Annotated in this window: 49 protein-coding genes and 3 pseudogenes (1 of these 52 running past the window's edge); 18 read left to right on the plus strand and 34 right to left on the minus strand. The window is 63.0% G+C overall.

Features of this window, described 5'->3' with window-relative positions; all coding sequences use genetic code 11:
• Positions 1-185: 185 nt before the first annotated feature.
• The 3 genes from AB4118_RS28735 to AB4118_RS28745 all read right to left on the minus strand — a co-directional run bounded on the left by AB4118_RS28735 (position 186) and on the right by AB4118_RS28745 (position 2154).
• Positions 186-494 carry a YbhB/YbcL family Raf kinase inhibitor-like protein gene (locus tag AB4118_RS28735; RefSeq protein ID WP_441492965.1) on the minus strand — a complete coding sequence of 103 codons (309 nt, stop codon included), beginning with the start codon at positions 492-494 and terminating at the stop codon, positions 186-188.
• A gap of 161 nt (positions 495-655) precedes the next feature.
• Positions 656-1495: a sulfatase-like hydrolase/transferase gene (locus tag AB4118_RS28740; protein WP_441492966.1), complete on the minus strand. Its 840-nt coding sequence runs from the start codon at positions 1493-1495 to the stop codon at positions 656-658.
• Positions 1468-2154: a tyrosine-type recombinase/integrase gene (locus AB4118_RS28745; protein WP_441492967.1), complete on the minus strand. Its 687-nt coding sequence runs from the start codon at positions 2152-2154 to the stop codon at positions 1468-1470. The genes AB4118_RS28740 and AB4118_RS28745 overlap by 28 nt, the downstream gene beginning before the upstream one ends.
• A gap of 173 nt (positions 2155-2327) precedes the next feature.
• Here AB4118_RS28745 and AB4118_RS28750 point away from each other — a divergent pair, with 173 nt between their 5' ends.
• The gene (locus AB4118_RS28750; RefSeq protein WP_441492968.1) at positions 2328-3488 is read left to right on the plus strand and encodes an IS110 family RNA-guided transposase; all 1161 of its coding nucleotides are present in this window, start codon (positions 2328-2330) and stop codon (positions 3486-3488) included.
• Between the two features lie 437 nt (positions 3489-3925).
• Here the strand turns inward: AB4118_RS28750 and AB4118_RS28755 are convergent.
• A pseudogene (locus tag AB4118_RS28755) lies at positions 3926-4264 on the minus strand (transposase); the annotation flags it as partial.
• A gap of 353 nt (positions 4265-4617) precedes the next feature.
• Here AB4118_RS28755 and AB4118_RS28760 point away from each other — a divergent pair.
• From AB4118_RS28760 to AB4118_RS28785, 6 genes are all read left to right on the plus strand, one after another.
• The gene (locus AB4118_RS28760) at positions 4618-5157 is read left to right on the plus strand and encodes a hypothetical protein (RefSeq protein ID WP_441492969.1); all 540 of its coding nucleotides are present in this window, start codon (positions 4618-4620) and stop codon (positions 5155-5157) included.
• 125 nt (positions 5158-5282) lie between these two features.
• Positions 5283-5663: a hypothetical protein gene (locus AB4118_RS28765; protein ID WP_441492970.1), complete on the plus strand. Its 381-nt coding sequence runs from the start codon at positions 5283-5285 to the stop codon at positions 5661-5663.
• 840 nt (positions 5664-6503) lie between these two features.
• Entirely contained in the window at positions 6504-7121 is a 618-nt protein-coding gene (locus tag AB4118_RS28770; protein WP_441492971.1) for a helix-turn-helix transcriptional regulator, read from the plus strand.
• Between the two features lie 224 nt (positions 7122-7345).
• Positions 7346-7777: a hypothetical protein gene (locus AB4118_RS28775; protein ID WP_441492972.1), complete on the plus strand. Its 432-nt coding sequence runs from the start codon at positions 7346-7348 to the stop codon at positions 7775-7777.
• A gap of 175 nt (positions 7778-7952) precedes the next feature.
• Positions 7953-8285, plus strand: a complete 333-nt coding sequence (locus AB4118_RS28780) for a hypothetical protein (RefSeq protein WP_441492973.1) — start codon at positions 7953-7955, stop codon at positions 8283-8285.
• Positions 8286-8796: 511 nt separating this feature from the next.
• Entirely contained in the window at positions 8797-9006 is a 210-nt protein-coding gene (locus AB4118_RS28785) for a hypothetical protein (RefSeq protein WP_441492974.1), read from the plus strand.
• 72 nt (positions 9007-9078) lie between these two features.
• Here AB4118_RS28785 and AB4118_RS28790 read toward each other — a convergent pair whose 3' ends face one another.
• The 7 genes from AB4118_RS28790 to AB4118_RS28820 all read right to left on the minus strand — a co-directional run bounded on the left by AB4118_RS28790 (position 9079) and on the right by AB4118_RS28820 (position 16124).
• Positions 9079-9318 (minus strand): DUF982 domain-containing protein, encoded by a 240-nt coding sequence (locus AB4118_RS28790; protein WP_441492975.1) that lies wholly within the window; start codon positions 9316-9318, stop codon positions 9079-9081.
• A gap of 90 nt (positions 9319-9408) precedes the next feature.
• Entirely contained in the window at positions 9409-9618 is a 210-nt protein-coding gene (locus AB4118_RS28795) for a cold-shock protein (RefSeq protein ID WP_441492976.1), read from the minus strand.
• 277 nt (positions 9619-9895) lie between these two features.
• Positions 9896-13168 (minus strand): error-prone DNA polymerase, encoded by a 3273-nt coding sequence (locus tag AB4118_RS28800; RefSeq protein ID WP_441492977.1) that lies wholly within the window; start codon positions 13166-13168, stop codon positions 9896-9898.
• Positions 13165-14688 (minus strand): DUF6504 family protein, encoded by a 1524-nt coding sequence (locus AB4118_RS28805; RefSeq protein ID WP_441492978.1) that lies wholly within the window; start codon positions 14686-14688, stop codon positions 13165-13167. Before AB4118_RS28805 ends, AB4118_RS28800 begins: the two co-directional genes overlap by 4 nt.
• Positions 14603-15355, minus strand: coding sequence for an ImuA family protein (locus AB4118_RS28810; protein WP_441492979.1), 753 nt, complete (start codon positions 15353-15355; stop codon positions 14603-14605). Before AB4118_RS28810 ends, AB4118_RS28805 begins: the two co-directional genes overlap by 86 nt.
• Before the next feature lie 113 nt (positions 15356-15468).
• Positions 15469-15732 (minus strand): hypothetical protein, encoded by a 264-nt coding sequence (locus tag AB4118_RS28815; protein ID WP_441492980.1) that lies wholly within the window; start codon positions 15730-15732, stop codon positions 15469-15471.
• Positions 15733-15917: 185 nt separating this feature from the next.
• Complete coding sequence (locus tag AB4118_RS28820) at positions 15918-16124, minus strand: CsbD family protein (protein WP_069880139.1); 207 nt, start codon at positions 16122-16124, stop codon at positions 15918-15920.
• An 850-nt stretch (positions 16125-16974) separates the two neighbouring features.
• On the opposite strand from AB4118_RS28820, the gene AB4118_RS28825 reads away from it, so the two are divergent.
• On the plus strand, positions 16975-18342 hold the full coding sequence (locus AB4118_RS28825) for an NAD-dependent succinate-semialdehyde dehydrogenase (RefSeq protein ID WP_441492981.1): 1368 nt from the start codon (positions 16975-16977) through the stop codon (positions 18340-18342).
• 152 nt (positions 18343-18494) lie between these two features.
• On the opposite strand, the gene AB4118_RS28830 is transcribed toward AB4118_RS28825, so the two are convergent.
• Positions 18495-20021 (minus strand): PAS domain S-box protein, encoded by a 1527-nt coding sequence (locus AB4118_RS28830; RefSeq protein ID WP_441492982.1) that lies wholly within the window; start codon positions 20019-20021, stop codon positions 18495-18497.
• 156 nt (positions 20022-20177) lie between these two features.
• On the opposite strand from AB4118_RS28830, the gene AB4118_RS28835 reads away from it, so the two are divergent.
• The 3 genes from AB4118_RS28835 (at position 20178) to AB4118_RS28845 (ending at position 23973) form a co-directional block, all read left to right on the plus strand.
• Complete coding sequence (locus tag AB4118_RS28835) at positions 20178-21362, plus strand: YihY/virulence factor BrkB family protein (RefSeq protein ID WP_441492983.1); 1185 nt, start codon at positions 20178-20180, stop codon at positions 21360-21362.
• 496 nt (positions 21363-21858) lie between these two features.
• Complete coding sequence (locus AB4118_RS28840) at positions 21859-23451, plus strand: SUMF1/EgtB/PvdO family nonheme iron enzyme (RefSeq protein ID WP_441492984.1); 1593 nt, start codon at positions 21859-21861, stop codon at positions 23449-23451.
• 12 nt (positions 23452-23463) lie between these two features.
• Positions 23464-23973 carry a DUF4399 domain-containing protein gene (locus tag AB4118_RS28845; RefSeq protein ID WP_441492985.1) on the plus strand — a complete coding sequence of 170 codons (510 nt, stop codon included), beginning with the start codon at positions 23464-23466 and terminating at the stop codon, positions 23971-23973.
• 140 nt (positions 23974-24113) lie between these two features.
• Here AB4118_RS28845 and AB4118_RS28850 read toward each other — a convergent pair whose 3' ends face one another.
• From AB4118_RS28850 to AB4118_RS28875, 6 genes are all read right to left on the minus strand, one after another.
• Positions 24114-24623: a methylated-DNA--[protein]-cysteine S-methyltransferase gene (locus AB4118_RS28850; RefSeq protein ID WP_441492986.1), complete on the minus strand. Its 510-nt coding sequence runs from the start codon at positions 24621-24623 to the stop codon at positions 24114-24116.
• A gap of 247 nt (positions 24624-24870) precedes the next feature.
• On the minus strand, positions 24871-25053 hold the full coding sequence (locus AB4118_RS28855; RefSeq protein WP_441492987.1) for a hypothetical protein: 183 nt from the start codon (positions 25051-25053) through the stop codon (positions 24871-24873).
• 173 nt (positions 25054-25226) lie between these two features.
• Positions 25227-25472, minus strand: a complete 246-nt coding sequence (locus AB4118_RS28860) for a hypothetical protein (protein ID WP_441492988.1) — start codon at positions 25470-25472, stop codon at positions 25227-25229.
• A complete protein-coding gene (locus tag AB4118_RS28865; RefSeq protein WP_441492989.1) occupies positions 25469-25657 on the minus strand; it encodes a hypothetical protein in 189 nt (62 codons plus the stop codon). The genes AB4118_RS28860 and AB4118_RS28865 overlap by 4 nt, the downstream gene beginning before the upstream one ends.
• A gap of 183 nt (positions 25658-25840) precedes the next feature.
• A complete protein-coding gene (locus AB4118_RS28870; protein ID WP_441492990.1) occupies positions 25841-26851 on the minus strand; it encodes a S1C family serine protease in 1011 nt (336 codons plus the stop codon).
• Between the two features lie 488 nt (positions 26852-27339).
• Positions 27340-28302: an AraC-like ligand-binding domain-containing protein gene (locus AB4118_RS28875; RefSeq protein WP_441492991.1), complete on the minus strand. Its 963-nt coding sequence runs from the start codon at positions 28300-28302 to the stop codon at positions 27340-27342.
• 112 nt (positions 28303-28414) lie between these two features.
• On the opposite strand from AB4118_RS28875, the gene AB4118_RS28880 reads away from it, so the two are divergent.
• Positions 28415-30160 (plus strand): putative bifunctional diguanylate cyclase/phosphodiesterase, encoded by a 1746-nt coding sequence (locus AB4118_RS28880; protein ID WP_441492992.1) that lies wholly within the window; start codon positions 28415-28417, stop codon positions 30158-30160.
• 349 nt (positions 30161-30509) lie between these two features.
• On the opposite strand, the gene AB4118_RS28885 is transcribed toward AB4118_RS28880, so the two are convergent.
• Entirely contained in the window at positions 30510-30800 is a 291-nt protein-coding gene (locus AB4118_RS28885) for a hypothetical protein (protein WP_441492993.1), read from the minus strand.
• A gap of 313 nt (positions 30801-31113) precedes the next feature.
• Positions 31114-31512 (minus strand): hypothetical protein, encoded by a 399-nt coding sequence (locus AB4118_RS28890; RefSeq protein WP_441492994.1) that lies wholly within the window; start codon positions 31510-31512, stop codon positions 31114-31116.
• Between the two features lie 456 nt (positions 31513-31968).
• Here AB4118_RS28890 and AB4118_RS28895 point away from each other — a divergent pair, with 456 nt between their 5' ends.
• Together AB4118_RS28895 and AB4118_RS28900 are read left to right on the plus strand one after the other, a co-directional pair.
• A complete protein-coding gene (locus tag AB4118_RS28895) occupies positions 31969-34830 on the plus strand; it encodes a penicillin-binding protein 1A (RefSeq protein ID WP_441492995.1) in 2862 nt (953 codons plus the stop codon).
• 8 nt (positions 34831-34838) lie between these two features.
• A complete protein-coding gene (locus AB4118_RS28900) occupies positions 34839-35846 on the plus strand; it encodes a hypothetical protein (protein WP_441492996.1) in 1008 nt (335 codons plus the stop codon).
• Between the two features lie 47 nt (positions 35847-35893).
• Here AB4118_RS28900 and AB4118_RS28905 read toward each other — a convergent pair whose 3' ends face one another.
• The 5 genes from AB4118_RS28905 to AB4118_RS28925 form a co-directional block, all read right to left on the minus strand.
• Positions 35894-36532, minus strand: a complete 639-nt coding sequence (locus AB4118_RS28905; protein WP_441492997.1) for a hypothetical protein — start codon at positions 36530-36532, stop codon at positions 35894-35896.
• A 496-nt stretch (positions 36533-37028) separates the two neighbouring features.
• The gene (locus AB4118_RS28910) at positions 37029-37304 is read right to left on the minus strand and encodes a DUF6894 family protein (RefSeq protein WP_441492998.1); all 276 of its coding nucleotides are present in this window, start codon (positions 37302-37304) and stop codon (positions 37029-37031) included.
• 195 nt (positions 37305-37499) lie between these two features.
• Positions 37500-38036, minus strand: a complete 537-nt coding sequence (locus AB4118_RS28915) for a hypothetical protein (protein ID WP_441492999.1) — start codon at positions 38034-38036, stop codon at positions 37500-37502.
• A gap of 11 nt (positions 38037-38047) precedes the next feature.
• Positions 38048-38347, minus strand: coding sequence for a PepSY domain-containing protein (locus AB4118_RS28920; protein WP_441493000.1), 300 nt, complete (start codon positions 38345-38347; stop codon positions 38048-38050).
• Positions 38348-39173: 826 nt separating this feature from the next.
• Positions 39174-39710: a helix-turn-helix transcriptional regulator gene (locus tag AB4118_RS28925; protein WP_441493001.1), complete on the minus strand. Its 537-nt coding sequence runs from the start codon at positions 39708-39710 to the stop codon at positions 39174-39176.
• Positions 39711-40194: 484 nt separating this feature from the next.
• Between AB4118_RS28925 and AB4118_RS28930 the strand changes: the two genes are divergently transcribed.
• Positions 40195-40485: a hypothetical protein gene (locus AB4118_RS28930; protein ID WP_441493002.1), complete on the plus strand. Its 291-nt coding sequence runs from the start codon at positions 40195-40197 to the stop codon at positions 40483-40485.
• 20 nt (positions 40486-40505) lie between these two features.
• Here the strand turns inward: AB4118_RS28930 and AB4118_RS28935 are convergent, their stop codons facing one another.
• The 3 genes from AB4118_RS28935 to AB4118_RS28945 are packed head-to-tail and all read right to left on the minus strand — an operon-like array spanning position 40506 to position 44302.
• Positions 40506-42746 (minus strand): xanthine dehydrogenase family protein molybdopterin-binding subunit, encoded by a 2241-nt coding sequence (locus AB4118_RS28935; protein ID WP_441493003.1) that lies wholly within the window; start codon positions 42744-42746, stop codon positions 40506-40508.
• Between the two features lie 12 nt (positions 42747-42758).
• Positions 42759-43787, minus strand: coding sequence for an FAD binding domain-containing protein (locus AB4118_RS28940; RefSeq protein WP_441493004.1), 1029 nt, complete (start codon positions 43785-43787; stop codon positions 42759-42761).
• A complete protein-coding gene (locus tag AB4118_RS28945; protein ID WP_441493005.1) occupies positions 43784-44302 on the minus strand; it encodes a (2Fe-2S)-binding protein in 519 nt (172 codons plus the stop codon). Before AB4118_RS28945 ends, AB4118_RS28940 begins: the two co-directional genes overlap by 4 nt.
• Positions 44303-44468: 166 nt before the next feature.
• Between AB4118_RS28945 and AB4118_RS28950 the strand changes: the two genes are divergently transcribed.
• Both AB4118_RS28950 and AB4118_RS28955 read left to right on the plus strand, forming a co-directional pair.
• A complete protein-coding gene (locus AB4118_RS28950) occupies positions 44469-44762 on the plus strand; it encodes a hypothetical protein (RefSeq protein ID WP_441493006.1) in 294 nt (97 codons plus the stop codon).
• Positions 44763-44851: 89 nt separating this feature from the next.
• Positions 44852-50065: an autotransporter outer membrane beta-barrel domain-containing protein gene (locus AB4118_RS28955; RefSeq protein ID WP_441493033.1), complete on the plus strand. Its 5214-nt coding sequence runs from the start codon at positions 44852-44854 to the stop codon at positions 50063-50065.
• Positions 50066-50375: 310 nt separating this feature from the next.
• Here AB4118_RS28955 and AB4118_RS28960 read toward each other — a convergent pair whose 3' ends face one another.
• The 4 genes from AB4118_RS28960 to AB4118_RS28975 all read right to left on the minus strand — a co-directional run bounded on the left by AB4118_RS28960 (position 50376) and on the right by AB4118_RS28975 (position 55473).
• On the minus strand, positions 50376-52151 hold the full coding sequence (locus tag AB4118_RS28960; protein WP_441493007.1) for a monovalent cation:proton antiporter-2 (CPA2) family protein: 1776 nt from the start codon (positions 52149-52151) through the stop codon (positions 50376-50378).
• Positions 52151-53203, minus strand: coding sequence for an Atu2307/SP_0267 family LLM class monooxygenase (locus AB4118_RS28965; RefSeq protein ID WP_441493008.1), 1053 nt, complete (start codon positions 53201-53203; stop codon positions 52151-52153). The genes AB4118_RS28960 and AB4118_RS28965 overlap by 1 nt, the downstream gene beginning before the upstream one ends.
• Before the next feature lie 63 nt (positions 53204-53266).
• Entirely contained in the window at positions 53267-54670 is a 1404-nt protein-coding gene (locus tag AB4118_RS28970; RefSeq protein WP_441493009.1) for an alginate export family protein, read from the minus strand.
• 149 nt (positions 54671-54819) lie between these two features.
• Positions 54820-55473 carry a hydrolase gene (locus AB4118_RS28975; RefSeq protein WP_441481323.1) on the minus strand — a complete coding sequence of 218 codons (654 nt, stop codon included), beginning with the start codon at positions 55471-55473 and terminating at the stop codon, positions 54820-54822.
• A 116-nt stretch (positions 55474-55589) separates the two neighbouring features.
• Between AB4118_RS28975 and AB4118_RS28980 the strand changes: the two are divergent.
• Positions 55590-55831, plus strand: a pseudogene (locus AB4118_RS28980) (LysR family transcriptional regulator); the annotation flags it as partial.
• Positions 55832-55921: 90 nt separating this feature from the next.
• Here AB4118_RS28980 and AB4118_RS28985 read toward each other — a convergent pair.
• Positions 55922-56684, minus strand: a pseudogene (locus AB4118_RS28985) (IS5 family transposase).
• Between the two features lie 89 nt (positions 56685-56773).
• Positions 56774-57152: the final stretch of an SDR family oxidoreductase gene (locus AB4118_RS28990; RefSeq protein ID WP_441493010.1), read on the minus strand. The gene runs 380 nt beyond the window's last position; 379 of the gene's 759 nt are visible here — the last part of the coding sequence; the start codon falls outside the window, past its right edge; it ends in the stop codon at positions 56774-56776.

The raw sequence follows: 57152 nt of genomic DNA on the forward strand, positions 1-57152 counted from the left end.
TGTCTAATGAGAGCGCCAAAATCCGAAGAGATTCAACGCCGTCTTTCGGGGCACCTATCAACCGAAAGGATGATCCAATACTGCTCCTTGGGTCGGCAGATTGGTGCAGCGCCAGGTCCGTCGGGAGGGCGTCTGCGCGAGATCGCCCCCACCAATCTTAGGTGCGGGGGCATCCGGTTGCTTGCTTATTCGGGGAATTTCCGAGTGGCGGTGCCGGCTGCGATAGCGGTGCCGCTGGCATCAAGGGCCGTAACCGTCCACTCGTAGTCGTGGACTTGCGGAGGCGGAGGGGACGGCCCGTTGTAGCCGCCCGTTAGGGCGCCGCAGGGGATCGAGGCGCTGGCCTTGCCGAAGAAGGCGACTTCGCCGCCGCCGTGCTGATAGTTCGGGGCCTGACGATCGACCATCTTGAAGCGCAGCGTCTTCGTCGCCGCCGGCACATTGCCGACCTTAAATTCCGGCGACGCACCGCACCAGCGGAATGAGACGTTCATATTGGGCAACGATGCGTTTGGCGCCGTCGCTCCAGTCGAGTTGCAGCCAGCCAGCCCGAGGCAGGCCGCCCCGATTAGCAAAATCCTACGCATTTTCTTCCCCAGCCCCGCAGTCGGCAGCTCCGCAGCTGCCAACCGTCTGCGCTTTATGGGCTCACAGCCTAGTTGCCACCTTCTCCCATGGCTTCGACCTTTCGCATCACCTCGTCGGGATTGAAGCTGGCCGGCTTCTGACGCGGTGGAAATTCCTTGAAGCTCTGGAGCCAATTCGCGGCGAAGGCCTGCATAGGCACCTGCACGAACGCCCGGTCGGCCATCCACTTGTTATACAAGATCGACTCATCCCCTCTCTCGAATGGATCTGAGCGCAGGTTGAACAGCTTCGGCAATCGCAGGGGGGTGAACTGTCCCGACCACACGCCTATACCCTTGTTATTCTGTTCGAGGAACACCGCTTTCCACTGCTCGTAGCGGATCGCGACAAGCTGCCCGTCGTCGTTCCAGAAGATGAACTCCTTGCGGGGTGTCTCCTTCGCTTCGCCCTTGAAGAACGGCATGAGGTTGTAGCCGTCGAGATGGACTTTTACATTCTTGCTGCCGAGTTGCGTGCCCTTGAGGCATTTGGCGACGATATCCGGGTCGCCTCCGGCGGCGGCAAAAGTTGGAACCAGGTCGCAGTGCGAGAAGGCCTCATTGTAGGTTGTGCTGGCTGGGATGGAGCCCGGCCAGCGACTGACCATCGGCACGCGATAGCCACCTTCCCAGTTGGTCGCTTTTTCGCCGCGGAAGGGTGTTGTGCCGCCATCCGGCCACGACATCACTTCAGCGCCGTTGTCGGAGGTGAACAGTACGATGGTGTTGTCGGCGACGCCGAGATCGTCGAGCTTCTTCAGAAGCTGCCCAACAAGTCCGTCCAGCTCCACCATACCGTCCGGATACGACCCAAGCCCCGTCTTCCCCTGAGATGCTGGTTTCAGGTGCGTCCAGTCGCCGCAGCGCATGACATGGCCGCCCAGCGCCGCCGTACGGCAGGCCCGGATCGCACCGATGTGATCGGCTGGCCCGGCTGCTGGCCGGGGAAGAGCCAGCCGCGCGGGCGCTTCACCCGCCACCATTGCCGCAGCAGGTCGAGCAGGTCGGGCGCGAGCATGACATAGCGGTCCTTGCGCCCCTTGCCCTGCTCGACCCGGATCAGCATGCGTGCGCTGTCGATGTCGGCGACCTTGAGGTGGGCGATCTCGGAGACGCGCAGGCCGCAGCCATTGGCGATGCTGAGCGCCGCCTGGTCCTTCAGGCTCCGCGCATGCGCCAGCAGCAGCGCGACCTCTTCGGTCCCCAGCACCACCGGCAGGCGCTCCGGCGTCGGGATCCGCGCCATGCGGTCACCGAAGCCGGCCCGGCCGAGCGTGATGTGGAAGAAGAAGCGCAGCGCGGTGCAGGCCAGGTTCATTCGGGCGTAGCTTGCTCCCAGCGAGGCCAGATGGAGCTGGTAGCGCCGCAGATCCTCCGGCTCGGCCCGATCCGGCGGCAGGCCGAGGAAGGCCGTGAACGCGCGGACCTGCCGGACATAGTCGCGCTGCGTGTGCTCGCCGAACTGGCGGATGGTCATGTCCTCGATCATCCGCTGGCGTAGCGGGCTGACGGCGGCAAGCTCGGTCATGGGGCTCTCCGAGGATCAGGGGAAACCCCGAAATCCTGGGATGCAGCGCCTCACATGGCGAAATCTCAGTGCTGACAGTCCTGCAGCACCCTGCCGCGAGAGCGGCTTAGAAGCTATGGGCGGCGCAACGAGGCCGGTACCATCGTTGCCGCAATCAGCGATGGAGCACCTTTATGGCACACAGCATCGATGCGAGCAGATGTTCGATTCCGCTCGATCAAGGCGCGACCCTGGTCGCCGTGATCGAGATGGGCCAGGCGAGTTGGTTGGTCGCCGGCCTCGTCCCAGGCGTGGAGCGCCAGCCGTTGAAGAAGCTGCCCGTCGATCAGCACGGCCTGCTGCAATTGCTGCATCGCTGGCGAGTGGAGGCCGAACGAAACGGGCGCCCGATCCAGCGGATCGTCGTAGCCTTTGAGGCCGGGCGCGATGGCTTCTGGCTCGCCCGATGGTTGCGAGCCCACAATGTCGAGGCTTATGTCATCCATGCCTCCAGCGTCCCCGTTTCTCGCGAGCATCACCGCGCCAAGACGGATCGGCTGGACACTGAGTTGCTCAAGCGCGCCTTCCTCGGATGGCTGCGCGGCGAGCCGAACCACTGCAGCATGGCGGCAATCCCGTCGCAGGAGGATGAAGATGCTCGCCGACCGAGCCGCGAACGGGAAGCCCTCGTAAGCGAGTGCACGCGCATCGTGAACCGGATCAAGAGCAATCTCGCGCGTCTCGGCATTCGCGGGTTCAAGGTCACTCTCAGGCGGGTGGCGGATCGGCTCGAAACCCTGCGAACTCCGGAAGGCACCGCAGTACCGGTCAACACAATGGCAGAGATGAAGCGGGCATTCGCTCGCCTGGAGAGCCTCAAACAGCAGATCAAGGAGATTGAAACTGTCCGCGTGACTCATCTCGAACAGACGAGCGACACGGACCGCGGCACCATGGTGCGGCAGTTGATACAGGTTGTCGGCATCGGCGTAGAAAGCGCCGATATGCTGGTACAGGAGGTGTTCTTGCGCCCACTCCGGGATCGCAAGGCGGTGGCGCGCTATGCCGGACTGACCGGCGCTCCTGACGAAAGCGGTCAGAAACGCCGTGAGCGAGGGCTTGCCAAGGGAGGCAATGCTCGCGTGCGTCGAGCGATGATCCAGCTGGCGTGGGGCCACCTGGTGCACCAGCAGAATAGTCCGTTGGCCGCTTGGTACAGGAAACGCACGGCCGACGCTCGCGGTGGCACACGCAAGACAATGGTCGTGGCCTTGGCGCGCAAGTTGCTCATCGCGCTCTGGCGGCTCGCGACAAGTGGTGTCGTGCCAGAAGGTATGGCGCTGCGCGCTGCATGAGTTCTCTGGTCCGTAACGGGACCGGAGAACCGCGGTCACCTTCGGGCTGACTGCGGATAACGAGCCGAGGTGGTGGTAACCCGATAGTGGACTTGGCCTTTGCGCCGCGGCTTAGGATGGGCCCGCCGCCTCGGAACTTCGCCGTCGATGCGCATGACTGCATCATGGTCGCGATCCTCCAGGATCGACCGAATACAAGTTTGTGGCGCCGAACCGCGCCAAAATGGCGAGTTCCCCTCGGATCGTTTGGATGTGAGCGCCTGCACTCACCTACGGCCTTCGCCGCTCGGAGCGGCGAAGCTGTTGACGTCCACCCGTACGTGAAAACGAACCGCGTCTCGAAGCCGATAAGGGGTCTGCGGCCTTGACAAGGAAAAAGTCCGCCCTGAGATCGCCGCTGGCGCGGAACGGATTTAGCGGAGCGGGGCTTCGCTCGGTCAGGCAGGCCTGACCTGCGGCCCGTTTGGCTTGAGCTTGGCGAGCTTCCGGAGGTTCTGGGCTGCTGCGGCGAGGTGGAACTCGTCTCTGGCGCCATTCGGTCCGCGCAGTCGCAACCGGTCGAGCCGCGAGATGCGCTTGAGGTGTGCAAACAGCATCTCGACCTTCTTCCGCTCGCGCCGCGAGGTGACATAGGCATCGGTCTCGGCGATGTCCCTGGCCATGTCGCGGGCGCCCTCATGGATCGAGCGCAGGATCTTGCGGGCCGGCATGTTGGGTGAGCACTGCGGCTTCAGCGAGCAGGCGTCGCAGTCGAACTTGCTGGCGCGGTAACGCATCATGCCCTCGTCATCGACGAGCGGACGCTCGGTTCGATAGATCGAGATGGGTGGCTTCCGGATATGTAGCGACTACCGAAAACCGGTCGCTGCCGCCAGAATAGCAAAACCGTCAGGTTTGCCTCACACTAGGACCCAACTTTGCGCGGGGCATCATGCGCTATCGTTTCCCAGTGCTAACTCTGCTTCTGTGGGCGACATTCACGGCTTGTGGGGCGGGAGCGGCCACTCCGGTGGTCGTTGGATGCGGCAGCGGGGCCACTGATCCTGTCGCGGTCTATGCACCTTTCGGCGCCGGCCCGCTGACGCTTGCGAAGGTCCATTGCCTCCGATTTCCGCTAAGCAATTATCCCGTGTCTCCGCCGACACTGTCGCTGGACGGGAGCGCTGTCTTCGTTTTCGACAGCGTCAATGGTTTATGGCTCGCTGCTATGGAGGATGAGCCCGTTCTCCACCGCTTCGATGGGCGCGTGACCGGCCTCATTCCCGGTGGCGACCTGCCGTTCGCGTGGTCGGAGGACGCGCGCTCGGTCCTGGGTGTCAGACAGGAGACCTCGAACCCTGGCGGCTTCGCCCTGGGGCCGCTCAAGCCTTTCCTCTTTTCGGTGGACGGCACGACGCGGCAACTGCCGGACCTCCTGAGCCCGGCCGGCCCCCTAGACGAGCTATACTGGGCGGGGCAAGCTGGAATGGCCGTCGCCGCTTTCGGGACCAGGGGCGCCTACTACCAACCAGAGCATGCTGATCCACAACCGACCATCGCGTTCGTGAATGCGCGCACCGGGCAAGTCATACAATCAATCGAGAAGAATGCTGTGCCCGGCCTCACCGGGAATGCCAGAACCAATGCGATCGCCTCGGTTCTGGGCGCCGATGGCCGTATCCATGCCTGATCGCCTTCTCACCCAATCAATGGGTCCTGTGGGTTCAAGGTGAGCGGCCCCAGATCGTCCCTGTCGGCGTCACGATCTGGCGGACAGAGTTCGCGCTCAGTCCCGACGGCCGCAACGTGCTTGTGATGAAGAATTTGCGCGCATTCGGCGGAAACTGCGATCGCAGCGGCTCGGACTGTTCCCAATGGACGCCTGACACAGGCACCAGCGCCGAACTGCGTGAATTGCCAAGCGGAAGGCTGATCTGGTCCGTCAGTGGGGCAGCAAAGGCATCGTCGAGCTACGGCGAGCCTGCGATCAGCCGGGATGGCCGATACGCGCTGATCTTGATGCTCACAGAAGATCGAGGACCAACCGCTGCCCTCATTTCCATGGAAACGGGCGAGGTGCTTCAAGAGATACCCAGCCCTGGGATGAGCGAATGTGCGATTGGCTTTTCGCGGGATAGCAGTGCTGCGTGGATCAGCTGCCGCTCACGTCTCGTGATGTATGACATCGGACCGTGATGGCCCTCCGCACAGACCTTCGCAAATTGGGCTGAATTGGTACCCGCTATCGTCGCGCCGCTGACGAGCCAGAAATCCTGAGAGCGGATATTGGCGGGGTCCCGTTAAGGGTCGAGAGCGGAACTCTGGTCAGCACACTCGTAGCAGCGTAACGCCAACGGCAAGGGTGTAAGGGCGCTGCTGAACGCCGCGTTCAAGATCGGCGTCATGGATGTTTGCCGGAAACGCGAGTTGCCGCACCCGGGGGACGATGCGCATGCCGATCCCAGAGAATCGCTCGGCAGCGGCGCGTCCGATGCCGCTGGCGGCCCCGGTAATGACAGCCACCTTCCCAGGAGCGAATGGCGTTTCCGATGAAATCTGATTTCTATCCACGTCTCGGGACCTCTCGTCATTACCGGTATGGACCAGGGGTTTCAGGAGCCGAAGCAGCGACCGATCCACGCCGATGGCTATTCCCCTACCTCGACCGCTGGATACGCGATCATTTCATCCCCCCTGCCCTCTTGGAAGCCGAAAGCGAAGGCGCCCGCCTGCCGGAACCTGCAAGGGCGTGGTCGATCAGAGCTCGACCGCTTAGCAGGCAAAGAGACAGTGAAAGTTACGGGCCGTTTCTTCTGAGCTTCATCCCGTTCATGGCGGAACGGCGAAAGGCAATCAGGCCCGCAGCGGCGCGGGGGAACCCGTCGGAAACCACACGTGCCAGGCAAAAAGGCGCCGCCCGGCGCGCGATCCGCGACATCCGGAGCAAAGGGAACACGCGAGCGGTCCTATCAGTTTAAGTCACCGAGCATCGGAAAACGGGGGCTGCCAAACCGCAAAACGGCTGGGCTAAAACCGATGATCTCAAGGCCCGATGAAACTTCTAACACGGCAGCGGTCGACCAAGACGAGCGCGGGACTTCGCACAATGTTCGCGACGCTGTTTTTCTGGGCATGCTCGACCGCCTCGGCTGTGGCTATCTTCTCCTCGAACGCCAGAAGATCGTCGAGGCAAACGCCACGGCCCGACTAATTCTTCGTCACGAGGACGGCTCGGCTCAAGATCTCGACCAACTGACGAATGCCTTCAGGCGACTGATCGCGCGGTCCCGCAACCGCCGTCCGCTTGCACCCCTGACCTGGATCGTTACCTGGAATCAAACCGATGCGCCTTTCGTCCTCAATCAGTCTGGGGGCGACATCCCGCTTAATACAAACGTCGTCATGTTCCTCGATCTTGACGCGCAACTGGAGCCAAATCCCTTCATGCTTCAGCGCATGTTTGGGCTGACCTTGGCCGAGACACGCCTCGCGCTTGGTTTGGCGCGCGGCGATATCCCAGCGGACGTCGCCCGCAGTCGGCACATCAGCCGTACCACCGTTCGCACGCAACTGGCATCGGTCTTTGCCAAGACCCAAACCAAGCGTCAGGCGGAACTCGTCAAATTGCTGGCCCGGATCGCGGTCTTGCCGTGAGCGCCACTCGAAACCGGCGCGCCCCTTTGGTGGATTCGGCAGACGCCCGCGAGCGAGCCGGCATAGGTGGAAGGGGGAAGGCATGCAGCCTGACGGCCGGACCGCGCCCGGGCCACCCTCTTCGCATCCAGCGTAGGCGAGCGCGTAAACTCCCCGGGCACAAAAAGGCTACATTCCTCCTCCTTAGTGCCACGACTTCGCCACGAGTATTACAAGGGGTTAGTATGGCGAACCTGCTTTGTCGCGCCGGCTTCGCCGGCCTGTTTGTGGCTGGCTGCTCTGCCCAATCGGTGCCAACGGTCGAGTTGATCACGAAGCCGACGTTCGAAACGTTTGCCCGGCTGGGGAGTTGGCGGCCTTGGCAATCGGCTCAACAGGAGAAGCCTGAGCCGGTTCCCATCGTGCTCTCTGATGCTCCGACGGAAGCGAGCAAGCCGATGTCGATCAGCCCCGCGCAGGTCAAAGTTACGAGGGCAGCTCCCAAGCCCGCGCCCATCGTCGCAAGCGCACCGAAACCAGCCGCCCCGCTGGCACCCCGTGTGGTGCCGGCTGCGGTGTCGGAAGCACCGGTTAAAGGCGGGCCCGCTTTCGTCTCCTGCCATACGCAAAACGAGCCCGGTCAGCGCGTGCGCATGGAATGTACCCCTGTCGACTGACAACATGCGCCCCAGTTACGGCCCCTCCAGCAGATAGCCGTTCGGGCGCGGGCGTAGTTCACGGGGCGCTTTGGCAAGAATAGCGTCTCCTTGAACGGCGCAGCCATCGCCGCATCGTTGTCTCCGAGCTTGTGAGCGGACGAGGTCGGAATTGCTCGTTCAGGGGAGACCAAACATGGCCGTCCAAGAAGGCACCTATAAAGCGGAATTTGGGACCGTCCTCGGTATCGGCAGCGGTGTCGTAGTGATCTGCGGCGGCAAGGTGCGCGGAGGCAACTCGGCAATGCTGTACGTCGGAAGCTACCAAGAGGATCGAGATGCCTTTAGCGCCGAGATCCGTGTAACCCGGCATACCCCGACTCTGGCTGTCGAAAGCGTGTTTGGGAAAGATGACGTATCTGTCAGCCTTACGGGAGTGGCCATCGAGGGCACGATTTCGCTACTAGGCGAGTCGCCAGACGCTCCAGGGGTGAAAGTCCGGGTCACACTTGTTCGCGTTGCCGACTGACCATCTGCGACACCAATCAGCCGAAGGCCGTCAACGACACTGAACCGGCGGGCGACTGAACTTCGACCGGCGGGCGTGCGCCGCAATCCTGTCTTGGTGGCACGGTATGGAGCAATGCAATGAACGTCCCGGAGGGGTGACCTCGCCTGACACCGTTGCGCTCCGGTGACTGAACTCTACCAATATGGAGGCCGCATAATGCCCAATTCTCACGCTGGGCCTAAGGCGCCAATCATTACGATTAAGACCTCTGCTGACTATCGGAGAACTTGGCAGCGTATCAGAGAGCTCGAAGGGGCCAGGCCTGGCTCAGTGCGGTCCCTCGAGCGAAAAATCCTAAGGCTCGCCGCGCGGGAATACGAGCCGCCGTCAAAGCCAGTACGCCCACTCTAAACACTAAATTGCCCGCGGCTCCGAAAGGGTGGCCGGCCATTTTGGGTGATGTTAAACCTCTTGAATCCGGCAATCCTAGGGATAAGTTTCCGGCATCAGCCACGGAAGGAGAAATCCAATGACCGCGGTGGCCGAACTCAAACCGGATACGCCCACTGCCTGCGTCAAATGCCACGAGGATTACCGGTATGCGCTTCAGCGCATCGGTGAAATCGAGGACGCGAAGCCTAATTCGGTGGACGCCCTCGAACTGGAAATGCTCAAGGCCGCAATCGCCGTCTATGAGGCTCGGGAGCCGGTGCGCGCAGGATACGCCAGAGGAAGCTGAGCTGATCGCGCTCGTTGCATTCCGAGAGGAATGGCTTAGCGCCACCCCTACCGGGAGTGGCGCACTACCCCGCTAGCCAATGAGGCGGCCACACTCCCGCGCTGCCTCCTCGAACGCCTCCCGCGCCTCATCAACGGTCCCGGCACCATTCAGCACTGCCGTGCAGGCGCGAACAGCGTCCTGCCACTTCGGGCCCGCCCCTATCGCTTTCCAGGCAAGCAAGAACTCTGCGGCCCGCTCGACGTGAGTGACAGAATAGGTCACTTCAGGCCGGTCGGCTCGAACGACAACGGGTGGGGTGAACGAGTGCATCGGCCTGGCACATTCCCGTCCTCCTGATTGACGAACCCGGGTGGAGAAGGCCAGCACGCCGACAAAACGAGTGAATCCGTAGTCAGCCCCTTATTCCGCCTTAAGGTTCTCGGCACAGGCTTTTCCCGAGCGTTGGTCCGGGACGACCTCGTAGAAGATTTTTTGTCCGTCGCGCAGTTCTCGCAATCCCGCACGCTCCAAGGCGCTGATGTGGACGAACACGTCCTGACCGCCGTCATCAGGTTGGATAAAACCAAATCCCTTGCTGGGATTGAACCACTTCACAGTTCCCGTCGCCATGGATGTCCCTCCTGACGGTGGATGATGCTAAAGCGATTACCTATCGCCGCATGCCTTCTGAGGCTTCCGACCGCCCGCTACTCAATCGCAATGACCCATGTGCTGCCCGCCGCTCGCGAAAGAGCGACGGGGCGTTAGGCCGTGCAAGAGCGTTCGCGGCGTCCTTGCACCCGTCCGAAACCCTGCGGCGGTTTCTTTGTTCCCACGACCGAGAGATAGCGGCACGGCGACGTCCGCCGTCGGCCGTCGGCTCGCGACCGACGGTGCACCGTTGGGTTCACCGGAAATCACGCGTCTTCACCTTGATTGTATCGAGATGCAGGTCGGGAATGTAGATGTCGCGGGTTCGAAGCCCCTTCGGAGGAAGCCCACGCGGATCCGGCGCCGGCGAACCATGGTGGAACTCGTCCCCCCGGCCATGAGGCAGCGGGAAGGCATCGTCGCGCTCTCCGACGCTGGCGAGTTCTGCCGACAGATCGGTTAGACGCTGCGCGACCAGATGAACGACCTCGCCCTCGCGCTGGACGCGGCCACGCACCGCAATCATACCGGCGGAGAGGATGGTGCGGCGATTTTGCTCGAACACCTTTTGCCAGACCACGAGGTTGGCGATGCCGCTCTCATCCTCGAGGGTGATGAACATAACGCCCTTGGCGCTGCCTGGCCGCTGGCGGACGAGGACGATCCCAGCAGCCTCAAGCCAGCGGCCATCACGAGCTTCCATCGCCTCGGCGCAGGTAACGATCCGTCGCCTTCGCAGATCCCGTCGGAGGAAGGAAACCGGGTGGCTGCGCAGCGACAGGCTGACATGGCGGTAGTCTTCGACCACCTCGCTACCGGCCGTCATCGGCCGGAGGGAAACAGCCGGCTCATCCACTTCGGGGATGATCTCGCTCTGCCGAGCAGACGCCGCCGCGAAAAGCGGTAGCGGCTCATCGCGCAGTGCTTTGATCGCCCACAGCGCTTCTCGACGAGCTAGGTCAAAGCACGGTCGGAAGCCATCGGCCTCGGCTATGTGCGTGAGCGCAACCACAGGAACTCCGGCACGCCGCCAGAGGTCATCGACCGAAGCAAAGGGCTGATCAGTCCGGGCCGTGACGATGGCTGCGCCATGTGCGTTGGCGAGGCCCTTCACCATGCACAGACCCAACCGGACCGCGAATCGGCCGTCGTCGCGGGTCGGCTCCAGCGTCGAGTCCCACCTTGAGGCGTTGGCGCAGACGGGACGAACCTCGATCCCATGTGCTTGCGCGTCCCGGACGATCTGGGCCGGAGCATAGAAGCCCATGGGCTGGCTGTTGAGGAGTGCGGCGCAGAAGATGTCGGGATGCCAGCATTTGAGCCACGCCGAAGCGTAGGCGATCAGGGCGAATGATGCTGCGTGGCTTTCAGGGAAGCCATAGCTGCCAAATCCTTCGAGCTGCTTGAAGGTCTGCTCGGCGAACTCCTCCTCGTAGCCGTTGGCGACCATGCCCGCGATCAGCTTGTCCTTGAAGGACGATACGCCTCCGGAGAACTTGAAGGTCGCCATTGACTTCCGGAGCATGTCGGCCTCGCCCGGGGTAAAGCCGGCGCATTCGATCGCCACGCGCATGGCCTGTTCCTGGAACAGGGGCACACCAAGGGTCTTGCCCAGCACCTTCTCCAATTCGGGCTTGGGATAGTGGACCGGCTCCAGTCCTTCACGCCGTCGAAGGTACGGGTGGACCATGTCTCCCTGGATCGGGCCAGGGCGAACGATCGCGACTTGGACCACGAGGTCGTAGAAGGTCCGCGGCTTCAACCTCGGCAGCATCGACATTTGCGCGCGGCTCTCGATCTGAAAAGTGCCGAGCGTGTCTGCCTTGCGGATCATGGCGTAGGTGCGCGGATCCTCGGCGGGGATCGTTGCGAGGTCGAGATTGATGCCCTTGTGTTCGGCGAGAAGATTGAGCCCCTTCTTCATGCAGGTCAGCATGCCAAGTGCCAGCACGTCGACCTTCATGAACTTCAGGGCATCGATATCGTCCTTGTCCCACTCGATAACCTGGCGATCAGCCATGGCGGCAGGCTCGATCGGCACGAGATCGTCGAGCCGGTCATGGGTGAGGACAAATCCACCGGGATGCTGGCTGAGGTGCCGGGGCGCGCCCATGAGTTGACGCGCGAGGTCGAGTGTCAGCCGAAGCCGACGGTCCTTGAGATTGAGGTTCAGCTCTTCGACATGGCGCGGCTCTACGCCACCTTCCGACCAGGCCCAGACCTGCGAGGACAGCGTGCCGATCAAGTCGTCCGGCAGGCCAAGGGCCTTTCCCACATCCCGCAGCGCGCCCTTGGTGCGATAGCGGATGACGGTCGAGCACAACGCAGCGTGATCGCGACCATAGGTGTCGAAAATCCACTGCATGACGATCTCGCGCCGCTCATGCTCGAAATCGACGTCGATGTCCGGCGGCTCTCGGCGTTCCTCGGAAACGAAACGCTCGAACAGCAAATCATTGCGGCCCGGGTCGATCGACGTAATGCCGAGCACGTAGCAGACAGCCGAGTTCGCCGCCGAGCCGCGGCCTTGGCACAGAATGTCCTTAGATCGGGCGAAGCGAACGATCGAGTTCACCGTCAGGAAATATGGCGCGTAGCCCAGCTTCTCGATCAACCAAAGCTCGTGCTGAAGCGCCGCATCGACGCTCTCGGGAATGCCTTCGGGATAGCGTTCGGCGGCGCCTTCCCAGGTCAGTTTGTCCAGGGTCTGCTGGGGTGTGAGCGCCGGATGGTCTCGCTCCTCCGGATACTGATAGGCCAGCTCACCAAGCGAAAAGCGGCATCGATCAGCAATCTGTAGCGTCCGCGCCAACGCCTCGGGGTAGCGGCTGAACAGCCGATGCATCTCTTCCGGCGGCTTGATGTAGCGATCGGCATGCCGTTCACGCCGGCCGCCGAGGGCGTCGATCGTGACGTTGTGACGGATGCAGGTCACCACGTCCTGGAGAATGCGCCGCGCGGGCTCATGGAACAGCACGTCGTTGGTGACGACGGTCGGCACGCCCATCCGGGTCGCGAGGTTCGACAGCTCGTGAAGCCGGAGCTGGTCGGTCGGACGTCGGCGCAGCGTCAGCGCGAGATAGGCACGGTTGCCGAACGCATCGCGAAGGCGCCGAAGGCGGAAGGCGCATTCCGCATCGGCCTGATCAGGCACGAGGACAGCGATCAGCCCCTCGCCATAGGCGACAAGATCAGGCCACTCGAGATGGCACTTTGCCTTGCCGCCGCGCTGCTTGCCGAGCGAGAGCAGTCGACACAGCCGCGAATACGCCGGTCGGTCAATCGGGTAGACGAGCATCGACATGCCATCGACGAGGTCAAGGCGGCAGCCGACGATGAGGCGGACACCGGTTGCCTTGGCCGCCTCATGGGCGCGGACGATCCCCGCCAGCGAATTGTGATCGACAACCGCCACTGCATCTATGCCAGCCGCGGCGGCCTGTGCGAACAGTTGCTCACACGAAGAGGCCCCGCGCAGGAAACTGAAATGCGAGGTGACCTGAAGCTCGGCGTAGCGCGGGCGGCTCATCCGAATACCCCGTGCAGAAACCAGCGATGTGAGCCGGTCGCTGCGTGCTCACCGTCACCGGCCCGATAGAGCCAATAGCGCTCGCCTGCATCATCCTCGACCCGGAAATAGTCGCGGACCGCCACAAGCTCTGCATCGCGCTTCCACCATTCGCCGAACACGCGCTCGGGGCCATCGGCGCGCTTCACTCGCCTACGGATCCCCCGCCAGGTGAACGAAACCGGGGGCTGGTCAGGCAGCAGCGCCATGGTCTCGACCGGTTCGGGTTGAGGCAACAGACGGGATGGCCGCGGCCAATGACCCGGCCAACTCGCCCCCGTCTCGGCCGCCATGGCCGGGATTCGGCAGACGGAACGTTCAGGCACGTCGCTTGCGACCGGAGCCAGACGATAGACGGCGCGCTCCCCGACCCGGTTCGCCAGGGTGTCGACCAGGTCAGACACGTCCGGGAAGCTCGCTTCGACAAGCGAGTTGTGGGTCTCCTTGCGTTCCAGCGGTTCGGCGATGGTCGCGGCCAGCGTCAACACCTCAATTCCGAAACCCGGCTCGATCGTATCGATCTTCTCGCAGAGGAGCCGCGTCAGTCGCTTGACGTCGCGAACCGGCGTGGCCAATCCGACCCGAACCGCCTCTGCACGATTGTCGACGCGATGGCAGATGAGGTCGAGACGACGTGCGCCGAACCCACATTCCTCCAGGCGCTCGCAAAGTTGCCCGACGAGCTTGGCGATATAGCGCGCGATCGTCTCCGCGGCGCCGATGGGCTCGGCGAAAGCTTGGCGAACCTCGATCAGGTCGGGCGGCCGAATGGCCTTGATCGGCTCGGCGAGGTCTCCAAGCGCCTGGTCGATGCGGCGGCCAAGCTCCGGACCAAAGCGCAGAGCCAGAGGAGCCCGCGGCTGCGCCAGCAAGTCACCGATCCGCTCGAAGCCCAAGGTGCGCAGCCCGGCACTAACCGAGGACGGAAGCCGCAGGGCCTCCAGCGGCAACGGAGCGATGATGGATGGTTCATGCCCTGGAGCGGCGACGATCGTCGAACGTGTCCTGTAACGAGCCAGTGCGTGAGCGGCGCCCCACGTATCAGCGATCGCCGCCCGAGCCACGATCCCCGACATGGCAAGGCGACCGATCACCCCGTCGAGCATAGCGTTCTCGCCGCCGTGTAAATGGTCCGCCCCGGTCGAGTCGATGACGATGCCGTCCGGCGGATCGGGTGCGACGACCGGTGCGATACGCTCCAGAATCCAGACAGCCAGCCGATCGAGTCCTTCGGCGTCAGCGGCTGGATCGGCATCCTCGACGATCAGACCCGGAACGAGTACCTGCGCCTTTGTCGCGGGCATGCCGATGCAAAGACCGGCGGCCTGAGCCGCAGCATCCGCTCCCAGCACCACTCGCCTGTTTCCGTCGCGTTCGATCAGGACGAGCGGCACCTCAGGCGGAGGCGCTGCGTCGCCAGCCTTCCGCCGCGCCCGGTCGGTGGACCAGGTCGGCAGGAAGAGTGAGACAACCCGTGTCATCGCACGCCTCCAACTCGAAATCTGCACTATCGCCGGCGCGGGCCCGGATGAGCTCGACCAGCCAGCGAGGCCGACCGACGCCGGGGACCGGCAGCGCTGAGGATGGCATCACCGAGACGCGCCAGCGCGTCATGGCGGCTGTTGGCTGACCGAAATCGGCGGCCTCCGTCTGACGCCGCCAACGGCGAAGGGCAATTCCGACCGACCCGGTCCCCTCCGCGGCCAGTTGCAGCCGACGAGAGGCGGTCATGGATAGGCGGGCAACTTCCCCGACGACGGATCCAAGCCCACCGTGCCGCAGCCCTTCCTCCATGCAGGAAAGCACGGTCTTGTCGTCGCAGGCTTCCACATAGATCACCCGATCGGCGGCTAGTCCCGCTTGCGCGATGGCGGGCGCGAAGAGATCCGGCCGCGTGATGCACCACAGGACCCTCCCCCGGGTGCGGGCTGCGACCCCCGCGCTGAACAGCGCGGCCGCGGCACCGTCGATCGCACCGTTGCCGCCGCCAGCCACTTCATGCAGCGCCCCGAGCGCCAATCCGCCGCCGGGGAGGCGCGAGTCCACCTCGGCGATTCCGAAAGGAAGCACCGATTTCGCGCGCCGGTTCGTGCCTTCGATCCTTGCGATCTGCGCGCGCAGAGAGTGTATGGCGAGCTCGGGCCGCACAATTGTTGGTGTCCTCTGAAAATGGGCGGGCCGCCATGTTCCTCTTTTGTTCCTACTTCAATGCCCGGGAGTCAAGATGAGGGCATCAATGCGATAGCCGCCTCGCTGACGGATCAGAGTGGTCCGACCACATCCGGGTTCATGGCGACAAAGAGTTCAGCCTGACGCTGAAACAACGTCCATGCCGGATCATTCTCCGACCGTCCGACTTGGCAGTGCATGACCTTGAAGATCGCAACCCCTCCGGCTGGCTGGTCGGGGTCTATCCGCGCGGCGCGACACATCGCCCTAGCAATTCTCTGGATACGCGGATCACCCGAATAATCCGCGGCGGTCACCGGTGCGTCCACCGGGTCGGCTTCAAATGTCAGAGACATAGCGGACCTCCACGACTCGCCCCAACCTCAGCCAGTGGCCTCAAACGATTGGATGGACCTGCCCCAAGGTTCGTTCCGGCAAAATGCGCGTCGTCCGCAAGCAAAATGACGCACTCTCGGCATTAGAGGATCATCGAGTGGGTGCCCCGTCGGCTCAGGCCGGCGGGGCTTCTTCACTGCAATAGCTACTGCCAAGTCTGACGGCCGTACCAGTTATCGACGTCCGACCGAACCTGATCCTTCGCGAGACCGTATCGCTCCTGGATTTTTCCCTCGAGCTGATCACGCTTTCCCGCGATCACGTCGAGGTCATCGTCAGTGAGTTTGCCCCACTGCTCTTTCACCTTGCCCTTGAGCTGCTTCCAGTTTCCTTCGACGCGATTCCAATCCATGGGACCTCTCCGTTGGCGTGAATGGGATAGCGAAAGAACGCACGGGCTGTGTTTTTGTTCAGAGACACTGCGGGTCTCCGCGCATCTGTCTGCCGGCGACCACCCTTGCCACTGCGATCGCTTCCCGCGCCCGTAAACCCGAAAACCGCGGACCGTCCGCGCAACCTGTTCGAGCTTGGATTGTTAACGGTAGGCGACCGTTGGAGGGGAGAAGCCTTCATGGATCTCATCATCAAGCAATCGAGCTCGACAAGGTGGGACCTGATCGACTTGCTCGGCCGTAACGCGGGGCATGTCGAGCTGGCCTTGTCCGGGTGCTTCCGCATAATTCCGTCGGGCCGAGCGGTGGGTACTATGGCAACACTCTCGCCGGGGCCATATTCCTCGTTAGACGCAGCGCTCGCCGCAATCGAAACTCATACGCGAGGCGTGTGCAGACGCGAGCCAGAGGAGCGCGGGCAACAGACGCCTATTGGCCCGGGCAATGAGGACACCTGAGAGCTTGTCTGCCCGCGGCTCTACCGCGCTCGCAGTTCGCTGGCGGAATCCACCTCCCGATGATCTGCGTGCGGGGCGGAGCCCCTTGAGGCGGCGATCCTACGAGATGCAGGGAACCCCCTCGCCAACGCGACGTTCACCAATCACTGGCCGCAGCTTTCGCAACGTCGAGCTGCATGCCGTACGCGCTGGCCGGATCGTCAGGACGGAGGTCTACTTCGGCTGGAATCTGCCCCACCCCTGCCCGGCCGGGAGGCTTCGTCGAAAATGACGGAGCGGGCCGCGCCGGAGCGTGAGTTCCTGCCCGATCCGATTAGCGCGCCCCGAGAAGCACCCTTGCGAAGGAGCCAACATGTTTCGCAGCGTCAATCCTGCAACCGGCGACGAGATCGCCACCTATCCCGAACTGACCGCGCCGGAGTTGGAGAGCAAGATCGTCAAGGCGGAGGCGGCCTTCCGGCACTGGCGTGCGAGGCCGATCGCGGAGCGCGCCGCATTGCTGGAGAAGATCGCCGAGCAATACGAGGCTAACAGCGAGAAACTTGCTGTGATGGCAGTCCGGGAGATGGGCAAGACCCATGCGTCGGCCATCGCCGAGGTGCAGAAGAGCGCCGCGGCCTTCCGTCACTACGCGCAGAACGGCCCCGCGATGCTTGAGCCGACCGAGATCGCTATGGCGAGCGGCGGCCGCGCAGAGGTGCGCTACCTGCCGCAGGGGCCTGTGTTGGCGATCATGCCTTGGAACTTCCCCTACTGGCAGGCCGTCCGCTTCCTTGCGCCAACGATCCTGGCGGGCAATGTCGGCTTGCTAAAGCATGCCAGCATCGTCCAGGGCGTCGCCGGGCTGATGGAGGCGATGGTGATCGCCGCCGGCGCACCCGACGGCGTGTTCCAGAATCTTGCCATCAAGTCCTCCGCCGTCGCCGGCCTCATTGCGGACAGGCGCATCGTCGCGGTTACGCTAACGGGCAGCGAGGCAGCCGGACGCGCAGTGGCCGAGCAGGCGGGCGCGGCGTTGAAGAAGGTCGTGCTGGAACTCGGGGGATCCGACCCCTTCATAGTCATGCCCTCAGCCGATCTCGACACAGCAGTGAGGCAAGCCGTGACGGCTCGCATCCAGAACAGCGGCCAGTCGTGCATTTGCGGCAAGCGGATGATCGTCCATGCCGACATCTACGAAGCATTCCGGGAGAAATTCTCGGCGGCGATGCAGGCCGTGAAGGCCGGCGACCCGATGGATCCGGCTTCGAACATGGGCCCACTTTCGAGTTTCGAACAGCGCGAAACGGTCCTCGACCAACTCGCCGCGGCGAAGGCGGTCGGCGCCAAACTACTGTTCGGCGGCCAGGCGCTGCCCGGCAAGGGCGCCTACATGTCAGCGGGGATATTGGTCGACGTGCCTCTCGAGGGCGATCTCATGAAAGAGGAGATCTTCGGCCCCATTGCCATGCTGTTCAAGGCTGAGGACATCGGCGACGCGATCCGGATCGCGAATGCCATTCCCTATGGACTGGGCTCGTCCGTCTGGACGAATGATTCCCAGGAACAGGAGCGGTTCGTGCGCGAGATCGAGGCTGGCATGACTGCGATCAACCAGATGCTCGCCTCCTCGCCCGAGGTGCCATTCGGCGGGATGAAGACGTCTGGTCACGGCCGAGAGCTTGGCACTCACGGTCTGCACGAGTTCATGAACCTCAAGTCAGTCATGCGGCCGAACTGAGCCCACTTCGCTCTTTTCAGCGATGAGCATTCCGGCACGGGACCGATAGGTAAGGCCCACGCGCCCGCTCACGCTGTCCTTTCAAGGCCGCCGCGTCCGCGACCAGCGGCGCACTCTTCCGTTCCGCGGCCGGGCCATTCAAACTCTTCGCGTCAGGTTCCGAGCCTGTCGCGCTGGATGACAAGCTCGATGACAACACCCAGCGGGTCCCAATCCCTGCTGACCCGACCAAGCTGACTGGCCGTCGCCTTGATCAACCGGCTGCCGAAGCCGTCGCTTCGTGTGATCGTCGGCGATGGTCCCCCGCGCTCACGCCAGACGAGTACGAATTCGGACGATCGATCCGAGCATGTGATCTCAACCTTGCCATCCGCGGTGGAAAGACTGCCGTACTTTGCAGCGTTGGTTGCAAACTCGTGGAGCAGCAGCGAGAGCGATGTGACCAGAGCGGAGGGCACTGGAATATCGGCACCGCTAACCTCGCTGCGTGGCCGTTCACCGACGTCATACGGCGCGAGTATTGCCGCGATCAGGGCGTGCAGCGTGGTGGCCGCCGGTTCGCCGCCAGCGGCCATGGCTGACATCGTAAGCGCGTGGGCGCGTGACAAGGTCGCGAGTCGCTCAGATACCGTTGCGGCGAGCTCAGCCGGGCTGGAGGCCGAACGCGCGCTGAGGTTAACGATACCGCTCGTGAGCGCGAAGACATTTTTGACCCGGTGGTTCATCTCGCGCAGGAGCATTTGCTGCTGCTCCTGCGCGCGCTGTTGATCGGAAATGTCGCGGGCGATCTTGGACGCACCCACGATCTCGCCCCGAGCGTCCTTGATCGGCGAGATGGTGAGCGAGATCGCGACAGGCGTTCCGTCCTTGCGCCGGCGGATCGTCTCAAAATGCTCGATTCGCTCTCCAGCGCGAATGCGCGCCAGAATTTCTGGCTCCTCGTCCCGGCGGTCCTCGGGAATGAGCAATAGCACCGACTGGCCTAGGACCTCCTCGGGGCGATACCCGAAAAGCCGCTCGGCGCCCGGATTCCAGTCGGTAATAAGGCCGTCGAGATCCTTGGCGATGATCGCGTCTTCAGACGATTCGACGAGCGCCGTCAGACGCCGGGTCGAGGCATCGTTGCTATGGCGTTCGATAGCAAAGCCAAGCTGGCGCGCAATGATCAGCGCGAGATCGCGCTCGTGATCGGTAAAGACCCGCGGCGTATCGTAATAGACCATGAACTTGCCGACCAGCTTATCGGCCCCGGCGAGCGGAATGAAGGCCAGGGCATGAATGCCTTCGCCGATGATGGTCTCAATCAACTTCTGAGGCTCTCCGCTGAGAGCGACGTCCGAAACGAAGATCGGGTCGGCCTCGCGGTCCTGACGCTGCCAGGGCGAGTGGCCGTCGATGGCCGAACGATATCCGTCTGAAAGTCCGCGCCAGGCGACGAAACGCATCGTTCCGCCCTCGTCGAAGCGCAGGATGGAGGCACGGGGGCTCGCGAGCCCTGAGCAAATGGCGTCGAGGGCCGCTTCATAGATATCGACGAGCGTGCGAGCGCGAAACAAGCGATCGGTGAAGTGGAAGAGTGTGGTCTGTTCCCGGACCTGGCGCGCCAGGTCGTTCGCGGCGTCCGTGGTTTTGCTCCAAACCGCGGCGCTGGGATGACGGTCAGGGCTTCTTCGCACCATCGGCGGCCTCGCAGCATAGCCAGTTCAGATCATCTCACAACGAGAGATCCCGTCTGGCGAGCCAATCATTCGAACATCAAATTCGGCTGGTCTCAATGTCAATTGTTCATAGGCCGTCGCATATATTGACCCGAGTTCTGCGCGGCGCCTATGGGAGTGAAACGAGCCAGCGCTCCTAATTCCGACCTGTTCCGGCATCGTCCTCGACTGTCGCGGCGTTCGGCAACTTTTTTGAGTGCCCGAAGTTCCCTCGCTTTGGGAGTGACCGAATTGCGCGCTCAACGTCTGCTTGCCCAATTGTCATTGGCGGCCCTGATCGGAGTTGGGGGATCGATCATCGTCAGGCAGTTCGAGGGGCGCGCCAAGGGGGGCGCGAAGGGGCCCGCAAAGGGTGGCGGACACACGGGATTTCGCGACGGGGGAGATGCGAAGACACCGACCGAGATTCCCCCTTGGGGCTGGGCAGCGATCCTCCGACGGACCTATGACGAGGTCGGGAAAGACCGGGTGCTGGCCGTGGCCGCCGGTGTCACCTTCTATGGGCTGCTTGCGCTGTTTCCGGCCATCACCGCCTTCGTTTCGCTGTATGGGATCATTGCCGATCCGGCCACTGTCGCGGGCCAATTGGCAATGGCAGAAGGCCTGTTGCCATCCGGCGCCCTCGAGGTCGTTCGCGATCAGATCACCCGGATCGCCACAGGCGATGAAACGAAGCTCGGAATAGCGTTGCTGATCAGCCTCGGTCTGTCGGCATGGAGCGCGAATGCTGGTGTGAAGGCGCTCTTCGATGCGTTGAACGTCGCCTACGGCGAGGAGGAGAAGCGCAGCTTCCTCCGCCTAAACTTGACCACGCTCGGCTTCACACTTGCAATCCTCCTCTTCGCCTTGCTGGCACTCGGCGCCATCGCCGCCGTGCCCGTGTTGCTGGACTTCCTGTACCTGGGTCCGGCAGCAGAATGGCTTCTCTGGCTCGGGCGCTGGCCGGCCCTGATCCTCGTCCTGATGCTCGGGCTTTCCGCTCTCTATCGGTTTGGACCCAGCCGCGACAACGCACAGTGGAAATGGGTCAGTCCCGGTGCCATTCTGGCCAGCGTGACCTGGCTGGTCGGCTCGCTCGCGTTCTCCTGGTACGTCGCGACTTTCGAGGATTACAACAAGACCTATGGCACGCTCGGCGCAGTCGTCGCGCTGCTGATGTGGATGTGGCTGTCAGCGACGATCGTACTGGTCGGAGCTGAACTGAATTCAGAAGCCGAACGCCAGACCTTGCGGGACACGACCAAGGGCCCGCCTGAGCCAATCGGATTTCGAGGCGCTGACGCAGCGGATAACAAGGGGTGACGGCTACCGCGGATTGGGCCACGAAAGTTCCGAAACGCTCTTGGCCGTTACGTCTCGCGGGTCAAGGTCGTTCCATCTTCAGTGATTTCAAAGGTGTGATCCTCAACGAGACGCACGTCCCGTCCATCGGCCAAGCCGTATGATATGTGGCCCGCTCAGCGCCATCGCTTTTCAATAAGCGGGTTAGGAGTGGAAGCTTTCGCCTGACGATGACGATGTGCAACCGCCCTCACCCATCGCGGCATTCCACCCGGTAGAGTTCCTTCATACCGACTCTCCACGGCAGCCTCCCACGCGTTTCCCTTAGCGGTCCGCCGGTCCGCTGCGTTCCGGTCTCCCTCGCGGATGATCCGGGGGAAGGTCGGGCCGAGCGTGGCCCGCTGCCGGAGCGCCAGGGCGACGCCCAGCGCTCGTCGATCAGCGGAAAGTTCGCGACGCTGGATGGGCTACCTGATATGGATAAGGCGGGGCTGTGTGATCCACAGTGGTGGTCGTGATGCGCGAAGAGTTTCCAGCTCATCCGCACCCTCATCGCAGGCTTGCGGCTATCCTCGCGGCGGACATCGTTGGTTACAGCCAGATGATGGGTCACGACGAGGAAGGAACGGTTCGCCGGCTGAAGCAGGTTCGCCGCGAGATCGTCGATCCCACACTTGAAGAGCACTACGGGAGGCTCATAAAGAACACCGGCGATGGCTTCCTCGCCATGTTCGAGAGTCCGCTCGAAGCCGTGAGATGCGCGATTGTCATTCAGCAGTCCGTGACGGCAAGGAATACCGATCTTCCGCGTGAACACAGGCTTCAATACCGGATAGGGGTGAACCTAGGCGACGTTATCGTTGAGCCGGACGATGTCTTCGGCGATGGCGTCAACATCGCCGCCCGCCTGGAGGCGCTAGCGACGCCCGGCGGCGTCTATATCTCAGGCGGCGTCTACGAACAGATCAAGAATAAGCTGGTCTGCGGATATCAGTCGCTTGGCGACGAGAAGCTGAAGAACATCACCGATCCGGTTCGCATCTATCGTGTGCTTCCCGATCCAGCTTCCTTCACTCGCGCGACGAAAAAAAGACGCCTATTTTTGATACCTGCAGGGATCGCGGCAGCATTTGCGCTGCTTGGCGCAGGCCTCTACTCCGCCGGCTATTTGGTCGGCGGAAAGCCAAGTCTGGTGTCGGTCGAACAGCGCCCGCAATGGGTGCCCGTCCCGCTCGTCACCGTGACAAACCAACCTACCCGTGCCCCACGGGTTGAGCCGCCGGCAAGCAACAATGCGGATGCGGCCAGACCTTTGGCGACATCGGCGGATCCCACGCCTGGCGCCCCAGCTTCAGATCCGCAGATCGCGATTTTGACTCCGAACCTTCCTGCTGCACGGATGATCCAAACCGCTTCCGGCTTCCGCGACTGCGAAACCTGCCCCGAAATGATCCGCATACCCGGCGGGACTTTTCGGATGGGTAGCGACGAAGACCCCTCGGAACAACCGATCCGGACCGTGACCATCTCGCCGTTTGCAATCGGTCTGTCTCCGATCTCCGTCGCCGAGTGGAACCGATGCGCGGCCGCAAAGGGCTGCAACTTCTCGCTCGACGGAAGCGACACAACACCAGCCCGCAATCTGAGCTGGCTCGATGCCAAGCAATATGTGGACTGGCTCGCGCAATTGACCGGTAAGGCATACCGTTTGCCGAGCGAAGCGGAGTGGGAATACGCCGCAAGGGCAGGCACCTCGACCCGCTTTTGGTGGGGGCGGGAGCTCGAACCCGGCAAGGCCAATTGCAGGGACTGCGGCGGGCCTCAAGATCCGAAGGTTCCGATGCCGGTCGGCAGTTTCCAACGGAATGCATTCGGTGGTGCCGATTTCGGAGGCGGGGTCGCGCAGTGGGTGGCCGATTGCTGGCTGCCCAACTACCGGGATGCGCCGTTGGAGGGCTCCCCTCGGACGGCTGGGAATTGCCGCGAGAATGTCTTGAGAGGCGGCTCCTGGCGAAGCAACGCTGACTCGGTGAGGCCAGCGAGCCGGACCCATTACGATACGGGCGTCCGTTACCCTGCACACGGATTCAGGATAGCTCGCTCGCTCTGACAGGAGGGTTCCATGGACCGATCCGCCAGCGGCATCTTTCTCGCTTTTGCTGTAGTCAGCCTTTTCCCGCTCGAAACCTTGGCGCAGACAGCGCCGGGCCCAACGCCCTCCACACCGCAACGGGCGCCATCTCCGGATGCGCGCCTGTACATCATCTATCCTTGGGACGGAGCGCAGATCCGCGGCGAATTCTGGGTGCGGTTCGGCCTACGAAATATGGGCGTCACGCAGGCCGGCAGCTCCGCTCCGAATGCCGGACATCACCACCTTCTGGTCGATGTCAGCGATGAAATTGTTCCGGACGAGCCGCTTCCGTCAGACAACAAGCATCTTCATTTCGGTGCGGGGCAGACGGAGGCGAGGCTTGAGTTGCCGCCTGGAAAACATACCCTCCAATTGGTGCTCGGCGACCCCGACCACAGGCCATTCAAACCAATGCTCATCTCGAAGAAGGTGACCATAACCGTGTTGCCAGCGGCGCCGGCGAAAACGTCGAAGAAGGCCATTGGAAAGGGTGCTTAAGGTGAAGGGAGCCCACTCCTGTGCTCCGGTGGCCCCATCCGCGGCCCGCACTTCTTTTCATGGTTCTGGTGGTGGGTGAACACAAACTCGAGCCCTCGGCTTCGAATTCCAGATGGCCGAGGGCCGGCACGCCGGACATGTCATTGTTCCCCTGACCGCTGCTCGCGAGCCAACAATACGCGCTTGCGCCGGACGCCCCAGCGATAGCCGGAGATCGAGCCGTCCTTCTTGATGACGCGATGGCATGGGACGATGACCGCGATCGGGTTGTTGGCGATGGCCTGTGTGAGGTCTCGCGGGTCCCGCGTGCCGAGCTTGGCTGCCAGCGCACCGTAGCTGGTCGTCTGACCCGCGAAAATCTCCCGCAGCATCGTCCAGACAGTCACTTCAAAGGGCGTTCCCCGGATGTCGAGCGGGAGATCGCAATTACGTGCGGGATCGTCGATGACGCCCGTCACTGTCTTGATCGCGTCAGCCAGCTTGTCCTGATGAGCCTGCAAATCGGCGTCCGGAAACCGATCTCGCAGCGCATCTTCCATCAGGCTGCGCGATGCGCCGAATTCCAGCGCCACGATACCCTTGTCGGACATGGCGAGGATAAAGTCGCCGAGGGAACCGTTCCCCCACGCAAAGCGGATGATTTCATGCATGTTGTTTGCCTTCGTAGCTTCCAACACGAGGAGGTAGACGGCAACAGGATCACATGCGCTCCGATCCTTGCTTTTGAATTGGAAATCGGAGTTCCGGAGCTAACGAACCCGGCCCCGGGACGCCGAGCGCAAAATCCAACGGGCGTCCTTCATTTTCGAGTTTGAAGGCCAAAGCCGGAGTGTTGTTCCCCGTGCGCTCATACCTCGCGGAAATGGTGAGCATGCAGGCGACAGAGCCGCGCTTAAGTCACTCCGCAGCTTCACGCATGTTCCATTTCTTCTTGGACAGGTCGTGACGCGCCGCGTCTCCGACATAGTCATTATAGGTCATGTCCTTGCGGATCGGATGCTGGGCGAGCTCCAGATGGGGAGTAAGCGCGCCGTCCCTGAACACCGCGCTGCCGATGCCCGTGCCAAGCGTCAGGACCACTTCGAGAACCTCGTCCGGCGATGATTCCCAAACCCTGTACCTCGGCATCGTTGAGCAGGCGCGCGGGCTTGCCGAAATGACGGGATATCGCTGGCCAATCCGCGTTGGAGCCACGTCTCGGGTGCCACCATCCCTGTGACCGGTGGTCATCCGATCATTTGGCTGAGAACGGCTCAGTCCTTCCTGAGCTTCCCGAGATTGCCCGGCAGCCCCGAAAAGGGAAGATCGTCCGGCGTGAGCAAGCTGTGGGACGGGGCCGGCCCGTGACTGTTCTCGTCCTCGTCCGCCTCATTCCAGCGGCGGATCTCAGCGGTGATCTGACGGAACTTGGCCGCCTGCGGAGATCCTTCGGGCGCATCGCTCAACGCGGCGGCGCGCTGTACGGCAGCCTCATACTCCTCGTGGTTTCTGAGCGTCATGTCCGGGAATCCACTTGAGGGTTGTCGCTGGCGGCATTCTCGTCGAGCAGGCCTGATGCTGCGCGCAACAGCGTCTCCGGAGGTGCGATGTCTTCCTGAAGATGCCATTCGACGAACTCACGACTCTCTCCTGATCGTTCCGCCAGGAGAGCAACCCAATCGCGGCGCGGGAACGCTGCATTCATGCGCAGCGCAAGATCCTGGCCGGAAGCAACTGCCTCTGAGGGTCCCATGTGAGCCTCCCGTGTTTCCTGAGATGAAAGGGGCCTCGCGAACGAGCACCGCTTCGTCAACGACTTCAATGAGTTCGCGTCCATCCGTTTTGCTGCGTGAGCCCATGCGGCTGAAGCAGTCACGGGGAACGGCCTTCATGTCCCCCGCCTCTCGCGTGGGGTGACCTCAATGACCTGCCTGCGGCCATTGCGCAGTAGTCCGAAGGCGGTGGGCCGGCCGATCTTGTCCTCGGCCAGCAGGCGGACGAGATCGTCGGCACCGGAGACACGGGTGCCGTCGACCGCCACGATGATGTCTCCTCCCCGTATGCCGGCCACATCAGCCGCGCCTCCGCCCTCCACGGAGTCGACCATGACGCCCGCCGCCTGATCCACGTCAGCCGCAACCTGGATGCGACGGGCGATCACGGCCGGGTGCGCCGCGATGCCGATCGAGGCCCGGCGGACCCGGCCGTGGCGGATGAGGCCGCCCATCACGAAGCTCGCCGTGTTCGACGCCACCGCGAAGCTGATGCCTTGCGCGCCCATGATCATGGCGCTGTTGATGCCGATGACCTCGCCCCGCGATGACACCAGCGCGCCGCCCGAATTGCCCGGATTGAGCGACGCATCGGTCTGGATCACATCGTCGATCAGCCGGCCGTTCTTGGCGCGCAGCGAACGGCCGAGCGCTGAGATCACGCCGACCGTCACCGTCGCCTCGAACCCGAGCGGGTTGCCGATGGCGACGGCGATCTGTCCTCGCTTCAGCAGCCCGCCGTCACCGAGACGGCCCGTCGGCAGGCTCACGGGCGGTTCGGCATGGACGAGCGCCAGATCGGTATCCGGGTCATCGCCGATCAGACGCGCATCGAAATGCCGTCCGTCTGGCATCTGCACCCCGACCCGCGCCGAGCCTTGCACGACATGGCTGTTGGTGAGAATGAGCCCGTCCGGCGACAGGATCACGCCCGAGCCGGAGCCGGAGGGGCGCCCGTGCCTGCGGACATCAAGCCTGACGACGGCCGGGCCCACCCGCTCCACCACGTCGGTGACGGCAAGCGAATAAGCATCGAGCAGCGCGCCATCGCTTGCTGGTGAGAGCGGAGGCGTGGACGAATCGAAGTCGTCCTCGTTGAGGACGAAGCGAGGTGTAACGTCGAGCATTGGTGGAACCGCCCTGCGTTGTTTGCCAGGATATGGCGACGCGGCCCCCGCCGCAAAAGGGCTGAGCCCGGCCAGGTCCCGGACACGAGGAACCATGGAGCGATACTGCGTGAATTCTTACTTTCCGCCCGGACCAGCCGAACGGAAAATCAATGCAATCTCACCAGCAGGCGGCTCCGTTCGCACGCCCAACCGGTAAGCCGCCCGCTCCCGCCCTCGCCTGCCCATGTGGCTAGTGGACGAGATCCAGGTCCCGGCGCATCTCTATTCCATGCCCTTTCGCCAGCATGCATTGCGGAGGCCCCATGAGCACAGACATCCAGGATGTTTCCACGGCGCTGGAAGGAATCGTCCAGCGTCTGGCGCCGAGCCTCGTTTCGGTCATATCCCATCGCACGCAGGCATCAGGCTTCGTCTGGCGCGACGGCCTCATCGTCACGTCGAATGGCTCGCAGTCACCCCCTATCGGGATTAGCCGACACCTTCGGCTATGGGGTGCGGGCGGCCCGAGCGCGACGATACTCGCTCGGCAACGGACCAAAGGCGTGCCTGAACTTCCGACCAAAATGAGTCATGTCTGAGAACCCCCATGCGTAGGCAATCTCGCTCACCGAGCGATGGGCTTGGGCCGGATCTTCCAGCGCCTTTCGGCAGCGCTCAAGTCGCCTCTCCTGGATCAGGCGCGAGATGGAGGTATGTTCGTCAGCCAGGACGGAATTGGCATATCGCACACTCACGCCTGCGGTCGAGGCGATCGCTGACGCGTTGAGCCGTGGATTTTGCAGACCCGCTTCTATGGCCGCGCGCACTCGCATGCGGGCGAGCAATCGTGCCGTAGAGGCATTCGGAGGCAGGTCGCCCATTGCCGTGCCGATAGACAGTGCAACGAGGTCAAGGGCCTGATTTCTGACCAGCCCCTCCGCCAGCGAATCAAGCCGCCCCACATAATTGGGCACCGCGGCAAGAAATTCCCCGGTCAAACCGACCGTCGGCTCCGTTGAGCGGAGATTGTACGCAACAATGGACCGCATCGAACCGATGCGCCCCTCGAGTTCACGTCGCGGCGCCTTGACGACCAGCAGGTGCGAGTTGGGCGAGAATTCCGCGACATAGGGCGAGCGCGGATCGAGAAGCGTGATGTCCCCTGGTTCCAGCAAGACCTGACGACCTTCCTGCTCCACAATCAAGCGGCCCGCGCCCTGTCTACAGATCAGAACCTCTTCAGGATCCGCCTGCGCTGCATGGCCGGCATTATGGGCGACGGTCATCGCAGCATTGCTGAATTCCACGAGCTTGAAGTCAGCAAGCTCGCCCGCTCGCAGTTCGGCGTGAAATCTCGGCCGGCAACTGGGACTTGAATCGTGATTGGTCACGTTCTGGCATGCAACGCTGTGCCAGTAGTCAAAGCGATCGCGACCGGGGACGTCCGTCGTCGAGAAGACCAGCTTCATTCGTATCTCCCGGCAATGCCGAATTGCCGATCATCAGTGCCTGCCAAGCCGATTGCCCGGAACCTCTCGCGGCTAAGGTCCGGAGCGAACGATCCGGCGAGAACAGGTCCGCATGAGCCATTCACCGCTAATCTACTTCGGCAAACTCATTCGATCGGCGTTGGTTAACGAAGTGCCGAGCCCCTCGTCCAACCAAAAGATCCCCTGGGCGGTGGTCAGGAGCGTGATTGATCTGTCGCCGGATGGCGTCCTCGTCAGCGATCTGGGGGATAAGGACTGCGGGTTGACCTATGTCAATCGGGCATTCGAGCGCATCACCGGCTACTCCAGCAGCGAAGCGATTGGAAAGAACTGCCGCTACCTACAGGGCGGCGATCGCCTACAGCCCGAGATCCGGGACATCCGCCGGGCAATCGAACGTCGTCGCAGCATTTGCGTGACTCTTCGCAACTACCACAAGGACGGTACGCCGTTCTGGAATGAGTTGAGGCTCGAACCGATCAGTGCCGCAAACGGCCAGCCGACACATTATCTCGGCCTGATGCGTGATGTGACAACGCGCAAGCGAGCCCTGGACAAGATCGAGCGCAGCGCGCGCTTCGATCTGCTGACCGGATCGCTGAACCGCAATGCTTACGCCGAGGAGGTGGCAGGCCTCGCTGCCACGGGCAAAGGTCCTGTGCTGATCGCAAAGCTGGATGTCGCGGGCTTTCATGACATCAACTCCGGCTATGGCTTCGACGTCGGCGATCAGGTTCTCGTCCAAATCGCCGAACGCATAGGCAGCGCCGGCATCGGCGTCGTGGGACGCATCGACTCGAATGAATTTGCGCTGGTAAAGCCGCTCGTGAGCTCCGATGAAGGCCCTGAAATCATCAAGAGGGTGATCTCTGCATTGTCGGCCACCTTCGTCGTTTCCGGAGCGACGATCACCATTCGGTTTGCCACCGGCTTCGTGGTCGCCGAGGCCGGCTTCGACACGAGGTTGGTGCTCGGTCGGGCCGGAGCCGCCCTCCGGCGCTCGAAATCCTCTCCATCCCGCGAGGCGTGCGAGTTCAGGGCCGAGGACGAAATTCAGAGTCGCAACCGCATTCGCCTGACGAACGAAATGCAAAAGGCGCTGGCGAACGACGAGTTCGGATTTCAGTATCAGCCCAAGGTTGATCTTTGCACAGGTGCGGTCGTTGGCGCAGAAGCCTTGCTGCGCTGGCGGCACGGATTGTTCGGCACGCAGTTGCCTGGCCGCTTCATCAACCATGCCGAGGACACCGGCCTGATCCTTGAGATCAGCGCCCGAGGCCTGGGTGACGTGGCGGCGCTTGCCGCGCAGATGAACGAGCGCCGTGCCGAAAAGCTCCATTTTTCAGTCAATGTCTCCCCGGTCGAGTTCAAGTTGCGCGACATGCCAACCTTCGTCGCTGAGATCATCGCGGCCAGTGGCATCGACCCTAGCTGGCTCACCCTGGAGCTGACCGAAGATCAGATGACGGAAAATTCCCCAGCCATGATCACGGTCATGAAGCGCCTACGCGAGCTTGGCGTCGGCCTGTCGATCGATGATTTCGGGACTGGTTACGCGAATTTGCGGTATCTGGAGGACTTCCCGATCACGGAGCTTAAGATCGATCGCAGCTTTGTTCAGGGCCTGGATCAGAGCCGGTCCAAAACCATCATTGTCGAGGCTATCGTTCGTCTCTCGCAGGAACTTGGCTTCAAGATCGTCGCCGAAGGAATCGAGACCCAGGAGGAGCGTATTCGGCTGAGGGACATGGGCTGTGAACTGGGACAGGGGTACCTGTTCGGCAGGCCGATGGATTCCGAAGAATTCGCGAAAATCGTTGGAAGTGAAGAGGATTAAGCGCCATTTCGGACGAAAGATTGCCGCACAGAACGCTTAGGACCACATTCACCGAACATCCTCAGTGAGTGATCGGCGAATGGCGCTCCCACCCAGACCATAAGCATTGCGATCGCTCCGCGATTGCCGCTGCCGCGCGAACGTTCAGCTCAGAAACTTGTTCCAAGTTCAACAGAACCGGGCAGCGTACCGATGATAGCGTCAGGCCGGCGCGGCGAAGGCCAAAGCCAAAATGATGGAGTGACTGGCTAAATTGCCGAGTGAGGCCGGGCCAGACCGCGCGCCTCACTCCTTGTTCGGTTGGCAGGCCTACCCTGCCGAACCCGACTTGGGCTCGATGATAAACGGACTAGTCGAGTGTGTCGGCTTTCGTGTTTCCAGATGCGCCAGCAGCACCATTGGCCTTCTTCCCAGCCTTGGCTCCAGCACTGCCATTCCCAGTGGCGCCTGGCTTGGTGCGTGGGGCCACGACCTTAGCATCGACATCGGCATTTCCGCTGGCTGAGGTCGCGGGACCGCCGGTTGTGCCCTGTGCCTTGCCGCGAGTCTGGGTATCGACCGAGAGGCCCTGCGCCAGAGCAGGCACCGCAAGTGCGGCAGACATCGCAAGTACAACCGCGGACAGTTTCACGCCATTCATAGGCTTCTCCTAGTCTGAGTGCGCGACGGTATCGGGCAATCTCAAACGCCACTCGCCTCGAACAATTGGACCGCCGCACTAGGTCGGAACGAGCGACGCAGACCCATGCAAACGGCGCAGCATGACCATTCTTCGGAGTTTCTGAGGTGTTTTCGCGAGTCCTGTGCCGTATTGCGGCCCCGCATGTGGCAATCATGAATGCGTAGCCCGCAAGAGGGCCGGCGCTTCAGATTGTCACCGTTCGGATAGTCCCTTTCCGAAATGGCTATGCGGCTCGCGACGCCGCATAGCCAGGATGCGCGCCATACGGCGGTCAGCTCGCCCGTTTCGCAACGATGGTCAGCTCGCCGTCTTCATCGAGCTGGGCAACGACCACGTCCCGTGAAGTGAAGCCCTTCGCCGCAAGCGCCGATTTCAGCTCCGGCTCATTCTCTATAGCCGCTCGCATTTTCTGGATCTCGTCTGCCGAACGGTTGGTCACGACCTGATTCACCTGCACTTGGGCCGCAGCCGGGAGTGCATCGAGATCGACGACGCTCACCGTCTTGATAGTTGCACCGTCCCGCTGCGGTGATGTGGTTGGAGGCGTGGATTGTGACAGACCCTGCGCATTCGCGCTCCCTGCCAGAATGAATGTAGCGCCGACCATAGCTGTTATGAACTTTCGCATCGGATTTCTTTCCATGAGCGGTGGATAGTCGAATAATTCCACAATGCGAATGCGGTCAGAGACTGAAGCTGATCTGATAATTTAGCGACCATATGGTGGCAGATTTGCGATTCTAGGAACTATCTATCCTTCAAGGCAGGCCTCTAGCCGTGTTGATGCCAAGAACTCGTCCGATGCCTCGCGCGGCTTCGGCGAGGAGGGCAACGAATGCCCGGCGTGGTCGGGTCCAGTCCGCGTAGGGTCGATGTCGATCCTTAGGACAGCTACGCCGCGTGGGTCCGCCTTCGAGCGGCGAGCCAGAGTCAGCTCCTGGAGCTCCTTGCGCATGACCGAATGGCGCGAGGCAACGCAGCAACTACGTTGGTAGGATGACCAAGTGAAATTCGGCGACTTCGGTAAGACGTCCGCCGCGACGGGAACCTTCTCCTCAACCGGTTGTTGGTATTGATCTGTTCGCCATGAGCGGACTTACGAGCCGGCTGTTCGCGCGTCAGCAGAATGGACACGATCCTCATCAAGATCTTCGCCACGGCGCTTACGTTCAGCCAGGTTACTACCCGGCCGGATGCGGTGAAGACCGAGTTCGACACCGTGAGCGGCCGCGCCGAGGTGGCGCAGCTCCTGAATGCCGGCTGCGTCCACATGCGCAAGGCTTTTGACATCGAGGACATCAACCTCGACGATTTGATCGCCACCGCGACGGATGACAAGGAGGACCTGAGCGCGGAGATCAAAGCGCTCAAGGGCTTGAAACTGGCCGACCTGCACGGGGCCTATCGGCAGTTCTGCAAGCTCGAGAACGTGGAGAACTCGTCCGTCGATCTCGGTCAGGTCATCACCTTCTACAACGACTCGGTCAAGGACCTGCCCGACGTTGCGCAACTCAAGCATCTTCAGCCGGGCATGAGCGTGATCCTCGGCAGCAAGGGCGAGCGCTTTGCGGAGGTTTACACGCCGAACAACCGCCGTCTCCCGGTGCCGCTCGTCGAGATCCCGGACGTAGTCCGCAACGCCTTCATCGCCGCCGAAGACAAGCGCTTCTATCAGCACGCAGGCATCGACGAGCGCGGGCTGGTGCGCGCGTTCATCGGTAATTTGGCGCAGCCGGGACGGCCGCAGGGCGGCTCGACCATTACGCAGCAGGTCGCCAAGAACCTGCTTGTCGGGAACGACGTCACCTACGAAAGAAAATTGCGCGAGATGATCGTCGCCTCCCGCATGGAGCGCGCCCTGACCAAGGCGGAGATTCTCGAGCTCTATCTCAACTCGATCTATCTCGGTCGCGGAGCATGGGGTATCGAATTGGCTGCGCAGAGCTATTTCGGTAAACCGGCGAAGGCGCTATCCGCAGTCGAGGGTGCGCTGATCGCCGGGCTCGCCAAGGGACCGAACGCCTTCAATCCCGATCGTCACCCCGCGCGTGCTCACGCGCGCATGGCTTACGTGCTAGGGCGCATGCACGAGGACGGCATGATCGACGCCGCCACGGCGCAGGCGGACTTGCCGCAACTTGTCGCATACAGGCCGATGCGGCGGGACCTGGGGTTCCACTTTGTCGACTACGTCGCCCGGGAGGCAAAGGCGGCCGCCAAGCTCGATACGCTCACACAGTCGTCCTACACGGTGCGCGCGACCATCAATCCGGCCTTGCAGCGTGTCACGGAGTCAGTGTTGCAGGAAGGCCTCGCGCGGTACGAGTTGAGCACCGTTCGTTCCAAATTCACGGGACCCGAGGCGAACATCTCCGAAGCCGTCCGTCTTGTCGCGGCGGATCCGACGCTCGTGGAGCCGGCCTGGCTCGCGACGCTGAAGACGACAAGACTGCCGCTCTACGATGTTCACTGGGAATCGGCGGTCGTGCTGGACAATACGTACGGCAAACGCGGCAACGCGATCACGATCGGCCTGATCGACGGACGCATCCTGCCGCTGAACACCTGGAGCGCCGCGATTCGGCGCAATCTCAAACCGTACGACGTCGTCTACGTGCAGGTGCCCGACGCCAGGGGCAAGCAAACGGCACGGGCCGATCTTCGCGTTCGACCGGGTGTGCAGGGGGCGGTGCTCGTGCTTGAGAATCAGACCGGCCGTATTCTCGCGATGGCCGGCGGCTTTTCCTATCCGGCAAGTCAGCTCAACCGTGTCGTTCAGAGCGCGCGGCAACCCGGCTCGACCGTGAAGCCCCTGACCTATCTCGCCGCTCTGCAAAAAGGCTTGCAACCCAATACGCTGGTGATGGACGCACCCATCACGCTGGCGCCGATTGGCGCAACGGCCGACGCTCGCCAGCGCGGTTTCTGGTCGCCGAAGAACTACGATGGCGGCGCTTTGGGCGCCATCACGCTGCGCGGCGCGCTGGAAAATTCCCGCAATCTCGCTACCGTGCAACTGCTCGCCACCGGCCTCGACGACAGCGCCGAGCACGGCCTCGACCGCGTCTGCGCGCTTGCAATGGAAGCGCAGCTCTACAAGGACTGCATGCGCTACTATCCGTTCGTGCTTGGTGCCCAGGCCGTACGGCTTATTGATCTTGCTGCGTTCTATGCGGCAATCGCCAATGAAGGCGCCCTGCCCCGTCCATATGCCATCGAAAGCATCGAACAGGGCGGCCGCCCGATCTACCGGCACGATTCGAATGCCCCGACCTGGATCGGCTCCGCCGATCGGGCCTCGTTCTACCAGTTGAAATCGATGTTGCAGGGCGTCCTCGCACGTGGAACTGCGCGCGTAGTGAAGCATCTCTCACCCTATGTCGGCGGCAAGACCGGGACCACCGACGACACGGCCGATGCTTGGTTCGTCGGCTTCAGCAACGACATAACTATCGCCATCTGGGTAGGCTACGACAACGGCGACGGCGAACGCCGCACGCTCGGGCGGGGTCAGACCGGGGGCAAAGTGGCGCTGCCGATATTCGAGCCGATCATGCAGGCGGCCTGGGAGGTGCAGGCCCCCAAGATGCCGTTGCGGGGACCATCGCGCGACGCCATGCGTCAGCTCGCTACCTTTGCGATCGACCCTTACACTGGTGATCCGGCGCCGGCCGGCTCCAAGCACGCTTTCACCGAGTATCTCAGGAGAGACGCGTCAGGCAGAATCGGTGACACGCAATTCCAGATCGTCTCCCGCGCAGAGAGCTACGCCCGACATCGCAGCGACGACGGCGAAGACCATGAGCCATTCGAGCAATGGTCTCTCGACAGGCCTCGCTACGGCGACAACCGCCCGTTCCCGATCGCGCCCTGGCGTCTTGTTCCACGCGAAAATCCCCCTTGGGGCGGATACTTCGATGATGATGACCGGCTTCCGCAACCGCCGCGGCGCGTTGATCCCGACTATTTCTGGCGGCGGTTCCAGTGAGCATTGCCATGAGAACCAGCCGCACCGCTCTTCTCCTTACCGCCTGGCTGCTCGCGCACACGGGCGCAGACGCGCAGGAGTTACGGCTGGAGGATGTACCGGCCGTCGCCGGCGTTCCAATTGCTCAGATCAAGCCGCGCAGCGTTATCTTTGCCGACCAGGGCGACGCCAAGCTCGCCGATCCCTCGACCGGTCTCATTGCATTCGAAGCGTGGGCGCGCGCGCGCCCGGTTCAGCAGCGCTTCCTCTCGCTTTTCCCGAACTTCCTCGAGCCCACCGGCAACGAGCAGGCAAAACTCAGGCTTTCGATTTACCTGGCGGAAGCCCGCTTTCGACTAACGAGACCGGCGGCGGCGCTGGATCTGTCGCGCTATGCCAATATCGCGTTCCTCGAGCGTGTCGATCCGGCGGTCAAGCACCAGCCGATCGCGGCAGCCGACGCCATTCCCAATAAAGCCGCGGGCGCCGCACGCAGCCGCCCGCCCGATCGCCGCTGGTGCGAGGAGGCTACGGCGACCTGCACACAGTCTCGCTATGTGTTCGAAGGAAAAATCCCGGCTGGCATTCAACTCGCCAACAAGCTGCGCGAGGAGAGCAAGAAGCCCATTCCGGATTTCGTCGAGTTCCAGAGCGAGATCAGGATCCTCGCCGGACCGGACCTCGCCGAACTGCCGAGCCTAACCGGACTCGATTCGCAGGTTACCAGTGCGCTTGAGCAAAACATCTTTTGGGCCAACCAGGTCATGCAGTTCGGCAAACTTCTCGCCGTGGTGCAACAGCATCCAACCGAGCCGAACGCCGCCATTGCGACGGTCTACATCGTGGTCGCGGTCAGGAACGACGTGCTGAACAAGCAAAGGGAATACAGCAAGACACCGGTCCTTCGGAACCTCGTGCCCGGCCAACTGCTCATGGGCAACAGCTCCTTCAACAGCGGCAACTCGCTGAGCGCCGGTCTACCGAAATACGCAAGAGCCCGTATCAAGGCGATCGCCGACATGCTGGATCGGGAATGAGCGGTTGAGCCACCGATACATGCCCCCACTGCTGAATCCGCGGCAGCTTATTGGTCCTCGTCCAATTTCTTGTTCAGCTCAGGATCGAGCTTGTTTCGATCGACCGACTGATAGAACGCCACAGGTCTGCATCGCCCCTCGACATCCGCCAGGACAATGGCCGTCCACGGACCCGTGGTTTCGCCCGAACTGTCGCGGGAGTCGGGGCGAGCGTCGGGCATGACCTTCCGGGGAACGATCACATACCACGCGCGATTATCCGCTGCGGCCTTTGCCGCTGCCGCATACTCGTCCAGGATTGCGCGCAGACTCTTGCGCATTTCTTCTTCAGTTTCCCCGCGCAGGTACTTTCGGGCGGATTTTCCGGCCTCTCCGTACTCATGGTGAATGTTCAACTGGAGTCGCGCGTCATCCACTTCGATCTTCGTGGCCAGGATCACCGCTCCGCCCTCGCGAAGATAGTCCCGAACCCGCACGTCGCAGGCCAGGAATCTGTCTGCGGGAGGCTGCGCGGCGGTCGCTCCGGGAGGGGCGGCGGTAAGAGTCCGGGTCTTCTTTCTTCGGGCGGCATCCGCAGGCGTCGCCGCGACGGCGACGCTCAGAACCGCCCCGATAAGCACAACCGGAAGAACGGCTTTCATGATTGTGCTGCCCATGCCCGTGTTTGGCATAAACGCGCTCGGCATGCCCCTGGTTCCACGGCCCGAGCAAGCAGAAATGACTACGAGATCCTATGTATCACCACCGGGCTGACCCAGGATAACGGTCGTTAGAGCGTGAGCAACTCGCGGGCAGCATTGACGATTGTGAGGAGAAATTCGAGTTCATCCGACGCGTGCCCCATACGCGGAGTGGCTCGCGGCCACGGCCCGCCTCATGGGCCAGCGCCGCCCCATTCTCTTCCCGTCGAGGGAACGTCACAGATATCGACGCCCGATCGGGGCAAGGGCTCAGGTGAAATAGGCATCGTGAGAACCAGCCGCCGTCGGCCACACGATCTTTCACGCGATCAGGCAAACGCGTGCGCAGCCTGCCGATCACGATCGGCAGGCTCATGGCCGCGTGAGGGTCCGGGTCATCTTGGAATGTGCTTGGCGTCGCCTCGGCATCCTGGTTGTGCTTCCGGTTGGAGACCGCAGTTTCCAGCAGGCAGCCGTCCATGATTTTATCTCACGGTCCCGTTTAGCGGGGCACCGGTTGCCGAAGTTGAGAGGGGGGAACTGGCGTTAGCCATTGGCTATTGAGCGTCAGCTTTGCTGCAAAAATGGGGGTTCCATCGGCGTAGCGGATTCTCATATCCACTCTCAGATCGTCGCTGGTCTGGATATGCTCGGCGATAATGTCGCCGAGACTTGAAAGCGCCGAAAGACGCGCGGCGACGTGATCTTCAAGGTCTATTCCTTCGTCGTCTACAACCAGTTCGGTGTTGATTTCGATGTCGAAAAAATACTGGGCCATGCATTTTCATCCGTGGCGACGTCGCCAAGTTCCCGATCCCCTCGGCGCGCACAATTCGTCGCATAGCGCCCACCGCTGGGAAGGTGATCGATTGAGATAGCGGCCGGTGGCAGGCGGGTGGGGCCAACTCCTAGTCAGCCGCAAGCAAAGTTGCGGATGGAGGCCCCGTCATTGCTGTCGGAGCCTCCTGGTCAGTTAAATCGAGGGCCGCACATACGGCGGAGCTTCGGGATCGAATTCTGTCCAGCCCTCCCTCTCATAGGCAGCACGGCGGTCGATTGTGTTGATGGGTGTCGCGCCGTCCATGATTGCCACGACCGTAGGCGCCTGTTCGTCGGTTGCCCGAACAGCGACAACGCTGCCACCTCGCCTCACCGTCTCTGCAAAGTAGTGGGCGTCATTTTCATCGACGCCCGAACCTGTCAGGGCGCCCACAAGCCCCCCCGCGACCGCGCCGGTCGCGGCTCCCGCGGCGGTAGCAGCAAGCCAGCCAGCGGCCACCACAGGGCCGATGCCGGGGATCGCAATCAGGCCGAGGCCCGCCAGCAGCCCGGCTGCACCGCCGATCAAGCCGCCGACTCCTGCTCCCTCGCCCGCGTGGCTTTCATCGGCATCGGCGTGACGGCCGACAAGGCTGATATCGGAATCGGCGACGCCGGCGTCCTTCAGCTTTCGCACCACGGATTCAGCCTGCTGATAGGTATCGTACGAACGCGTGATGGTCTGGGTCATCTGCGAGATCCTCAGTTGCGCGTAATGTTGCCGCGGTAATCGACGCTCACGTTGACCGGCTGGCCGTCGTGCGTCGCCCTGCCCTTCCAGACGCCGTTGTCGTCCTTCTTGAGTTCGGACACCGCGGTGTAGCCGTTGGCCTCGAGCCGGCTCTTCGCCTGGCCTTCCGTGAAGCTGTTGGCACCGGGCAGCGGCGCGTTCGCATCGGCTGGAGCATTTGGCGAAGGAGTAGGTGCAGTCGTCGACGTTTGCGCCTGAGCTGCCAGGATCGTCGCCCCGCAAAACACCGCCGCGATGATCGTCCGTTTCATCGATATCTCCCTGAAACAGTTGCCATATATGCACAATCAAACCGCGCGCTCGGGCACTTGTTCCAGGGACGTCGACAGGTGCTAGCGTCCGGACACCATCGGGAGGCTGCGTGCAACGGACAGGCCGCGGAGGGCATGACGTCGGCGGCTTCGCATGGAACACCTTAGACAGAATGATCCGCCTGCATGACGGCGAGGCTATGCCACTTCAACTCGTGTCGGCCCGAGGCGGATTTGTTCCTAACCACTCAGGGTAGAATTGGCCCGATCTGAATTCTCCGGCGGATCACCGGGCTCGCGGGAAGAGTTCTCTGTACTCTCTGGCGGTTTGAGCAGGTTGCTGCTCGCGGCGCGGGGGCGGGTCCTTTCGCGGTTGCGCGGAACCTCGGCTTTCCAAATACGTTTCCCAGAAGGACTGCCCATGACCCCTGACTTGGCCCGCAGCGCGAGGACGTCGCGGGCGTTTTTTGTTCCTCTTGTCATTTGATGGAACAGCGAGGGGATTTCTGTTTTTATCTGAGGGCCCGCACCCTCGGGCGCTGCCCTCCCCGGGGAGCAGGAGGATGGACCGTTCCGAAGTCTCAGAGACGTGGATTTACTACGTCGTAATTCGGATCGGGGATAGCCAGTTTCCTATCTCGATGTAATGGATAGCTGGCTGAGCGAGTGGGAAATCCCTTACGAGGTCCTTTCTTCATTTGATAATTCCGCACTATTGATCCGGTTTCCAACCGAACTCTTCGCGCATGCGTTCATCGCTGCGGACGATGCAAGGGGGCACGAGTTTTCCTACCAGCCAACAATAAACGCCATCCCTCACGACTTCTCAGGGAAGGAGAGCCAGCAGAGCCAGCAACTTCACCAACTCCGCCTGACGCCGAGTACTGGTCTTGGCGAAGACCGAGGCCAGTTGCGAGCGAATGGTAGTTCGGCTGACGTTGCAGCTTCGGGCGACATCGGCGGGCTGATCGCCGCGCGCCAATTGAAGTGCAATTCGGGTCTCTGCCAAGGTGAGCCCGAACATGCGCTGAAGCATGTAACGATTGGGTTGCAGGTGAGCATCAAGATCGACCAGCATCACCACGCTGATACCGGGTGTAACAACATCTGCGGGCTGAGCCTGGTTTAATATGAACGGCGCATCGTCCTTGTTCCCGATGACGATCCAGCTCATCGATCCGAGGGCCGGTCGGTTCGGCGCCCGCGCGATCAATCGCTTCAACGCGCCCATCAGCTCCGTGAGACTCTGAACTGAGCCCGTCTCGCCGCCGAGGATCAATCGGGCCGTGGGATTTGCCTCGATGATGTGCCGGTGATCCTCTATGGCGAGGTAACCACAACCGAGGCGGTCGAGCATGCTCAAGGGCACAACGCAGTGGCCCCTGTGGTGCGATGTTGCGCCCTCCTGTTGATCGACTGCTGCTGCGCTCCAGGCTTCAGCCTTCCTTGTGATCATCGATTTAGCCCAGCCTCATATTGTCTGTGGCAGCCCCCAATTTTCCGACGCTCTGCAAGATAAAACTCATGCGACGTCCCCCTGTTCCCAAGCGCCGCCACGCCGTCATTAAACCGTTATAGACGCCCCCAAAAATCGGGAGTGAGCAATATGTTCCCTCGGCCCGCGTGCGTCGCTGGGGTTTGCCCATTTTCCCTCCGGTGCTAGCATTTGCGGAGTCACGCCCGCCCCCGGAGGCGGGCACTGAACGGGCGGGTTTGCAGGTGCGGTCACCGAGGCGCCCTTCGATAGCTCCTGCGGGTCCTGGCTTCGTTCGGGACTGGACATCACGCGCATCTTTGCTCAGACGACGAGGGCGGGCAGGCAGCGACGACAGAGGCTTGGCAATGTGATGAGTGCATTCCCGGCTGAAGGCTCCCGAGTGTGGAAATACGAGATCCTCATCCCCATCGGTGGGCCAGGTTTTCTATCTCGCCTTGACGAAATTGATGCGTGGCTCACTGAAGGGGATGTCGCCCATCAGGTGAAGATTATTGTTGGCTCCGGAATCGTGATCCGTTTCACAGACGAGGACTTCGCCCGGGCTTTTGCTGAGGCTTTTGCCTTGGACCCGCGCAAGCTTCGCGATGTGACGCAATCGACGGACGCGTGCCGCTGCTCTCCTGACGTGGAAGATCACTGAAGGGGGTCTATGCTGCTCCTTCACGCCGCGAGCAGCTTGTCGACGGTGATTGGCAGGCTGCGGATGCGTTTGCCGGTCGCGTGATGAATGGCGTTGGCGATGGCCGCCGCCGTGCCGACGACGCCGATCTCGCCCAGCCCCTTCACGCCGATCGGATTGATCAGGTCGTCATGCTCCTCGACAAAGAGGACCTCGATCCCGCCGATGTCGGCATTGGCTGGTACATGATACTCGCCAAGGTTCCTGTTCATGAATCGGCCGAAGCGATGGTCGGTCAGCGTCTCCTCGTGCAAGGCCATGCCGATGCCCCAGACCACGCCGCCGATGATCTGGCTGCGCGCCGTCTTGGGGTTGAGAATGCGCCCGGCGGCGATGGCGCTCACCACCCGGGTAACGCGCACGATGTTGAGCTGCTCGTCGACATGGACCTCGGCGAAGACGGCAGAATGCGTATAGGAGGCGCGGCGCAGCGGCGCGATCAGACCGGGGCTGGCGGTTTCCTCTGCCTCGATCCGCTCGACCTGCGCCGCACTCAGGGCATCGACGATAGAGACGGCGCTTGATTGCTCCTGGCGCAACCGAACGAAGCCGCCATTGAAGACGACGTCATCGATCCTGGCGCCGGACAGTGGCGATCCTTCGATGGACTTTGCGTGTTTCAGCAGGATCTCGCACAGGCTTCGGCAGGCCACCGTTACCGCGCTCCCAGAGGAGGCCGCCGTCCAGGAGCCGCCCTGGATCGGGGCCGGTGGAAGCGATGAATCGCCGAGTTTCACAGTGACGGCATCGAGATCGAGCCCCAGTGCATCGGCCCCGATCTGGCTGAGGATCGTGTAGGTGCCCGTTCCGATATCGGATGCGGCGCAGGCGATCTCAAGCCTGCCGTTGCGCGTCAGCGTCGCGCGGGCGGAGGATTTCATCATCATCGCTTCCCAGACGCCGCTGGCCATGCCCCAGCCCACCAACTCCTTGCCGCTTCTCATCGAGCGCGGCGCCGGCGTACGCCTGTGCCAGCCGAAGCGAGCGGCGCCTTCGGCATAGCAGGCGCGCAGTTCCTTGGAGGTCAGCGGCTTGTCGTCGTTCTCGTCCCGTGTGGTGTAGTTCCTGAGCCTGAGCTCAATCGGGTCGATGCCGGCGGCACAGGACAATTCGTCCATGGCACTTTCCAGCGCGAACAGGCCTGTCGGCGCACCGGGCGCCCGCATGTCGCCGGGCGTAGGAATGTCTAGCTTGGCGAGTTCGTAGGCGAGCTTCGTCGTCTCGCTGTGGTAGAGCATGCCCGACCAGTTGACGACGTTCTCCTGATAGTCCTCGTAGGCTGAGGTCGCGGCGACCGCATGATGCCGTAGCGCGCGAATATGCCCCTCGGCATCGGCGCCGATCGCGACAGAATTGATCGTCTGCGGACGATGCGCATGGCTGAACATCTGGGCGCGGGTCATCTCGACGCGCACGGAGCGCTCAAGTGCGAGCGAAGCCATCACCGCGAGGAACAATTGGTGGTGCGGCCGCAGCGCGGAGCCAAAGGCGCCACCGACGAAGGGAGAAACCACGCGGACATCCTCGGTTGCCAGGCCGAAGACCGACGTAACATAGCCTTGGGTGTTGAGCGCGCCCTGCGTCTTGTCGTGGACGGTGATCTTGCCGTCGCCCTCCCAGACCACCGTCGTCCCGTGCAATTCCATCGGATTATGGTGCTCGGTCGGGACGCGGTACTCGGCCGTGACCTTGATCGGGGCGTCTGCGAAGGCAGTTTCCGCGTCGCCTTTCGGATCGGGCGGCCGCGCGATGCCTGCGCGCTTCTTCGGCGGCTCATAGCTGTCCTGGCGGGCGCGCTCGAGATCGGTTTCGTGCGGTTCTCGTTCATAGGACACGCCGACCAGGGAGGCTGCGTCACGGGCGGCCTCGAAGCTCGACGCGACGACCAAGGCTATCGGCTGGTCGCTGTGCTGGATGGTGGCGTCGTGGAGCGGGCGGAGCGGCTTGCCGGGCGGGGCGACCTGGTCCCGGTAGCTGCTGTCGAACCAGGCGGTGTGAGCGCGGTTCTCATGGGTGAAGATCGTCACCACACCCGCCACTGCAAGCGCCGCCGTGAGATCGAAATCGCGGATCTTGCCGCGCGGAATCGCGCTGCCGACGATGCAGCCATGAAGCAGGTCCGGAGCAACGAACTCGGCTGCATAGGTCGCGCGGCCGGTGACCTTGGCTACGCCGTCGACCCGGCTCCGCGGCGAGCCGACATGGGGATCGTTGCTGATCATGGCCGTGCTCCCTCAGGCGATGCGCTTGTCGGATTGCGATTGCGGCGTCCCGGCTGCGGCTTGGGTCAGTGCGCGAATGATGGCGCGGCGCGCGAACTCGATCTTGAAGGCATTGTGCTCGCGGCCCTGTGCTCCTTCCAGCAGAACGTCCGCCGCCGCGGCGAAGCTCGCATCGTCGGGCTTACGGCCAATCAGCACCTCTTCTGCCTGCGGCCGACGCCAAGGCTTGTGAGCAACGCCGCCAAGTGCCAGCCGCGCATCGCGGATCGCACCGCCACTGCCCATTTCCAGACAGGCCGCGACGGAAACCAACGCGAAGGCATAAGAGAGCCGGTCGCGCAGCTTGAGATAGCTGCGGTGCTCGGCAAAACGTTGCGCCTCGGCGGGCAACTCGATGCCGGTGACGATCTCGCCCGCGCCGAGCGTCGTGTCGCGATCCGGTGAACCGTTCGGCAGCCGATGATAATCCGCCATCGCGATCGTCCGGGTGCCCTGCGGCCCGGCGACATGGACGCTCGCCGAGAGGGCGGCAAGCGCGACGCACATGTCGGAGGGATGGGTTGCGATGCAATCGGTGCTCGCGCCGAGAATGGCATGATTGCGATTCACGCCCTTGATCGCCGGGCAGCCGCTGCCAGGTTCGCGCTTGTTGCAGGGCAATGCGGCATCGTAAAAATAATGGCAGCGAGTGCGCTGGTTGAGGTTGCCGCCGGCCGTCGCGGCGTTACGAAGTTGTGGCGTCGCGCCCGCCAAGATCGCGCTCGACAGCAGCGGGAAAGTCCCGGCGACCAACGGGTGATAGGCGATCGTCGTATTCGAGACGAGCGCCCCCATCAGGATGCCGCCGTCCGCGGTCTCGGCGATCGTATCGAGATCCCTGAGGCGGGTGATGTCGATCAGGCGGTCCGGCTGCTCAACATCATATTTCATCAGATCGAGCAGGTTCGTGCCGCCGGCAATCAGCCTGGCGCCGGGGTCGGCTGCCAGCGCGGCGAGCGCGCCTTCGAGGCTCTCGGCCTGGAGATAGGAGAAGCGGTTCATTCTGCGGCCTCCCGCATGTGCCCTGTCTGCTGGGCGATGACGTCCTCGATGGCGTCGACGATGTTCGGATAGGCGCCACAGCGGCAGATATTCCCGCTCATCAGCTCGCGGATCTCGTCGCGGCTATGGGCCCGGCCTTCGGCGACGAGCGCCACGGCCGAGCAGATCTGTCCCGGCGTGCAATAGCCGCACTGGAATGCATCGCGCTCGATGAAGGCGCGCTGCATGGGATGCAACGCGCCATCCTCTGCCAAGCCCTCGATCGTGGTGATATCGCTGCCGTCCAGCATCACCGCGAGCTTCAGGCACGAATTCATTCGCTCGCCATCGATCAGCACCGTGCACGCGCCGCATTGACCGTGATCGCAGCCCTTCTTGGTCCCGGTCAGCGCGAGATGGTTGCGCAGGAGATCGAGCAAGGTCGTTGCAGCATCGACCTCGATGTGAACGGGCCGGCCATTTAGGCCGAGGGTGATCTCGATTTTTTCGTCGGGAGCGAGCGTGCGGAGTGTCACGGCGATCTCCTTGGGCGCATGGTTCTGGGCGTGGTTCTGGGGGCGCGGGCGCGCAAGTTCATCTCGACGACAACGGCTCGCGAGCACGATGTGTTCCTTCGAACAGGAACATTTCGATCAAGCCCCGAGTCCGGCTGATGCTTCGGGGCGGACCGGAGCGATGCAGATGAATGGCATCACCGAGCTCATCACAATCGCCAAATACTGGAAGCGCTGGGCCGATCCTCGTCTCGTGATCATGGTTCTGAACAACCGGGAACTGGCTTTCGTGACATGGGAGGAACGCCTCCAGGCCGGCGATCCGAAATGGCCGGCTAGCCAGGACCTGCCCTATGCCGAATGCGGGACCACTGTTTGTCAGACTGCGCCTCTCCCCTTACGGTATGGAAATAATCTGGAGAGTAAAATAACCTGGAGAGCAGTTGAGTCTGCGAGTGAAACCGCGCTCAAGAACGGTTGAGGGGCAAGATGGCGCGGCTACCGGAGGGGGGATGCGTTCCCGGGAATCGTCGCGTCATTCGACTGCTTGGAAGCACCGCATTGGTCGGCGTGCTGGCGGCAATGGCTCCGCAAGCGCAGGCGCAAACCTGGAACGGCACGGGATCGGATTTCAACGCCAGTGCGAACTGGACGCCAAGCACCGTGCCGGGATTCGGTAACGTCGCCATCTTTGATGGGACGACACCGAACAACGACCTCAGCACTTCCTTGAACACGTCTCTAAGCGGGATCACCTATAATTCGGGTGGCAGCCCATACACGATAATGCTGGGAGATAATCTCCAGCTGTACGGGAACGTCACCAACAACTCGAGCGCAACCCAGGCGATAAGCGTGGGCGGAAACGCTATTTATTTCTACGACGCAAATTCTGGGCAAAATGTAAATTACAACGTCTCTTCCGGCGGCGAGATTCAATTCAGGGGTAGCTCGGTCGGTGGTTTGTCGCGCTTCAATGTTGGGGGCGGCTCCCAGGTCGGGATATTCGAGACGGCAAATGCCGTAGCCTTGGGATCACTCAGCGGCTCGGGACTTATCCGCAACTTCGCCCCAGGTGCCGCCACGTTGATCATCGGCGGCTTGAACGAATCCACTACCTTCTCGGGCGATATTTCTTCCGGCGGCGCTGGCGGACTGCTCGGCATTACCAAGGTCGGAAGCGGCACGCTGTCACTCACAGGCACGAGCACGTACAGCGGCACGACGACGATCAGCGGCGGCGTTCTCGAAGCTGCCTCATCGGCAGCGTTGGGTAACGGCTCGGCCACGAACACCCTGATCTTCGACGGGGGCATATTGCGCGTCAGCGCAGGCGGCACATTCTTCTCGCCACCGACACGCAACGTGTCCGTCAACGCGAGCGGCGGAATGATCGACAGCAACGGGGCCACGATCGCCATTGACGGTCAGATCACCGGCGCCGGCGCACTGACCAAGGCTGGCACTGGTTCGTTGACACTGAGGGGCGCAAATACGCTCACTGGATCCATCGTCGTAAGCAACGGCACACTTGTCATCGCCAATAGCAGCGCGCTCGGAACGACTGCTGCTGGAACCACGGTGGCAAACGGCGCAACGCTTCAGCTTTCCGGCAATCTCAGTATCGGTTCCGAGGCGCTGAGCCTTGCCGGCGCCGGCGCTGGTGCGCTTGTCAGTTTTGGCAACAATAGCTACGGCGGCCCAATCACGCTGACGAGCGTCTCGAGCATCATCTCACGCTCGGGTTTGCTCACTTTGTCGGATACGATCGGCGGCGGATATGCGCTGATGTTGGGCGGCGACGGCGACGGCATCTCCACCAATGCCATTGCCACGACTGCGCTGGTCAAATTGGGTTTTGGAACCTGGACGCTGTCCGGCGTCAACACTTACGGCGGCGGGACCTCGATCGGCGACGGCGTCCTCAGGATCCAGAATGACTTGGCCCTCGGAGCGACCGCAGGCGGGGCATTCGTCACGAGCGGCGCGGCGCTGGAGCTTCAGGGCACAATCGTTGTAGGTAATGCGCTGTCACTGGCCGGGACGGGTGTCTCCGGCACTGGGGCACTGCGAAGCGTTTCCGGCTTAAATAGATACAGTGGCGCGATCACGCTGACTTCGGCTTCGCGTATCAATGCCGATGCGGACCAATTCGAGATTTCCGGCGGCATCGCAGGGACAAACCAGAATCTCATCTTCGGCGGAGCCGGCATCGTCAATGTCACTGGTGCGATTGCAACCGGGACAGGCAGCGTGACCAAGGATGGTGCTGGTGAAACCTCGCTATCGGGCGCGAACACCTATACCGGCGCGACCACCGTCAATAACGGCATCCTTCACGTCCTGGGTGGCCAGGCCATCGCCGATAGCGGCGCGGTCGTCGTCACCGCGCCGGGCACGTTTCAGGTCAACGGTTCGGAGACGATCGGCTCGCTGTCCGGCGCCGGCAAGGTCGTGCTCAATTCCGGGGTGGTCACCTTGACCATTGGCGGGGCCAACACGACCACCACCTATTCCGGCTTGATGTCAGGGGCCGGCGGCCTGGCCAAGACCGGAACCGGACGGCTCGATCTGACCGGCGCCAACACCTATACCGGCGCCACGACGATCAATGGCGGTGAGCTGCGGGTGACCGGCTCGATCGACAGCAGCCTGGGCGGCGTCGCGGTCAATAACGGCGGCACATTGTCGGGCACCGGAACGATCGCCGGCGCGGTGACGGTGAACGCCGGCGGCACACTCGCCGCCGGCCAGAGCCCGGGAACGCTAAGAGTCGGTGCGCTGACGTTGAACTCCGGCGCGATCTCGAACTTCGAACTGAACATGCCGAACGTGGCCGGCGGCACGACCAATGACCGCGTCATCGTCACCGGCAACCTGACGCTCGGTGGCACGCTCAACATCCAGGGCGCGCCGTCGGCCGGCTATTATCGCCTGTTCGATTACGGCGGCGCGGTCGCAGGCTCGTTCGGAACGGTGAATGCGACGGGCTTCACGAGCTCCGATGTGCTGACCAATGTCCCCGGACAGGTGAACCTGGCGCTGCGCAATGCCGGGCAGCAGATGCAGTTCTGGGACGGAGGCGACACGACCGGCGCCACTGCAGGCGCCAGCGGTGGCAGTGGCAGCTGGAACAACGCAACCACAGGCTGGACCGGCGATCCGGCCGCCGGCGTCGTCAACGACCAGTGGCGCGGCTCGGTCGCGGTCTTCCAGGGGGCGGCCGGAACCGTGTTCGTCGGCAGCGCGGCCCAGGCGCCAAGCTTCGACACCATCCAGTTCAACACGGCCGGCTATCTGCTCACCGGGGGCGAGCTCTCGATCGGTGTCGCCGGCGCGAATGCGGGCAATGCCGCGCTGACCGGCTCGATCATCAATGTGAACGGCGTCAGCGCGACGATCGACTCGGTGATCCAGGACGGAGCCGGAACACGGCTCAACATCGTCGGCGGCGGCGTGCTGACCTTGACCGGGCTGAACACCTATTCCGGCGGGACGATGCTGGGCGGCGGCACGCTGTCGGTTTCCGCCGATGCCAATCTCGGCGCGGCATCGGGCGAGTTGACCTTCGCGGGCGGCACGCTCGCCACGACGGCGAGCTTCGACACCACGCGCTCCCTCGCCTTGACCTCGACCGGCCGCATCGATGTCGCGAGCGGCACGACGCTCGGCCTGCACGGCGCGATCACCGGGGCCGGCGACCTGCTCAAGCAGGGCGCGGGCACGCTGACGCTCACCGGCGCCAATAGCTATGGCAACACCTTGGTGCAGGCGGGAACGCTGGTGGGCACGACGGCAACGATCCGCGGTGCCATCGGCAATGCCGGCACGGTCGTGTTCGATCAGGTGAGCGATGCCGGCTTCGCCGGCACCATTGGCGGGCTTGCCGGAACCAGCGGCGTGATGGTCAAGCGCGGCACCGCCGCGCTGACGCTGACCGGCTCCTCCTCGCTCGACTGGACGGTCGTGGCGGGCCGCCTGATTTCGGCTTCCAGTCGCTTCGCCGGCAATGTGACGATCACGGCCGGGGCTGGTTTCGAGTTCGCGCAGGCAACCGACGGGGTCTTTGCCGGGACATTCGCGGGCGCTGGCGTTTTCGCCAAGACGGGAACGGGGACAGTGACGCTGACCGCTGACAGCTCCGGCTTTGCCGGCGCGACCACCGTGACGGGCGGCAACCTGATCGTCGGCAAGGGCGGATCCGGCAAGCTCGGCGGCGCTCTCACCATTGCGGCCGGCGGCCTGCTCGGTGGAACCGGGACGATCAGCAGCCCGGGCGCGACCGTCACCATTGCAGCCGGCGCCGTCCATGCGCCCGGCAACTCGATCGGCACGCAGGTGATCGCCGGCAACTACGCCAATCACGGCACGCTGCGGATCGAGGCGACGCCAGCGACGGCCGACAAGCTCGTGGTGGCCGGCGCCGTCGACATCACTGGCGCGACGCTCGACCTGCAATTGTCACCGCCGGTCATCGATGGCTGGAACCCGCGCAACGGTCCCCTCACCATCATCGACAAGCAAAGCGCCGGGGCGGTAACCGGACGTTTCGTCTCGATCACCAATCCGCTGCTCTTCCTCGATCCGACCCTCGACTATGCCGGCGGCGACGGCAATGAGGTCACGCTCCTGCTCGCCCGCAACGACGTCGCCTTCGCCCAGGTCGCCCTGACGCGCAACCAGACCGCGACGAGCCGGGCGGTCGACCGCCTGCCGAATACGGGCGCGCTCTGGAAGGCCATCGCCCTGTCCACCGATCCCGACCAGACGCGTCGCGGCTATGACCTTCTCTCCGGCGAAATCCATGCCTCGGCGAAAACCGTGCTGGTCGAGGAGAGCCGCATCCTACGCGACGCCGCCAATGAGCGGATGCGCGCCGCCTTCGAGACCGCCGGCGCCTCCCGCCTGCCGGTGATGGCCTATACGCCGGACGGACTGTCCAGGCTCGTCTCCGCCTCCGCCGACGGACCGGTCTTCTGGGGGAACGGCTTCGGCAGCTGGGGCCGCATCGACGGCACCACCAATACCGCGGGAATCGGCAGCTCCACCGGGGGGCTGCTCATCGGCGGCGATACGCGGTTCGGCGACCGGCGCCTCGGCCTCCTCGGCGGCTACAGCCGGACGCGTTTCGATGCGAAAGGACGGCTGTCTTCGGGCGAGAGCGACAATTATCATCTCGGCCTCTATGCCGGCCGGCAATGGGGCAGCCTCAGCTTCAGGACCGGCGCAGCCTATAGCTGGCATGATATCGACACCGCGCGCTCGGTCACCTTCCCCGGCTTCTCCGATCGCTTGACCAGCGGCTACCGCGCCGGCACGGCACAGGTCTTCGGCGAGCTGGGCTATGGCCTGCGGTCGGGACAGGTCGCGCTCGAGCCCTTCGCGAACCTGGCCTTCGTCAGCCTGCGCAATGACGGTTTCCGCGAGCTCGGCGGCGAAGCTGCGCTCTCCGGATTGGGCAAGGTCACGGCGGTGACATTCTCGACGCTCGGCCTGCGGGCCCAGATGGACTTCACCATCGGCGGCATGCAAGCCAGCGCCAAGGGCATGATCGGCTGGCGTCATGCCTTCGGGGACACCGCCCCCCTGGCGAGCCTCGCCTTCGCCGGCTCGAATGTCTTCAGCGTCACCGGTGCGCCGATCGCCGCAAACAGCGCTCTCGTGGAGGCCGGAATCGATCTCGCGCTGAGCGACGCCATCCGCATCGGCGCCTCCTATACCGGCCAGCTTGCCGCGGACGCGCAGGATCACAGTTTCAAGGCCAATCTCGCCATGAGGTTCTGAAGCGCTCGGAACCTGTCTTGGAGAGATGGCTTGGCTTCTGGCGCCATTTCTTGAAAGGTCGGACATTCGCTCCTGGTCGGTTCGGTGACGACCGCGCGCTCGCGACGCTCGTAGCCAGATATGCGCTAGGTCATGGTCGTAGGAGGCGTGCCAGACGAGCGCTGCGACCGTCTCCGGCAAGCGCAGCCGCACCGGACTCAGCCTCAGTCCGAGCTCCGATGTTTTCGACCTCCTTGCTCTTGTTGATAGCGCGGTCAGCGCCGAGGCGAGCCGACACGCTCCCGTCGGATCCGGCATGTCGTGGAGTTCGTCAGCGGTGAGGGCCACTTTGACCCGACGTTCCACTTAGCGGTTCCGGGACGGGCTGGAGGAGCAACCTGTCGCTGCCCGACATGGCGTTACCCTGAACCTGCTCGGCCAGCCTCTCCGTATCGCGCCGGCGGATGTCCTCGGCGGCTTCCTCGATGTCGACCTCGGCAAAGCCCAGCGTCCGAAGGCCCTCCGCCCCCATCAGGTAGGCGGACTCAACCGTCTCGCGGATCTGATAGTCGACACCGGCGCGGATCAGGTCCACGGCATGGCCACGGTCGTAGCTGCGCACCAGGAGCGTGGCCTGAGGAAATTCGTGCTGCGCCAGTTCCACGATCTGCACCGCTGCTTTCGGGTCATCGATGCAGATCATCATCGCATCGGCCTGTCCCGCGCCGGAGTGGCGCAGGACGTCGAGCCGGGCGCCGTCCCCGAAAAAGACCTTGAATCCGTATCGTCCCGCGTCGCGGATCCGGTCGGCGTCCTTGTCGATGACGGCAAGGTCGACGCCCCTGGACAGCAGAGCCTGCGATGCGATCTGGCCGAAGCGGCCGAAGCCGATGAGGAGGACCCGCCCCTTCAGGTCGCGGGCGACGTCGACGCCGTCCATCGATGCGTGCGCACGAAGCAGCTTGTCAGTCGCGATCATGAGCAGCGGGGTCAGGGCCATGGAGAGGATCACGACCGTGGAGAACAGCGCGTTCTCGCGTGCATCGATCACGCCGCCGGACGTTGCCGCGGCGTAGAGCACGAAGGCGAACTCGCCGCCCTGCAGGAACATCGAAGTTCGGTGCAATGCCTGGCGGCTGGAGCCGCCGAACAGCCGCGCGACCGCATAGACGACGGCCCCCTTCGCGACCGTGAAGGCGACCAGCATGGACAGCAGAAGCCGCCATTCGGCCGCGACGACGGAAAGGTCGAGCGACATGCCGACGGCCAGGAAGAACAGCCCCATGAGCAGGCCACGGAACGGCTCGATGTCGCTTTCGATCTGGTGCCGATAGCTCGAACTCGACAGCATCACCCCGGCGAGGAAAGCGCCCATCGCCATGGAGAGCCCGGCGACCTCCATGAGCAGTGCCGCGCCGAGGACCACCAACAGCGCGCCCGCCGTCAAGACCTCGCGTGTCCGCGCCCGCGCCAACAGGGCGAAGAACGGGTTCAGACCCCAGCGCGACACCGCCAGGAGCACAGACAATGCTGCCGATGCCACCAGAATGCCGGTCCATCCCGCTTGGCCGTCTGAGAGGGGCGACAGAAAGGCGACCACCGCCAGAAGTGGCACGATCATCAGATCCTCGAACAGGAGGATCGCGACCGATTTCTGGCCCTCCGCGCTCGACATCTCGCCGCGGTCCTGCAGCACCGACATGATGACAGCGGTCGAGGACAGGACGAAGCCCGCCCCGGCGATGAAGGCGACAGGACCGGACAGCCCGAACACCACCGCGCCCGTCAGCGCGAGGACCGCGATCGCCCCGGCGACCTGGGCAAGCCCCAGCCCGAAGATCTGGCCACGCATGGCCCAGAGCTTGGGCGGGCGCAGCTCCAGTCCGATCACGAACAGGAACATCACCACCCCGAGCTCCGAGAAATGCAGGATGGACTGGGCATCGGTGAACAGGCGGAGCACCGATGGGCCCACCAGCACGCCGGCGGCGAAGTAACCGAGGACCGATCCGAGGCCGAGCCGTCGGAACAGCGGCACGGCAACCACGGCCGCTCCCATCAGGACAATCGCAGGAGCGATCGTCTGCCCCAAGCTCGCTTCAGCCATCAGGTCGCCTTCTCGGTTTCGTGCGCGGCCGCCCGGACGATCGGCGCAACTTCAGTGCCCAGAAGTTCGATCGAACGCTTCATCGCCGCCGTTTCGAGCGAGGCGGTGCTCATCTGGAAGGTGATGCGCGAAACACCGCCCAGCACCTCGCTCGCCTGAAGCATCTTGGCTGCGACCGTCGCCGGATCGCCGATCAGGAACGCGCCTTCCGGACCCGCCATGGCGTCGAACTGCTGGCGCGACGGCGGCGGCCAGCCGCGCTCGCGGCCGATCTTTTCCGTCAGATGCGCCCAACCGGGGAAGAACGCCTCCCTGGCCGCCATGTCGATCTCGCCAACAAAGCCCATCGCATGGACGCCCACCTTGAGCTTGTCAGGGCTATGCCCGGCACTCGTGCCGGCCTCGCGATAGAGATCGACGAGCGGCCGGAAGCGCTCGAAGGTGCCACCGATGATCGCCACCATCAGCGGCAGCCCGAGCGTGCCGGCGCGAGCGAAGGATTGCGGTGTGCCCCCGACGCCGATCCAGAGCGGCAGGCGCGGCTGGTGGGGACGCGGATAGACGCCCTGTCCCTCCAGTGGCGCGCGGAAGCGACCCTTCCAGATCGGATAGGTCGTCTCGTTGAGCCGCAGGAGCAGGCCGAGCTTCTCCGCGAAGAGCTCGTCATAATCCCGCGGGTCCGCGCCGAACAGCGCATAAGCCTCGCCGAACGAGCCGCGGCCGACGACCATCTCGGCCCGCCCGCTGGCGATCAGGTCCAGCGTCGCGAATTCCTGGAAGATCCGGACCGGGTCGGCGGCGCTCAGCACCGTAACGGCGCTCGTCAGTCGGATCTTGCGGGTGCGGGCCGCGGCCGCGGCCAAGATGATCGCCGGCGCAGAATCGAGGAATTCGGCGCGATGGTGCTCGCCGATGCCGAAGACATCGAGCCCGGCCTGGTCGGCGACCTCGATCTCATCGAGGAGATCGGCCATGCGATCGGTCGGCGAGGGAGACTTGCCCGTCGCCGGATCGGGGAGGATCGCCGCAAAACTGTCGATTCCGATTTCCATAGGTGATCCTTCAGCTCATTCAGCGGCGCGGCGTGGGAATATGGGTTCGAGAGCAGCGCATGGTCAGAACCGATAGTTCGCCATGACGCCGATTAGCTTGATGACGTGAGCCGGGCCGGTCTCCCGAATGAACGTTCCCGGATCGAAGACGCCTACCGAGGCCGCCAGGTTGAGCTCCGGCGAGGCCTGCCAGGCGACGGCGATCTCGGCCTGTGTTCCGATGAAGCGCGCATCGCTGTCCCTGCCGCTGCGCACGAGGGCGCCCGAGATCGCGTAGATGCCGTCGTCGGTGCTCTGTCGCCAATAGGCCGAACCCGACAGCGACAGCTCGACATCCTTGCGCGGATGGATCGTAAGGGAAGGCCGAAGCTGCATCAGGTTGCGCGGCCCGATCGGTGACTGGGACACAAAGTACTTGCCCCTTGGAAAGAGGGGATTGAGCGTTCCCAGTCTTGGATCGTCCAGATCGTCGTCGCCCGAAATCACATCAGCGGCGAGCCTGATGTCTGGCTGCAGCGGAGTCCGGGCAAAGCGATAGCCGATCTCGCCGCCGATTCCCCATGCCGCCCTCCGGTGGCCCGCGAACGTTCCGTTCTGAACGGCGGCCTCGAGGTTCCAGTATGTGCTGCCGGTATCTCCGAATATGCGGGTTCCAATTGTATGGACCAGCTCTCTACCGGCGCCCTGATCGTAGACCGCATTTCGGTCACGCAGCCCCAAATAATAGACGTCGAAGCCGTTCGCCCGACTATCTCCAAACCACCGCGTCGCATAGGCGCCCCAGAGGGTCTTCTGGGTCGATGTCCGATCGTCGAAATCGTCCAGCCTGTTGTCGACCGGGCGGAAATAGAGCGCCGTCACCCGCCAGGCCTTGCCCGTCAGAGACATGTCGAAGCCGTCGAAGGCCTGAGGGATATTGGGACCGTAGCGCGTGTCGACGAAGCGTCCCGCGCCCAGCGAGATCAGCTTGCGACCTGCCGACGTCCGCAGCGAGGTCGCCTCCGCGACAACCGTCTCCACCTCGACGAATGCCTGCAGCATATCCGCACCGGTCGTATCGACGGGCCGCTTCGCGCGGCGGACACCCGAGATCCCGGAGACGATAGGCTGAGCGAACAGGCGCAGCTTTCCCACATGGAAATCGGCATAGGGCATGAAGCGATGCCAGACATAGCCGTCGTCCGGCGCTTCACCCCAGCGAACATTGGCATAGCCTTCGTAGCGCGATCGGACTTCGAGGCCTGTCGTGAGATAGGTCGATCCATCCGTGCTCAAAGGGATGTATTTGAACGGCTCCGTCCACCGCCCTGTCCGCCGGGCGGGGTCTGCCAGATAAGACCAGCTTTCGGGGTAACGCTCGATCGTCAAGGTCGGCGCGCGGCCGATATCGGTCCCGACCTGTGCCTGTGCCTCGACCTGTGTAGCACCGACGATAATCGCGACGACGAAGCCCCGGATCGACGTCACCCGCAGTCGCCAGCCGCTCCCGCTGGAGCGACGCGATTGTTGCTGGGCGTGCCCACTCCCGGCCGAGCGTTGAGATGGGATGACGGATCCCGACAAGCATTCAGTTCCAGCGGAATGCATCGCGCAGGATTCTCGTCATCCCGCTTCGATCAGCCGGCCGCTTTCGGCACCGGCGTGTTGAGCAACTGCTGCTCCCAAAGATACGCGATGCCGCTGCCGCCGAAGTGCTGGATCAGAATCTCGGTCAGCTCCTCGACATGCTCGGTGCGCGCCCAATCGCGTTGCCATTCGCCAGCGAGCGCCATCACGGTCATCACGTTCGCGCCGGCCGCGATCATTCGCTGGATGGCAACTTCGTGAGATTCCTTTGAAATGCCGCCTGACGCGTCGGTAATCACGGTCACGTCCCAGCCTTCGCCGGCGGCCTGGATGACAGGCATTGCGACGCAGACCTCGGTCCACAGGCCGGCGATGATCAGCTGCTTGCGGCCAGTCGCCTTGACGACGCTCACCACATTCTCGTCCTGCCAGGTGTTCACCCAGGTGCGATCGATGACTTCCTGGCCCGGAAATACGTCGGTGATCTGCTTAAAGAGAAGTCCACCGCGCGCCGCGATCACGCTGGTGAGAATGGTCGGAACATTGAAGGCTTTTGCTAGCTTCGCAAGAGCCGTCGTATTGTTGACGACCATATGAGGGTCGTGGCTGTTTAGGTTTGCCAGCTGGTAGGGCTGGTGGTCGATCAGGACAAGAACCGAATCCTCAGGACGAAGGAGTGACTTAAGGCCATTGCGAAATGTCATGACTATCCTCTTCTCTTTTCAATTTCCGGGAAATCTAAACTTCGGAAACGATGTCTTGTATTGCCGCTTTTGGAGAAGTGACGGTAGCTGCGTGATCCGTAAAACTGTGTCGCAGAATGGGGAACACCGCGTGGGATATCGACGATCTGACGACGTTGGCGGACGTACGTCGGCTCGGCCACTCCAAGTCCATCGTCACTCGCCGGCTCCTCAGCCTTGAAGTGGAACTTGGCGTTGAGCTTGTCGCGCGAACGGCTGCGGCGCCGCCCTCATCGAAGCCGGGGTCTTGTTTCGAGACTACGCAGCCAGAGCCTGCAGCGAGATCGACGTGGCGGGAACCAAGAGAACCGATCTGCCCTTGCATTTTAGCAGACGGGGCATCGACGAAGCCAAGGCAGGTTGCCTTGAGAATCTCAGACTCCTGGGACCTCTTCGCTCAGAGAGGAGACTAGGCGGTAGACTCATAAACACGGAGCCAGAGCCGCATTGAAGCGAGATGGACCATGGCGAGGAAGTTAGCGACGAGCTTGTCGTAACGGGTGGCGACCCGGCGGAAATGCTTCAGCTTGGAGAAGAAGCGCTCGATCAAGTTGCGCTCGCGGTAGAGGCGCTTGCTGAAGGATGGTTTCCAGCAGCGGTTTTTCTTTGGCGGAATGTTGGGCGTGGCCACCTTGATTCTGGATCAACTCCCGGATGCGATCGGCATCGTAGGCCTTATCCGCCAATACGATTGTCCGTGGGTCGAGGTGGTCGAGCAGGGTATCGACGATCTGGCCGTCGTGAATCTGTCCGGCGGTTAGACCGAGCCTGATTGGAAGGCCTTGCGTGTCGACAACGACGTGGATTTTGGTTGTAAGCCCGCCACGCGATCTGCCGAGACAGTGATCAGCGCCTCCGCTTTTTGCTGTCGCGGCCTGCTGGTGCGCCCGGATGGAAGTGCTGTCGATCATCTGAATAGTGCCGTAGTGCGCAGCACTGATAGCTTTCAACAGTCGATCCCAAGCGCCCGCCTTTCGCCATCGCACGAAGCGATTGTAGCAGATGGTGCGTGGGCCATAGCTCTCTGGCAGGTCTCGCCAGGGCGCACCGGATCGCGTACCCAGAAAATGCTGTTCAACACGCGACGGTCATCGACGCGAGGAACACCTCGCGGCTTGTTGGCAAGAGCGGTTCGATCGCCATTCGAAGTCAGTCATGTCATATCTGCTCATGTCGACGTCGGAATGATCTAAAGGTCGCCTGCCGGCAAATCGCCCAACTTTGGTGTTTGGGCGCGTGCGTGCCGCGCCCAAAAGCAACTCTAGCGGCCTTCCGACCAGCCGATCGCGTCGGCACCGGCCGGCAGGATCATCGGGCAGTCGGGATCGGTCGCCGCGCGGAAAACCGCCTCGGCGACGTCCTGCGCCGTCGTCACCTCACCGCTCGCGGCATGCTGCCGCATGCCACCCATTGTCTGTTGAACGAAGCCGGCATAGGCGCCGGGGAAGCCGCCGCTCGCCGCGATCTGCGCCCGCGCGGTGCTGCCGAAGCTGGTCCCGGGCGCTGCGCCGGGCACGACCACCCGCGCCCGGATGCCGAACTCCGCGAGCTCCAGCGCCGCACACTCGGTCAGCGCGTTAACTGCCGCCTTGCTGGCGCGGTAGATCGACAGAAGCGGCAGCGGCTTGATGGTCGTGCTG

The organism is Allobosea sp. 2RAB26 (assembly GCF_052115465.1).
In the GTDB taxonomy this organism is placed as follows: Bacteria; Pseudomonadota; Alphaproteobacteria; order Rhizobiales; family Beijerinckiaceae; genus Allobosea.

What these genes read in the sequence shown, in the direction of transcription:
- AB4118_RS28735 (WP_441492965.1), bottom strand. Translation starts at nt 494, where the DNA reads ATGAACGTCTCATTCCGCTGGTGCGGTGCGTCGCCGGAATTTAAGGTC.
- AB4118_RS28740 (WP_441492966.1), bottom strand. Translation starts at nt 1,495, where the DNA reads ATGCGCTGCGGCGACTGGACGCACCTGAAACCAGCATCTCAGGGGAAG.
- AB4118_RS28745 (WP_441492967.1), bottom strand. Translation starts at nt 2,154, where the DNA reads ATGACCGAGCTTGCCGCCGTCAGCCCGCTACGCCAGCGGATGATCGAG.
- AB4118_RS28750 (WP_441492968.1), top strand. Translation starts at nt 2,328, where the DNA reads ATGGCACACAGCATCGATGCGAGCAGATGTTCGATTCCGCTCGATCAA.
- AB4118_RS28765 (WP_441492970.1), top strand. Translation starts at nt 5,283, where the DNA reads ATGAAGAATTTGCGCGCATTCGGCGGAAACTGCGATCGCAGCGGCTCG.
- AB4118_RS28770 (WP_441492971.1), top strand. Translation starts at nt 6,504, where the DNA reads ATGATCTCAAGGCCCGATGAAACTTCTAACACGGCAGCGGTCGACCAA.
- AB4118_RS28775 (WP_441492972.1), top strand. Translation starts at nt 7,346, where the DNA reads ATGGCGAACCTGCTTTGTCGCGCCGGCTTCGCCGGCCTGTTTGTGGCT.
- AB4118_RS28780 (WP_441492973.1), top strand. Translation starts at nt 7,953, where the DNA reads ATGGCCGTCCAAGAAGGCACCTATAAAGCGGAATTTGGGACCGTCCTC.
- AB4118_RS28785 (WP_441492974.1), top strand. Translation starts at nt 8,797, where the DNA reads ATGACCGCGGTGGCCGAACTCAAACCGGATACGCCCACTGCCTGCGTC.
- AB4118_RS28790 (WP_441492975.1), bottom strand. Translation starts at nt 9,318, where the DNA reads ATGCACTCGTTCACCCCACCCGTTGTCGTTCGAGCCGACCGGCCTGAA.
- AB4118_RS28795 (WP_441492976.1), bottom strand. Translation starts at nt 9,618, where the DNA reads ATGGCGACGGGAACTGTGAAGTGGTTCAATCCCAGCAAGGGATTTGGT.
- AB4118_RS28800 (WP_441492977.1), bottom strand. Translation starts at nt 13,168, where the DNA reads ATGAGCCGCCCGCGCTACGCCGAGCTTCAGGTCACCTCGCATTTCAGT.
- AB4118_RS28805 (WP_441492978.1), bottom strand. Translation starts at nt 14,688, where the DNA reads ATGACACGGGTTGTCTCACTCTTCCTGCCGACCTGGTCCACCGACCGG.
- AB4118_RS28815 (WP_441492980.1), bottom strand. Translation starts at nt 15,732, where the DNA reads ATGTCTCTGACATTTGAAGCCGACCCGGTGGACGCACCGGTGACCGCC.
- AB4118_RS28820 (WP_069880139.1), bottom strand. Translation starts at nt 16,124, where the DNA reads ATGGATTGGAATCGCGTCGAAGGAAACTGGAAGCAGCTCAAGGGCAAG.
- AB4118_RS28825 (WP_441492981.1), top strand. Translation starts at nt 16,975, where the DNA reads ATGTTTCGCAGCGTCAATCCTGCAACCGGCGACGAGATCGCCACCTAT.
- AB4118_RS28830 (WP_441492982.1), bottom strand. Translation starts at nt 20,021, where the DNA reads ATGGTGCGAAGAAGCCCTGACCGTCATCCCAGCGCCGCGGTTTGGAGC.
- AB4118_RS28840 (WP_441492984.1), top strand. Translation starts at nt 21,859, where the DNA reads ATGCGCGAAGAGTTTCCAGCTCATCCGCACCCTCATCGCAGGCTTGCG.
- AB4118_RS28845 (WP_441492985.1), top strand. Translation starts at nt 23,464, where the DNA reads ATGGACCGATCCGCCAGCGGCATCTTTCTCGCTTTTGCTGTAGTCAGC.
- AB4118_RS28850 (WP_441492986.1), bottom strand. Translation starts at nt 24,623, where the DNA reads ATGCATGAAATCATCCGCTTTGCGTGGGGGAACGGTTCCCTCGGCGAC.
- AB4118_RS28860 (WP_441492988.1), bottom strand. Translation starts at nt 25,472, where the DNA reads ATGACGCTCAGAAACCACGAGGAGTATGAGGCTGCCGTACAGCGCGCC.
- AB4118_RS28865 (WP_441492989.1), bottom strand. Translation starts at nt 25,657, where the DNA reads ATGAATGCAGCGTTCCCGCGCCGCGATTGGGTTGCTCTCCTGGCGGAA.
- AB4118_RS28870 (WP_441492990.1), bottom strand. Translation starts at nt 26,851, where the DNA reads ATGCTCGACGTTACACCTCGCTTCGTCCTCAACGAGGACGACTTCGAT.
- AB4118_RS28875 (WP_441492991.1), bottom strand. Translation starts at nt 28,302, where the DNA reads ATGAAGCTGGTCTTCTCGACGACGGACGTCCCCGGTCGCGATCGCTTT.
- AB4118_RS28880 (WP_441492992.1), top strand. Translation starts at nt 28,415, where the DNA reads ATGAGCCATTCACCGCTAATCTACTTCGGCAAACTCATTCGATCGGCG.
- AB4118_RS28885 (WP_441492993.1), bottom strand. Translation starts at nt 30,800, where the DNA reads ATGAATGGCGTGAAACTGTCCGCGGTTGTACTTGCGATGTCTGCCGCA.
- AB4118_RS28895 (WP_441492995.1), top strand. Translation starts at nt 31,969, where the DNA reads ATGGACACGATCCTCATCAAGATCTTCGCCACGGCGCTTACGTTCAGC.
- AB4118_RS28900 (WP_441492996.1), top strand. Translation starts at nt 34,839, where the DNA reads ATGAGAACCAGCCGCACCGCTCTTCTCCTTACCGCCTGGCTGCTCGCG.
- AB4118_RS28905 (WP_441492997.1), bottom strand. Translation starts at nt 36,532, where the DNA reads ATGCCGAGCGCGTTTATGCCAAACACGGGCATGGGCAGCACAATCATG.
- AB4118_RS28910 (WP_441492998.1), bottom strand. Translation starts at nt 37,304, where the DNA reads ATGGCCCAGTATTTTTTCGACATCGAAATCAACACCGAACTGGTTGTA.
- AB4118_RS28915 (WP_441492999.1), bottom strand. Translation starts at nt 38,036, where the DNA reads ATGACCCAGACCATCACGCGTTCGTACGATACCTATCAGCAGGCTGAA.
- AB4118_RS28920 (WP_441493000.1), bottom strand. Translation starts at nt 38,347, where the DNA reads ATGAAACGGACGATCATCGCGGCGGTGTTTTGCGGGGCGACGATCCTG.
- AB4118_RS28930 (WP_441493002.1), top strand. Translation starts at nt 40,195, where the DNA reads ATGAGTGCATTCCCGGCTGAAGGCTCCCGAGTGTGGAAATACGAGATC.
- AB4118_RS28935 (WP_441493003.1), bottom strand. Translation starts at nt 42,746, where the DNA reads ATGATCAGCAACGATCCCCATGTCGGCTCGCCGCGGAGCCGGGTCGAC.
- AB4118_RS28940 (WP_441493004.1), bottom strand. Translation starts at nt 43,787, where the DNA reads ATGAACCGCTTCTCCTATCTCCAGGCCGAGAGCCTCGAAGGCGCGCTC.
- AB4118_RS28950 (WP_441493006.1), top strand. Translation starts at nt 44,469, where the DNA reads ATGAATGGCATCACCGAGCTCATCACAATCGCCAAATACTGGAAGCGC.
- AB4118_RS28960 (WP_441493007.1), bottom strand. Translation starts at nt 52,151, where the DNA reads ATGGCTGAAGCGAGCTTGGGGCAGACGATCGCTCCTGCGATTGTCCTG.
- AB4118_RS28965 (WP_441493008.1), bottom strand. Translation starts at nt 53,203, where the DNA reads ATGGAAATCGGAATCGACAGTTTTGCGGCGATCCTCCCCGATCCGGCG.
- AB4118_RS28975 (WP_441481323.1), bottom strand. Translation starts at nt 55,473, where the DNA reads ATGACATTTCGCAATGGCCTTAAGTCACTCCTTCGTCCTGAGGATTCG.